The 46,695-nt window shown below is 48.1% G+C and carries 43 protein-coding genes; 26 read left to right on the top strand and 17 right to left on the bottom strand.

Annotation, left to right across the window (positions count from 1 at the left end; all coding sequences use genetic code 11):
• From SFW65_09300 to SFW65_09280, 5 genes are all read left to right on the top strand, one after another.
• Positions 1 to 450 (top strand): hypothetical protein (locus tag SFW65_09300; GenBank protein ID MDX1923310.1); only part of this gene is annotated, 450 nt, incomplete at its 5' end.
• Positions 451 to 474: 24 nt separating this feature from the next.
• Complete coding sequence (gene purB / locus SFW65_09295) at positions 475 to 1,767, top strand: adenylosuccinate lyase (GenBank protein MDX1923309.1); 1,293 nt, start codon at positions 475 to 477, stop codon at positions 1,765 to 1,767.
• Between the two features lie 116 nt (positions 1,768 to 1,883).
• Positions 1,884 to 2,540, top strand: a complete 657-nt coding sequence (locus SFW65_09290; protein ID MDX1923308.1) for a hypothetical protein — start codon at positions 1,884 to 1,886, stop codon at positions 2,538 to 2,540.
• A 9-nt stretch (positions 2,541 to 2,549) separates the two neighbouring features.
• Positions 2,550 to 3,851, top strand: a complete 1,302-nt coding sequence (locus SFW65_09285) for a hypothetical protein (GenBank protein MDX1923307.1) — start codon at positions 2,550 to 2,552, stop codon at positions 3,849 to 3,851.
• 112 nt (positions 3,852 to 3,963) lie between these two features.
• Entirely contained in the window at positions 3,964 to 5,016 is a 1,053-nt protein-coding gene (locus SFW65_09280; protein ID MDX1923306.1) for a hypothetical protein, read from the top strand.
• Positions 5,017 to 5,082: 66 nt separating this feature from the next.
• Here the strand turns inward: SFW65_09280 and SFW65_09275 are convergent, their stop codons facing one another.
• Together SFW65_09275 and SFW65_09270 are read right to left on the bottom strand one after the other, a co-directional pair.
• The gene (locus tag SFW65_09275; protein MDX1923305.1) at positions 5,083 to 7,932 is read right to left on the bottom strand and encodes a S8 family peptidase; all 2,850 of its coding nucleotides are present in this window, start codon (positions 7,930 to 7,932) and stop codon (positions 5,083 to 5,085) included.
• Positions 7,933 to 8,058: 126 nt separating this feature from the next.
• Positions 8,059 to 8,370: a DUF1476 domain-containing protein gene (locus tag SFW65_09270; GenBank protein MDX1923304.1), complete on the bottom strand. Its 312-nt coding sequence runs from the start codon at positions 8,368 to 8,370 to the stop codon at positions 8,059 to 8,061.
• A gap of 223 nt (positions 8,371 to 8,593) precedes the next feature.
• Between SFW65_09270 and purC the strand changes: the two genes are divergently transcribed.
• From purC to SFW65_09215, 11 genes are all read left to right on the top strand, one after another.
• The gene (gene purC, locus SFW65_09265; GenBank protein ID MDX1923303.1) at positions 8,594 to 9,367 is read left to right on the top strand and encodes a phosphoribosylaminoimidazolesuccinocarboxamide synthase; all 774 of its coding nucleotides are present in this window, start codon (positions 8,594 to 8,596) and stop codon (positions 9,365 to 9,367) included.
• 19 nt (positions 9,368 to 9,386) lie between these two features.
• Entirely contained in the window at positions 9,387 to 9,629 is a 243-nt protein-coding gene (gene purS, locus SFW65_09260; protein MDX1923302.1) for a phosphoribosylformylglycinamidine synthase subunit PurS, read from the top strand.
• A gap of 19 nt (positions 9,630 to 9,648) precedes the next feature.
• Complete coding sequence (locus SFW65_09255; GenBank protein ID MDX1923301.1) at positions 9,649 to 10,029, top strand: hypothetical protein; 381 nt, start codon at positions 9,649 to 9,651, stop codon at positions 10,027 to 10,029.
• A 30-nt stretch (positions 10,030 to 10,059) separates the two neighbouring features.
• Positions 10,060 to 10,650: a YceI family protein gene (locus SFW65_09250; protein ID MDX1923300.1), complete on the top strand. Its 591-nt coding sequence runs from the start codon at positions 10,060 to 10,062 to the stop codon at positions 10,648 to 10,650.
• Positions 10,651 to 10,736: 86 nt separating this feature from the next.
• Entirely contained in the window at positions 10,737 to 11,396 is a 660-nt protein-coding gene (gene purQ / locus SFW65_09245) for a phosphoribosylformylglycinamidine synthase subunit PurQ (protein MDX1923299.1), read from the top strand.
• Positions 11,397 to 11,434: 38 nt separating this feature from the next.
• Positions 11,435 to 13,648, top strand: coding sequence for a phosphoribosylformylglycinamidine synthase subunit PurL (gene purL, locus SFW65_09240; protein ID MDX1923298.1), 2,214 nt, complete (start codon positions 11,435 to 11,437; stop codon positions 13,646 to 13,648).
• 2 nt (positions 13,649 to 13,650) lie between these two features.
• A complete protein-coding gene (locus tag SFW65_09235; protein ID MDX1923297.1) occupies positions 13,651 to 14,793 on the top strand; it encodes a DUF2157 domain-containing protein in 1,143 nt (380 codons plus the stop codon).
• On the top strand, positions 14,783 to 15,280 hold the full coding sequence (locus SFW65_09230; protein ID MDX1923296.1) for a GDYXXLXY domain-containing protein: 498 nt from the start codon (positions 14,783 to 14,785) through the stop codon (positions 15,278 to 15,280). The genes SFW65_09235 and SFW65_09230 overlap by 11 nt, the downstream gene beginning before the upstream one ends.
• Positions 15,281 to 15,293: 13 nt before the next feature.
• Complete coding sequence (locus tag SFW65_09225) at positions 15,294 to 15,527, top strand: BolA family transcriptional regulator (GenBank protein ID MDX1923295.1); 234 nt, start codon at positions 15,294 to 15,296, stop codon at positions 15,525 to 15,527.
• 143 nt (positions 15,528 to 15,670) lie between these two features.
• Positions 15,671 to 16,012 carry a Grx4 family monothiol glutaredoxin gene (gene grxD, locus SFW65_09220; protein ID MDX1923294.1) on the top strand — a complete coding sequence of 114 codons (342 nt, stop codon included), beginning with the start codon at positions 15,671 to 15,673 and terminating at the stop codon, positions 16,010 to 16,012.
• Positions 16,013 to 16,189: 177 nt separating this feature from the next.
• Positions 16,190 to 16,504: a hypothetical protein gene (locus SFW65_09215; GenBank protein ID MDX1923293.1), complete on the top strand. Its 315-nt coding sequence runs from the start codon at positions 16,190 to 16,192 to the stop codon at positions 16,502 to 16,504.
• Positions 16,505 to 16,735: 231 nt separating this feature from the next.
• Here SFW65_09215 and SFW65_09210 read toward each other — a convergent pair whose 3' ends face one another.
• Positions 16,736 to 17,533: a trypsin-like peptidase domain-containing protein gene (locus tag SFW65_09210; GenBank protein ID MDX1923292.1), complete on the bottom strand. Its 798-nt coding sequence runs from the start codon at positions 17,531 to 17,533 to the stop codon at positions 16,736 to 16,738.
• A gap of 439 nt (positions 17,534 to 17,972) precedes the next feature.
• Between SFW65_09210 and SFW65_09205 the strand changes: the two genes are divergently transcribed.
• Entirely contained in the window at positions 17,973 to 18,455 is a 483-nt protein-coding gene (locus SFW65_09205; protein MDX1923291.1) for a copper chaperone PCu(A)C, read from the top strand.
• Between the two features lie 55 nt (positions 18,456 to 18,510).
• Here the strand turns inward: SFW65_09205 and rpsD are convergent, their stop codons facing one another.
• Both rpsD and SFW65_09195 read right to left on the bottom strand, forming a co-directional pair.
• A complete protein-coding gene (rpsD, locus tag SFW65_09200; GenBank protein ID MDX1923290.1) occupies positions 18,511 to 19,125 on the bottom strand; it encodes a 30S ribosomal protein S4 in 615 nt (204 codons plus the stop codon).
• Positions 19,126 to 19,456: 331 nt separating this feature from the next.
• Positions 19,457 to 20,230, bottom strand: a complete 774-nt coding sequence (locus SFW65_09195; protein ID MDX1923289.1) for a methyltransferase — start codon at positions 20,228 to 20,230, stop codon at positions 19,457 to 19,459.
• An 86-nt stretch (positions 20,231 to 20,316) separates the two neighbouring features.
• Here SFW65_09195 and SFW65_09190 point away from each other — a divergent pair, with 86 nt between their 5' ends.
• The 3 genes from SFW65_09190 to SFW65_09180 are packed head-to-tail and all read left to right on the top strand — an operon-like array spanning position 20,317 to position 23,579.
• Positions 20,317 to 21,351, top strand: coding sequence for a polyprenyl synthetase family protein (locus SFW65_09190; GenBank protein ID MDX1923288.1), 1,035 nt, complete (start codon positions 20,317 to 20,319; stop codon positions 21,349 to 21,351).
• 3 nt (positions 21,352 to 21,354) lie between these two features.
• The gene (locus SFW65_09185; protein ID MDX1923287.1) at positions 21,355 to 22,536 is read left to right on the top strand and encodes a hypothetical protein; all 1,182 of its coding nucleotides are present in this window, start codon (positions 21,355 to 21,357) and stop codon (positions 22,534 to 22,536) included.
• Positions 22,537 to 22,574: 38 nt separating this feature from the next.
• Positions 22,575 to 23,579 carry a TerC family protein gene (locus tag SFW65_09180; GenBank protein ID MDX1923286.1) on the top strand — a complete coding sequence of 335 codons (1,005 nt, stop codon included), beginning with the start codon at positions 22,575 to 22,577 and terminating at the stop codon, positions 23,577 to 23,579.
• A 3-nt stretch (positions 23,580 to 23,582) separates the two neighbouring features.
• Here SFW65_09180 and SFW65_09175 read toward each other — a convergent pair whose 3' ends face one another.
• Together SFW65_09175 and ppdK are read right to left on the bottom strand one after the other, a co-directional pair.
• Positions 23,583 to 25,145: an MCP four helix bundle domain-containing protein gene (locus SFW65_09175; GenBank protein ID MDX1923285.1), complete on the bottom strand. Its 1,563-nt coding sequence runs from the start codon at positions 25,143 to 25,145 to the stop codon at positions 23,583 to 23,585.
• An 84-nt stretch (positions 25,146 to 25,229) separates the two neighbouring features.
• The gene (ppdK, locus tag SFW65_09170) at positions 25,230 to 27,917 is read right to left on the bottom strand and encodes a pyruvate, phosphate dikinase (protein ID MDX1923284.1); all 2,688 of its coding nucleotides are present in this window, start codon (positions 27,915 to 27,917) and stop codon (positions 25,230 to 25,232) included.
• Between the two features lie 195 nt (positions 27,918 to 28,112).
• Here ppdK and SFW65_09165 point away from each other — a divergent pair, with 195 nt between their 5' ends.
• Complete coding sequence (locus SFW65_09165; GenBank protein ID MDX1923283.1) at positions 28,113 to 29,171, top strand: hypothetical protein; 1,059 nt, start codon at positions 28,113 to 28,115, stop codon at positions 29,169 to 29,171.
• Here SFW65_09165 and SFW65_09160 read toward each other — a convergent pair.
• On the bottom strand, positions 29,168 to 30,691 hold the full coding sequence (locus tag SFW65_09160) for a glycine--tRNA ligase (GenBank protein ID MDX1923282.1): 1,524 nt from the start codon (positions 30,689 to 30,691) through the stop codon (positions 29,168 to 29,170). The two genes, SFW65_09165 and SFW65_09160, sit on opposite strands and share 4 nt — an antisense overlap.
• A gap of 137 nt (positions 30,692 to 30,828) precedes the next feature.
• Entirely contained in the window at positions 30,829 to 31,737 is a 909-nt protein-coding gene (locus SFW65_09155) for an acyl-ACP desaturase (GenBank protein MDX1923281.1), read from the bottom strand.
• A 171-nt stretch (positions 31,738 to 31,908) separates the two neighbouring features.
• On the opposite strand from SFW65_09155, the gene SFW65_09150 reads away from it, so the two are divergent.
• Complete coding sequence (locus tag SFW65_09150) at positions 31,909 to 34,068, top strand: hypothetical protein (protein MDX1923280.1); 2,160 nt, start codon at positions 31,909 to 31,911, stop codon at positions 34,066 to 34,068.
• Here the strand turns inward: SFW65_09150 and ilvD are convergent, their stop codons facing one another.
• The gene (gene ilvD / locus SFW65_09145; protein MDX1923279.1) at positions 34,069 to 35,784 is read right to left on the bottom strand and encodes a dihydroxy-acid dehydratase; all 1,716 of its coding nucleotides are present in this window, start codon (positions 35,782 to 35,784) and stop codon (positions 34,069 to 34,071) included.
• A gap of 40 nt (positions 35,785 to 35,824) precedes the next feature.
• Here ilvD and SFW65_09140 point away from each other — a divergent pair, with 40 nt between their 5' ends.
• Positions 35,825 to 36,694: an NAD-dependent dehydratase gene (locus tag SFW65_09140; protein ID MDX1923278.1), complete on the top strand. Its 870-nt coding sequence runs from the start codon at positions 35,825 to 35,827 to the stop codon at positions 36,692 to 36,694.
• Here the strand turns inward: SFW65_09140 and SFW65_09135 are convergent.
• Positions 36,691 to 37,563: a glycosyltransferase family 2 protein gene (locus SFW65_09135; protein MDX1923277.1), complete on the bottom strand. Its 873-nt coding sequence runs from the start codon at positions 37,561 to 37,563 to the stop codon at positions 36,691 to 36,693. The genes SFW65_09140 and SFW65_09135 overlap by 4 nt on opposite strands.
• Positions 37,564 to 37,608: 45 nt before the next feature.
• On the opposite strand from SFW65_09135, the gene SFW65_09130 reads away from it, so the two are divergent.
• Genes SFW65_09130 through SFW65_09120 form a run of 3 tightly spaced genes read left to right on the top strand, consistent with a single transcriptional unit; the run spans position 37,609 to position 41,430 of the window.
• Positions 37,609 to 38,646: a glycosyltransferase family 4 protein gene (locus SFW65_09130; GenBank protein ID MDX1923276.1), complete on the top strand. Its 1,038-nt coding sequence runs from the start codon at positions 37,609 to 37,611 to the stop codon at positions 38,644 to 38,646.
• 53 nt (positions 38,647 to 38,699) lie between these two features.
• Positions 38,700 to 40,565, top strand: a complete 1,866-nt coding sequence (locus SFW65_09125) for a nucleoside-diphosphate sugar epimerase/dehydratase (protein MDX1923275.1) — start codon at positions 38,700 to 38,702, stop codon at positions 40,563 to 40,565.
• The gene (locus tag SFW65_09120) at positions 40,558 to 41,430 is read left to right on the top strand and encodes an ATP-binding protein (GenBank protein ID MDX1923274.1); all 873 of its coding nucleotides are present in this window, start codon (positions 40,558 to 40,560) and stop codon (positions 41,428 to 41,430) included. The genes SFW65_09125 and SFW65_09120 overlap by 8 nt, the downstream gene beginning before the upstream one ends.
• Here the strand turns inward: SFW65_09120 and SFW65_09115 are convergent, their stop codons facing one another.
• The 6 genes from SFW65_09115 to SFW65_09090 are packed head-to-tail and all read right to left on the bottom strand — an operon-like array spanning position 41,431 to position 46,451.
• Entirely contained in the window at positions 41,431 to 42,669 is a 1,239-nt protein-coding gene (locus SFW65_09115) for a peptidoglycan DD-metalloendopeptidase family protein (protein ID MDX1923273.1), read from the bottom strand. It lies immediately after the preceding gene.
• A gap of 28 nt (positions 42,670 to 42,697) precedes the next feature.
• Complete coding sequence (gene serS, locus SFW65_09110) at positions 42,698 to 44,035, bottom strand: serine--tRNA ligase (protein ID MDX1923272.1); 1,338 nt, start codon at positions 44,033 to 44,035, stop codon at positions 42,698 to 42,700.
• A gap of 2 nt (positions 44,036 to 44,037) precedes the next feature.
• Positions 44,038 to 44,850 (bottom strand): twin-arginine translocase subunit TatC, encoded by an 813-nt coding sequence (gene tatC, locus SFW65_09105; GenBank protein ID MDX1923271.1) that lies wholly within the window; start codon positions 44,848 to 44,850, stop codon positions 44,038 to 44,040.
• Complete coding sequence (locus SFW65_09100; protein MDX1923270.1) at positions 44,847 to 45,188, bottom strand: hypothetical protein; 342 nt, start codon at positions 45,186 to 45,188, stop codon at positions 44,847 to 44,849. Before SFW65_09100 ends, tatC begins: the two co-directional genes overlap by 4 nt.
• A gap of 18 nt (positions 45,189 to 45,206) precedes the next feature.
• Entirely contained in the window at positions 45,207 to 45,380 is a 174-nt protein-coding gene (gene tatA / locus SFW65_09095; protein ID MDX1923269.1) for a twin-arginine translocase TatA/TatE family subunit, read from the bottom strand.
• An 18-nt stretch (positions 45,381 to 45,398) separates the two neighbouring features.
• Positions 45,399 to 46,451: a hypothetical protein gene (locus SFW65_09090; GenBank protein MDX1923268.1), complete on the bottom strand. Its 1,053-nt coding sequence runs from the start codon at positions 46,449 to 46,451 to the stop codon at positions 45,399 to 45,401.
• Between the last annotated feature and the right edge of the window lie 244 nt (positions 46,452 to 46,695).

Here is a 46,695-nt window from a genome sequence, read left to right as displayed (position 1 = left end):
AAACCACCCCCACAACCTGCGGTTTTGAATTTCTGGCGCCCTATCAGTAATCCCAATGTTTTTCTAGCAAGTGGACAGGCTGCGCAAAAACTGAATTACGATTTGGCGCAATGCAAATGCGCAAATTACCCTATTACCGTGCCGCATCAGGAAATGGCAACCTTGGTTCCCGACCAAGGCCGCCTTGCGGAAACATCCGCTATGCGCGTTGACGGAGCGATAGGCTGCTCCACATCACCGAATGGCGTTTTAATTGAATGTATGCGTTGGCGCGGCTGGGAGCCTTCGGCGTGCAGCGGCCGGTTAAATACCCCTGGCGGCGTACAATGTGCCGTTACCATTGATAATCTCCCTAGCTATCCAGACGAATATCCGTATAAAGGGCCAATGGATGAGACCTTTGGCGATGGCGGTACATCACCAGCGGAAACCCGTCAGCGTTACCCTTAATGTAAGCTACCCTTGAGATAAGCCATGATACCACGATATTCCCGTCCGGAAATGACCCAAATTTGGGAGCCGGATAACAAGTTCCGTATTTGGTTCGAAATTGAAGCACATGCCTGTGATGCTCAAGCACAACTTGGTGTAATCCCCAAGGAGTCAGCCGCAGCAGTGTGGGCCAAGGGTAAATTCAACGCGGCGCGCATTGACGAAATTGAGAAAGAAACCAAGCATGATGTGTTGGCGTTTCTTACCAATCTAGCTGAATCAATCGGCGAGCATGCGCGCTTTGTGCACCAAGGCATGACATCCAGCGATGTACTGGACACCACCTTGTCGTTCCAATTGAAGCAAGCCGCAGATTTGCTGATAAAAGATTTGGATGATTTACTGGATGCGCTGAAAAAGCGTGCGATGGAACATAAATATACGATGACCATTGGCCGCAGCCACGGCATTCATGCCGAGCCAACAACATTCGGTTTGAAACTGGCGGGGCATTACGCAGCATTTAAGCGCAACCGCGAACGCCTTGTGGCAGCCCGCAATGATGTTGCGACGTGCGCGATTTCTGGCGCCGTTGGAACATTTGCGACCATTGATCCGTTTGTAGAAAAATATGTGGCTGAAAAAATGGGTTTATCGGTTGAACCTGTTTCAACACAAGTCATCCCGCGTGACCGCCACGCCATGTTCTTTGCGACCTTGGGCGTCATTGCTGGTTCGATTGAAAATCTGGCCATTGAAGTACGGCATTTGCAACGCACCGAAGTGCGCGAAGCGCAGGAATTTTTTGCCAAAGGGCAAAAAGGTTCATCCGCCATGCCACATAAGAAAAACCCGGTATTGTCGGAAAACCTTACAGGACTTGCACGTATTGTGCGTGCGGCAGTTAATCCGGCAATGGAAAACGTGGCGTTATGGCATGAACGTGATATTTCACATTCCGCTGTTGAACGTGTGTTTGCACCAGACGCAACCATTGCACTTGATTTCGCCCTTGCCCGGTTAACCGGTATGATGCGTGATTTGATTGTGTGCCCAGAGAACATGCGCAAGAATTTGGATAGCCTTGGCGGTATTCATTTCTCGCAGCGCGTGTTACTTGCCCTTACCCAAGCCGGTATTAGCCGTGAAGATGCGTATAAGAAAGTTCAGGCAAGCGCCATGCAGATTTGGGAACATGGTGGGCAGCTCAAAGATATTCTCTTGAAAGATGCAGATATCATGATGTCGCTAACTACGCAGCAGATTGATTCGTTGTTTGACGAAAAGGCTTATTCCGCGCAGGTTGATACAATCTTTTCTCGCGTTTTTGCCTAGGGAAAGTCACCCCTCAAAACTTGGCACGCTTCTCGCGTTAGCAGCATTAGGGCAACACAAGAATTAACAATCCTTTTATTAACTTTTAAGTAACACAAAGCTTAAAAACTAATGGAATGAGCACGTTTCCCGTTGGAACACGTTCACCATTGCTGTATCCGAACGTCACAAATTCAGGTGATTTAAAGCCTGGCGAAGTTGTGGCGACGACACCCCTTGGCCGCGATGAGAACGGAAAAAATTTAGTCGCATATATTGTGCGTACAGAAGAAGAAGTTCCTGCCTATAAACTCCCCAATAGCTCCAACAATAACACACCTAAGAAATCGTTTTTGTCGGACGCTGCGGTAACGCAACTGCAGCAACAGCAGGCGCAGGCAAAGCCGAAAGCAGAAAAACAGCCGCAACCAAAATCGGAAAATACATCAGCGCAATTCATCAAGCCGGATGATTTATTGTCACGGCTAGAACAATCACAAGTTGACCAACTGCGCGCACGCAATGAAGCGGTGCGGTCGGATACAACAGTTTTAAACGATGGGGATGGCAATGCGCTCCTCACCTCCCTGATTTACAACACAGGCCCTGATGGTCGGCGCTATGCAGTGGGCGTTTCCGCACCATTATTAACCAAACAGGGCTTTTCCACGCCCCAAGCTGACGGCGATGAAGTGCCGCCAACCGCCATTGGCAGAGCCACATCCGCCTATAAGCAATCTGCTTATTTCAATTCAACTGACTTTCGTTCAGGATTATTGAATAAAGCAATCTAGCGAGCCTGAATGAAGTATTGTGTTGCCATGGTTGTATTGTTATGCGCGGCAATATTCGTGCCTACGAACTCCTATGCACAATTATCACCTGAAGCAACGCTGGTATCGGGTTCTGAAATACCGCTGCAAGGCTCATGCAAAAATAACGGGCTTAATCCGGATGAGCTTGGCATCTCTGGAAAAAATGCGACGCTGTCATGTACCGGTAAGGGAACCGATATGCTCAACCTGTTTTATTCGGATGGTACGTTCGACAAATGCGTTTATATCGATAATCTTGACCCTAATAACAAGGCATTATTTATCCCCGTCCGAACATCGCAGGAATGGTTGGCGTTTAAGAACACAACACAACGCGATGGAAATCTGCATAACAAAGTACGCATGACGTATGGGTGCGAAGCAGGCACGATTACGGACCCGTGCAGCATGGGCCAGACCTTTCCACGTGGCCGTAATGGCGCTCAGGTAACCTTTACATCCAAGGCCACCAAGATTTTGAACTACACCTGTATTGCGACGACAAAATGTGGGGTCTGGACACTGACCAGTAGTACGGGAACCTGCCCTGTCAACGGCGCTTGCGGCGAAGCTTCTACCTTACCTGCTGCAACTGCGCCGACATCTAATTTATGCAACGCAGGAACCGCTGGCCACGTTAGCCAAAGCGAAACATGGAATTGGCAATGCAAAGGATTGAATGGCGGCAAAGATACTAGTTGCCAAGCAATCATTCAACGCGATGGCCTGTGCGGCAAGGCAGATGGTGGTTTATTCGCCGAACCGCCATTAAGTAACTTATGCGAAATGGGCACACCGACGGAGGTAAGCCAATCTGCAACGCGCTTTAACTGGGATTGTATAGGCGAAAATAACGGGATTATCGCATCATGTTCCGCAAACTATGTGAATGGCGATGGTTGCGGCCCAGCCGCAGGCCGCACCTATTCAAGGCGCCCTCACCCGTTCAATTTATGTGCGTTAAATTGGACGCGCGTTGGCAAAATGGCCGTGACGGCCGATACCTATGAATGGCGGTGTAAAACCGTGCATTCCCCGAGACTTACGGTGTCTTGTTCAGCTGACCGCAATCCTGTCAGCTGCGGCCTTCCTTGGGGCGGGGCTATCGATTCAGGAGAAAGCGTTACGGCTTATGCCACACCCCATGTTCAATGCGGGGACAGCTGCATTCCCGAAACCCGAAGCTGCAATGAGGGTGTATTATCCGGTAGTTACGATAAGAAAAGTTGCGCGATGCTGGCTTGCGATAAATCAAAAAGCAAAGAAGGCTGCACCGCCGGATGTCATTAAAACGACTGATAAATTTGCTTGTTAACCATAAGTATTAAATCTTCCTTATCCATAATTGTATAAAATTTGAGATAGTTTTTATATTTTTAAAAATTTTATAACTGGCATTTATATGGCCAACCATACAGATGGTTTAACGAACCAGTATCGCAATTACATTGCACCGCGATCGCAATTTCTGGTCGGCGGATATCGCGGGCCGAATTATATTACAGTCAATACTACACTACCAACCAACCCGCGCCTCGTTGATAATTCAAGACTTCCAAATGGACGCAGCCCTGCCGAATACGCAAATTTATTCTCGCGCCTGCCGCAGGAATTGGATGCCGTTCTGAAATCCAAAGGCCATGCAGAAGTCTGCATTACGATTGATGAAAAAGGCCGTATCGTTCCACGAGATTCCGGAAGCCGTGAAGCAACCCATGCGACTTATATCAGCGCGATGATTAAACGTAACCCTGATGGCACCAATTCATTGCTTGGCATTTGGGGCGGGCAGACCGGCGGCGGTAATAACGGCGTGGTTGCTGCCATGTCCACTATCAAGCTGATGAGCACCCAGCAAGGCCGCACAGCCCTTGGCACACGCGGCGTATTAGATGCAGCGGAAATGAATTGGGGTCAAACAGGATTAGCCAGCGCTGGCCCATTAAGCCGTAACCCACGCGGCTGGGAATTTGCTGATGGCGGTAAATCGACATCCATCCATTATACGCAAAGACAGACTTACGGCGTTCCGGCGCAAACCGGAATTGTGGAGCATCATAGTGAACACAATACATGGGGCTGCATTGCCGGTAGTGATGAATCCTTCCGTGCGCGTTTAAATGCCCGAATTGCGGTTATGATGGGCGGTGATACGCGTAGAGATACTGGAAACGGACTTGGCATTCAAAATACTGCAAGCTCCGCAGCGCGGATATTTGCCCAAAACAAGGCGATTGCGGCAAATACGCTAGGGTATATTTATCAACTTAATCCGGTGATGTTTGATACAGGCAACCCCCGCTATGCGAATTTGGCGCAACAACTGAATGTCCAGCAGACAAGTTATGCATCAATCACGCGCACACAGGTGCAAACTGTTCCCCTGCCCCATACAACAGCGCCAGCGGTTGTAACGACCAGCACGACCGCATGGGCTATGCGTCGGCATACCTAGGCATATGTTGAAGGCATAAAAAAAGGCGGGACATTGCCCGCCTTTTTTATTTGATGATTTATATACTTACTGGAACTTCTTCGTGTAGCGCATGACGCCCAGGAAGTCGTTGCGGCCCGATACATGGCCTGCATCCATACGGTACAAGGTGCCGGCAGCCAAGGATTCACCCTTGCCTACTGGTACTGCATAGTTCACTTCCATATCCATTTCGCGGCCTTGCGCGGAAAGGTCTTGGGTGAAGCGCTGGGTCAGCAAACCGGTATAGGTCGAGTTCAACTGGCTTGGCAGTTCAAACTGCATGCTGCCACTTTCAACACGTAATGGCTGTGATACGCCAAAGCCCAATACGTCGCCTTTGGTGAAGCTGCTCATCTTATCAACACCAGCATTGAATGCAGAGGTGATGATTTCGCTTGAGTCCTTAATAAGCGAGTTGTCACGGTTAAGGCTTGGATTTGTCATACCGCCATACGCATTGACACGCAGGGTTAAGTCACTCGTCAGAGCAGCCTTACCGCCCAGTCCCACATAGATGGTGCTGGTGCCGTTGCCAAATGCCAAGGCGCCAGTACCCTTACTGCCTAGAACACGGTTTTCTTCAAACAAGGTACCGAATGACATGAATGCGTCGGTATCTTTATCGAGCTTGTAGCCCAATTCAGCTTGGGTACCGAAGTTGTTTGCTTCTTCGTCACTTTCGCTGTGACCATAGAAGCCTGCAATCTTCATGGTGCCGCCAAGCGCTTGCGTCTTGTACACGGACGCAAAGCCATCGCCAGCAAATGCTGCGTATGGGTTGTTCATTGCATCTTTATTGATTGCGCGATCAGCGCGGTCGCGGTCTGCCTCGCTAAAGCCCAAGGAAAGTGCGATTGCATCCTTATAGTGAACAGATCCTTCTTCCGAGCTTGACATGGTTTGCGTCAAAGAAAAACTCTTGAAGCTTGAGGTTTTGTCATTGTCATCACGTGGCTTGTCGCCAAGGAAGTGGCTGTTGTCCTGATTGCTTTCAGTAATAAAGCCAACCTTGGTCTTACCGCCAAAGGACAATTCTTCGCGTTCATCAGCATTGTTGAACTTTGAAACAGCTTGACGTGTGTTGAATGAAGCAGAGTTAGCAATAATCTGATTGCCAAGGCTCATCTTGAACGCAGCGTCATAGCTGTCGAGCATAAGCACGGTTACCCCGTTAAATGCAGAGCCAACCGCGCTACCAAATGCGCGGCCATAGGTCAGATGGCTGTCTGCAACAGTGTGGTAGTTACCGCCAAGCAAGCCAGTGGTTGAAATGCCGGTTACGCCAACTGGGTTTGAAGCAGCAGCAAGGTTAAGCAACCCGTGACCATAGATTGCGTCAACACCCGGCGTACCAAGATCGGTAGCGGTATTGAGCAAGCGGGAAACGAGCTGTGCAGCGGTCAGGTTAGGGAATTCTTGCTTGAGAATTGCAAGGGCACCTGAAACTTGCGGTGCAGCAAATGATGTTCCTGAAACCGTCGCATAACCGCCACCTGTTGTGGTGGTAAAAATGTTTTCGTCAGGAGCAACCATACACCACTGCGCAGCAACACCGCAGCGATTGGAGAATGCAGAGATAGTATTGTTTCTATCTACACCAGCAACAACAATCGTTTGCGGTTGTAAAGCCGAATAGTCAGCAGATGCCATCACGTTGCCATTTTCATCGCGGTAAGCACCAGTTGTATTTGCAGCAATATTTGCGTTAGCTGGTTTGATAAATGGCAAGAAACCCGGACCGGTTGGATTGCGCGCAAGGCCTGGGGCAATTGCGAATGCGTTACCTGCTGGGAATACAAGGATACCGCCAGCTTGTACGTATGCTTTGTACGCATCTGCTTCAGCGATTTCTGGGGTGGTGATAATACCTTGGTAGCCAAGAGGCTCAAAGTTGTTATGCCATGCATCATCCGGGCCGTAGCTGCCGTTTAAGATCATAGCGCCAGAGGTTGTGCGCGCATAATCAATTGCCGAAGCAAACGAAGCAATCGCGCCGCCAGATGCGTCAAACACACGCAATGGAACGATGGTTGAGTTATAAGCAACGCCATGCATACCGACAAAATTGCGGTTTGCTGCAATCACACCAGCAACTTCCGTACCGTGGGAATTAAGCGTTGTCGCCTGACCAGCTGAATTCGTCACGAAATCGAAGCCGCCGCCAGAAACGAAACGGCCTTGGAATTCAGAATGGCTAAGATCAAGGCCAGTATCGAGAACAGCAACACGAATGCCAGATCCAGTGTACCCGCGTTGGTAAGCAGCTGCTGCGTCCATGGTGGTTAAACTGTATTGGGCTCTGTATTCATCGGTGATGAATTCAGTGACAGTTGTTGTCGTGGTGGTATCTGTGCTACTGCCGCCGCCCGTGATGAGCGCTGCGGCTGTACCGCCTGCAACCAGAAGACCCAAACCAACCCATAGCAATGAGCTGCCGCTGAAAAAGCCAGCATGCGCACCAGTGTAGCGTGAACCTTGAACGATGGCCGGGCCAACTGTTTCATAGGTTTGTGCTTGGGGGATTACAGCCTGCTGTTGATAAATGTAACCTTGTTGAACAGGTTGATACTGAACATATTGTGGTGGTGGCGGCGCATATTGCACAACAGGCGCAACCGCAGCAACAGGACAACCCACAACGACTTCAGCAAGTCCTTGGCGGCGTGCAACCACATTGGCTTGGCGCAAAACTTCTTCGCGCATACATGGATAAGATTCAGCAAGCGTCGTTGCGCGAATGCAGTAATTGCCAGGATCATTTGTGGCATATTTTTGAAGCATATATTTGACTTGCGTAATATCACCGCAAGAGGCTGTGCCGTCTGCCATTGCATTTGCAGAAAAAAAGCAAAGCGCCAGTGCTAGAAAAGCTATTAAATTTTTATTACGCATCATGATTACCTTCTTATATATGTTAGAAGCAGCACCGCATTGTTCCCAAAAGGCAGTTTCATTACAATAGAGGAATTACTTTCGGAATCAACGAAATAAGCTGTGGATGAAAAGCTAAATCACAAAGTGTTAATGGTTAGTTACGTAGTCTCTGGCTTGATTCTGGAGTGAAGAAAACTTTTCTGACAGCGCATCTTTTGAAAGTTGCTTACCTTTGTTAACGGCATCTTTGTGCACTTTATCAAGCAATTCTTCTTCATCCTTGCCTGATGTGACCATGTTAACGAGTTCGTTTACATAAACTTCCTTCGATAATCCGATTTCTTGTGCGGCCCATTCACCAAGCAATTTTGCTGCTTTAACATTTGCCTTAAATCTTAATTCCTCATCATGCGCAAATTTTTCTTCAAAGGCTTTCTGACGGTCGTCGAATGTGGTCATTGAATCTTCCCCAAAACTTTGTAATGTTGCTTACGTTAATTCTTAAAAATGAGAATCCCGACAATTAGGATAGTATGTGTTTAGGCCGCTGTTAATTAATCAGTACACAAAATTGCAGAGTCTGAATATTAAGGCATTCAAGGTGTGACTAGATTCCCACGATGGTTATTGCTTTTATTAAGCATTGTGGCACAAGTTAATATCGCTAGAAAGGTTTGACCAGATGAAACGCCGCCGTATTTATGAAGGCAAGGCAAAGGTTATATTCGAAGGGCCGGAACCCGGTACTGTTGTGCAGTATTTTAAAGATGATGCCACTGCATTTAATAATCTGAAAAAAGGTACAATTGAAGGTAAGGGCGTTATCAATAACCGCATTACCGAATATTTGATGGTGAAGCTTGGCGAAATCGGCGTTCCAACCCATTTCATCAAACGCCTTAATATGCGCGAGCAACTGGTTAAACAGGTTGAGATTATTCCTGTTGAAGTTGTTATCCGTAATGTTGCGGCTGGCTCGCTTGCCAAGCGTTTTGGTATTGAAGAAGGCACACAGCTGCCCCGCTCCATCGTTGAATTTTATTATAAAAATGACGCACTGGGCGATCCAATGATTTCGGATGAACACATTACAGCTTTTGGCTGGGCATCTCCTCAGGAACTTGAGGAAATTGTTACATTGTCCATTCGTTGCAACGATTATCTCTCGGGTCTGTTCTATGGCATCGGCCTTAAACTGGTGGATTTCAAGCTGGAATTTGGCCGTTTATTCGAAGGCGATGAAATGCGTATTGTGCTGGCCGATGAAATCAGCCCGGATAATTGCCGACTGTGGGATGTAAAAACCAATGAAAAACTTGATAAAGACCGTTTCCGCCGGGATTTAGGCAAGGTTGAAGAAGCCTATCAGGAAGTCGCGCGTCGTCTTGGCATCTTGCCCGAGAAATCCAGCGAAAGCGGGACAGAATCCGAAAATGTAAGCCCCTTTGTTAAATAGAGAGAAGTGAGTTTAGACTATGAAAGCGCGTGTTGATGTTGTGTTGAAAAATGGTGTGCTGGATCCGCAGGGCAAAGCAATTAATCAGGCCTTACACCATCTGGGATTTAATCAGGTTCAAGAAGTACGCCAAGGCAAGCTGATTGAAATCGAATTGAATGAAACAAACAAAGACAACGCGATGGCCAGTTTGAAACAAATGGCTGAGAAACTTCTGACCAACCAAGTTATCGAGAATTATAAAATCACGTTTCAAGATTAATCGCTACCAAGGGCCTTTCATGAAAAACCTCGCACTTGCATTTGTACTACTGCTGAGCCTTTCGGGCTGTGCGTATTTAGATGAACTCTTTGCTTCGTCCAGCACGAATGCAAACCCGGTTAATGAAGTTGAAAAGGCAAAATACGAAAGCTTTGCGTTTGAACAAATGGCGCCAAGCGCACCACCCCCGCCCCGCTATGAAGAAAAAGGTTATCCCCCACGCAATAATCCTGATGAGTACACATGGAGAAATGGCCATTGGGAATATGTTGATGGCAGCGGGTTCCGCTGGCTGCCTGGGTATTGGCTGCATAAACCCGCTTTCTCGGCTTCATGGCGCCAAGATATGTGGCTGCAACGTACGTATGGTTGGGCCTTCGTTCCTGGAGCTTGGGAATAATATAACGATAATGGTTGGCGCGTGAAGCACATGAGAATTTTGGCCACGCTTTTATTCCTTCTGCCGCTTTTAATCCCATCACCATCTTTTGCTGAAGCAAAAGTATTTAATGCGCCAGATGGTCAGGTAAGCGCGATGATTATCTGCGAAGAAAGCAGCTTTGCCAGAACCTACAGCCTGTTTACCAACGGAATTGCACGCATGTTTTATGACGATGCGACAAAAACACTGGACAGTCTGAAATTTGCCTTATTGATGCGCGGCTTCGTTTCGTCATCCCCCGCCTTTTATCAGGAATGGTTTGAACGCAAGCCCCTGACGATTGATAAAGAAGATGAAGTTGCCTTCATTCAAAGCGAACCAGCAAAATTTACGGATGGAAAAGGAACGGTCAAAGGTCAGCTCATTATCCGCGGTATCCGCAAGGATGTGAGTTTTGATGCTACGTTAAATAAATTTGCCCGAACATCCAAAACCAGAGATGTGTTTGACGATGGCGCCATGACCCTTGGCTACTCCATCCATGCCACGATTAAACGTAGCGATTTTTCACTTGGCGGCGGGGAGAACAGCCCCTTTAACGATGAAGCCATTTTAATGCTTGATATAATTGCAAAATAAGCCATCAGCGGGCCCCGCAGGGGGTGACATTTGCGAAAAAACGCATTAGTTTACAGCTCTCATTTTTTCCTTAATTCAGAGACGTTATGCACGCATCCGTTATTGTATTCCCAGGTTCCAATTGCGACCGCGATGTTGCGGTTGCACTTGAAAAAGCTTCAGGTAAAAAGCCAACCATGGTTTGGCATGGCGACAGCCAGCTTCCCAAATCCGATATCATCGTTATTCCCGGCGGGTTCTCGTACGGCGATTATCTGCGCACCGGCGCGATGGCAGCGCATTCACCCATCATGGGCGAAGTGATTGCAGCGGCAAAAAAAGGTGTGCGCGTTCTGGGAATTTGCAACGGCTTTCAGGTTCTATGCGAAACCCAGCTATTGCCGGGAGTATTACTGCGTAATCAGAAACTGAAATTCATCTGCAAAACCGTTTCATTAAAAGTCGAGAATAATGACAGCGTGTTCACAAAAGCCTACCAAAAGGGTGCAAACTTACGCATTCCTGTTGCGCATGGCGATGGCAATTATTTTGCTGACCATGACACCCTAAAATCACTGGAAGATAATAATCAAATCGCGCTGCGCTATAACGATAACCCGAATGGTTCAGTGCAGAATATTGCCGGAATTTTTAACAAGGAACGCACCATTCTTGGCCTGATGCCTCACCCTGAACGCGCCAATGACGCGGTACTGGGCAGTGAGGATGGCAGTGGCATTTTTAAATCAATTGTAGAGAACGTATAATGAAAACGAATTTAGCCCAAAATACTCAAGGGAAGCAAATGTCAGCAAGTTTTGATATTCCGAAAACCGCCGCCGAGCACGGAATGAAGCCCGACGAAGTTGAATTGATGATTAAAACATTAAGACGTAATCCAACCTTGTGCGAACTGGGCATATTCTCTGCGATGTGGTCTGAACATTGCTCTTACAAATCATCCAAGGTGCATTTACGTAAATTGCCAACCAAAGGTGATATCGTAATTTGTGGTCCAGGCGAAAATGCAGGCGTTATTGATATTGGCCTGGGCCCCAACGGCGAGAAGCTGGCGGCGATTTTCAAGATTGAAAGCCATAATCACCCATCCTTTATTGAACCATATCAAGGTGCAGCAACGGGCGTTGGCGGTATTCTGCGTGATGTATTCACAATGGGCGCACGGCCAATTGCAAACCTGAACGCGCTGCGTTACGGCGATATTAAAAATCCAAAAACTAAGCAATTGCTCGGCGGTACGGTTGCAGGTATTGGCGGTTATGGCAATTGCATGGGTATTCCCACGGTTGCGGGCGAGGTGAATTTTCACCCCAGCTATAACGGTAATTGCCTTGTGAATGCGATGACCGTTGGCGTTGCCCACCAAGATAAAATTTTCTACGCGAAGGCTGCGGGCGTAGGTAATTCCGTTTGCTACGTCGGTTCAAAGACTGGCCGCGATGGTATTAAAGGCGCGAGCATGTCTTCCGCCGAGTTTAATGATAACGCTGATTCACAACGCCCAACCGTTCAGGTGGGTGACCCATTTACTGAAAAGCTTCTCCTTGAAGCATGCCTTGAATTGATGGCGACCTATGCGATTGTTGCTATTCAGGATATGGGTGCGGCTGGCCTCACTTCATCTTCCGTTGAAATGGCTTCCAAGGGCGGCCTTGGCATGGAGCTAATTCTGGATGATGTACCACAGCGCGAAACCGGCATGAATGCTTATGAAATGATGATTTCAGAAAGCCAAGAACGCATGCTGATGATTTTGAAACCCGGCGCTGAACAAAAGGCCGCTGCGATTTTCAAAAAATGGGATCTGGATTGCGTGGTCATTGGCAAGCTGACCGATACCGGCCGTTTGGTTGTGAAACACAAAGGTAAAGTTGAAGCCGATATCGTGGTTGAACCATTAGTTGAAAACGCGCCGCAGTATAATCGCCCCTATGAACCCACACCAAAACAAGCGGAAGTAAAGGCCGATGCTTACCCGCTTCCTGCTGATATGACGCTTGGAAAAGCGTTAGAAACATTATTGGCATGCCCAGATTTATGTTCTCGCCGCTGGGTTTATGAACAATATGATAGCCAAGTCGGCGCTGACACCGTTGCAACAGGCGGTGATGCTGCTGTGGTACGTTTGCACGGTTCAAAACGTGGGTTAGCTATGACGGTGGATTGCACCCCGCGTTATTGCTTTGCCGACCCTGTGGAAGGCGGCAAACAAGCCGTTGCCGAAACATGGCGTAATCTAACGGCAGTTGGCGCCAAACCCCTAGCTATTACAGATAATATGAATTTTGGAAATCCCGAAAAACCACGCATCATGGGCCAATTCGCCGGCTGTGTAGAAGGGATTGCAGCCGCATGCAACGCCCTTACCTACCCGGTTATCTCTGGTAACGTATCGCTATACAACGAAACCAAGGGCGAGGGCATTCTTCCAACGCCCGTTATTGGGGGCGTTGGTATGGTGGAAGATGTTTCAAAAATCGCTCGGGTCAACGCAGCGCGCGAAGGCGATGTTGTATTATTAGTTGGTGAAACGAAAGGTCATATTGGTCAGTCGTTATATCTTCGTGAATTGCACGGCAAGGAAATAGGAACCGCTCCACACGTCGATTTGGAAGCCGAGAAAAAGAATGGTGATTTTGTCCGCGCCCTGATTAATGCCGGTACCGTTCCATGCTGCCATGATGTATCCGACGGCGGCTTGCTGGTTGCTTTGGCGGAAGTATGCCTTGCGTCCAATGTTGGCATTGCGCTGGAACAGGCAGAAAACACCCCAGCATACTGGTTTGGCGAAGACCAAGGCCGTTACATCATCACCATCCGCGCGCATCAATATCACGAACAATCCGTGTTCGATGCGGCGAAAAAAGCCGGTGTGGAACTGGAATTCCTTGGGTTCATGGGCAGCCCTGACATCAAGCTTGATGATAAACCGATTATATCCGTTGCAAATTTACGTAAAGCCCATGAAGGAACATTGCCTGCATTGATGGAAGGATAGCCATGACGTCAGCTAAAGAAATCGATGCATGGGTAAAACAAGGTGTGATTACATCAGAACAAGCAAAAGTAATGCTTGAACAAAAGGCTGGCGAAAAGAAGGAAGGTAATTACTTCCGGATTATTATGATGCTGGGCGGTCTATCCCTCATCCTCGGCATACTTGCGGTCATTGGCGCAAATTGGAATGCTATTCCCGATGCTGCAAAGCTTGGTGCTCATGCTTTGCTTAGCGTTGCACTTGGTTATGGATTTTATAAACATCGCAATCAAGAAGGCTGGGCACGTGATATCTATGTGCTGCTTGTTTTTGGCACAAACCTGACCTTCGTCGCACTGATTGGGCAGGTATTTCAGACCCAATCGCATCCCTTTTTTGCCATCTTGATATGGATGCTGATATCGAGCCCGCTTGTCTTGGCATACACCACTACGCGCTTTGTTGCCTATGCATGGATTGTTGGTGTGATTGCACAGAATACGCTGCTTGCGTTATGGCTTGCTGATTTAGGATCCGAGCGGATATCCGCAAATCTGAGTGGAATGATTGTTACCATCGTCTCGTCTATTTATATTGTGTTTAGCAATTTGCGTTGGGCAAATGAACAATTTCCTTTATTTGCAAAACCGCTGCGATTACTCGCCATATTAAGTTTTGTACTAAGCGGCAGCATGAGCCAAATTTTATGGCGTATCGACTTCGACGCAGCCAGTTATGCAAAATATTGGGATAATCTCTCCAGTGTATGGGTGACCTTTGGCGTGTTTGCACTGCTCACCGTTTTAAGCCGCGTGAATAAGACGGTATGGGAATTTAAACCTTCTATTATTTTGTATGGGGCAACGGTCATCGCCATGTTGACCCCTGCCCTTTTTATTCACCCCGCCATCCCGTTGATGGGTGCGGTTAGTTTCATCGCTTACTGGTTGGTATTGGGATATGTTGCCCATTTAATGGATAATCAGCAGGCATTGGATCAAGTGGTGTGGGTCATAAGCCTTCGCATATTCATCATTTATCTGGAGGTTTTCGGCACATTAGCATCAACCGGCATCGGTATGATCATTGGCGGCTTATTATTTATTGGATTGGGATACGGCACGCGCCGCGTGCAAAAGTATTTAAGGGCGCAGCATGGGACATAAACTGACAATCACCTTTCTTGCGCTTCCATTCGTCGCGTTCATCTTGATGATTGGTTACGGCCTTGTCGGTAATATGGGGGCCCATTTCATATTGCCCGTACAAGGATACGATCCGCGCAGCCTGCTGTATGGCCATTATATCAATATCAGCATTAATTCAACAGTTCTTCAGCAGATTGCCGGCAAATGCGGCTGTTTAAAATCGAGTGGGATTGAGTATAAAAGCTGCGAAGAAGCACGCAACGAACAGTGCGAAGCCTTACTTGATAGCAAAAACACGACGACAATGCGTTCGCTTTCCATGCCAACAAAATTATATGTTGATGAAACAACCGCGCCAACGATAGAAAAAGCCGTTCGCGAAAAGCCATATAGTCTGATGGCTGTTGTGACCTTGAATAATGATGCTGTTGTTATACATGGTTTGCTATTGGACGGCAAACCCGTGAAGGCAATGCCATCCGCCAATCCATTTGAATCAAAATAGAAAGAACCCGATCATGGCAATGGAAGCAAAGGCAGTTGAAGCACTTATCCGCGAGGGGTTACCCGGCGCGAAAGTGCGCATTGAGGATTTACGCGGTGATGGTGACCATTATGCTGCCTATGTTGAAAGCGCTTCGTTTATCGGTAAGTCACGAGTTCAACAGCATCAAATGGTCTATGCCGCATTAAAGGGTAAAATGGGCGGTGAATTGCACGCGCTGGCGCTGTACACATCCATTCCGAGCTAGTTAAAAATACATACCTGAAGGAAAAATATCTTCAAAAAACAGTCTTTTAGCAGCCTAATACTCAGATATATGAGCAATTTACTTTCGCCTACGTCTTTATTATATAAAGGCTGTCCAACTCAATGATTTTAAGGGGTATCAGAATGAGCCAAGCCATCGTTGACCGCATTACCAAGGATATCGCTGATAATGCCGTCGTGCTTTATATGAAAGGCTCGCCTGATTTTCCGATGTGTGGGTTTTCCAGTGCGGTTTGTCAGGTTTTAAAGAACATGAACGTGACCTTTAAAGGCATCAACATTCTGGAAGATGCAGAATTGCGCCAAGGCATTAAAGATTATAGCAACTGGCCAACCATCCCCCAACTCTACGTCAAAGGCGAGTTCATCGGCGGTTGCGATATTGTGCGCGAGATGTTTTCCACAGGTGAATTAAAGAAACTTTTCAAGGATAAGGGCGTACCGTTTCAAGAAAACGCTGCTTAATCTCCCCACTTTCCAAACAAACCATGGTGTTACCGCATCCCATTAGCTTTAATAATGGGCTGTAAATGCTTGCATTTTATGGTTAATTTACCGTTTGCTAACCGTGATAATTAAGCATCAGGAAAGGATGTTGGGGGATAGTGGTTGTATCAGAACACGCCACTTAGGAGCTACCCCATGAACAAGTTACTAACGATTGCTACATTAGCCATGACTGTATTCAGCACCGCTGCTTTTGCTGATACACGCGGCGATTACATCAACAATCCAGACGCTTACGGCGTTATTGCTGTAAACAAAGGCATCACCAACGGTGCTTCTGTTTCATTTGATATTCCAGTGCATGCAAGTCTGCTAGGCCAACGTCAAGGTGCGATGCCTGTTTCATCAAACGGCCGCATCTTTGCAACCTCAATTGGTTATTACACAGCCCATCCAGTTCAGGGCTCTTCCAATATCCTTGGCCTTGCACACTCACCATACCAACGCTAAGGTTTAGTTCTGGAAGTACGACGAATAAAAAATAAGAACTTTAAAAAGTTCATATAAAAATCATGGGAAATATGCCCCGCCGGGAGTGACCGGCGGGGTTTTTTATTGTGCACTTAAATTTCTCTGACGCAAAAAAAGGCCCCCGCCACTTGCGTGAACGGGGGCTAGAAAATTGTGACCCTGGAGGTACGACGGGTTAGAGTCACAAAAGAAACTGGTAAAACTTAAACCTTAAAAGCCAGCGTAGTTTCCACGCAGTGAACGATAACCTTGCGCGCCAACCGGTTGTGCAGCAGGTTGTACACCGATTTGTCTGCTGGTAACTGCTGCCGCAATGCCGCTGCTGCGACCAGCGATGATATTTGGAACAACCCTAGCAAGCTGTTCGACAGTCATTGCAAAACCTACGCCTGATGATGTGCTGCTAGGCGATAAAATAGCTGTATTCATACCAATTAAGCAGCCACGTTGATCAATCAGCGGACCACCTGAATTACCCGGGTTAAGCGCAGCATCGGTTTGTACCAGATTTGAAAGTTTACGACGTTCAGTCGTTTCAATGCTGCGATTTAATCCGGACACAATACCGCGCGAAAGGCTGATACCTACACCATAGGGATTGCCGATTGCATAAACCTGTTCGCCTACGCGAAGCACACCGCTGTTACCATGCGGCATCAAACCGCCACTGGTTGGAACATGCAAAATCGCGACGTCAAAATTGTTGTCAACACCCACTACTTCCGGTGTAACGCGCTGACCATTGGCAAGGATAACGGTTGTATTTTGGCCAAGCACGTGAACATTGGTTACAATATGGCCTTGGTTATCCCAGAAAAAACCCGAGCCGTATAATTCGCTACCACCATTGGTGGATTCAATAGCCACTACCGCAGCAGATGACGCAGAGAAGACATCGGTCGCATCAGCCTTGCTGTATGGATTGCACATTTGTGCAAAAGCAGAACCTGACATCAGGGTCAGGGTGGCTGCGAGGGCTAATACTGTTGATTTTAAAATGCTTTTCATTCTTTAATTCCCGTCACCAATGACCGTTTAGAAGCTTTGGGTTATCTGTTTAGTTGTTATACTTCCAACAAGTCGGTTAATAAAATTTATATCAAATGTTAGGGAAAGAGTATCATTTAATAACAGAAAGTAACAATTTGTTTTTTACTTTCATCAGACGTGTTACATGCGTTAACCATCTGAAAAGATTGATATTTTTTCTATCGAAACACTCTAAGCATTTAATGCTATTCCTTTGAAGCCAAACGCTTTTTATCCACAGGGTGCTTAAAAAGTAGCGTCGGCGTAAATGAACAAAATCCATCAAAAAATTAGCTGTCAGAGTGACAAAAATGCCGAGTCCATTCCTTAGGCAAGCTAATTACGATTCCTAGCCGATCCTTGCTAAATGCGCTGATTTTAGGTTCTGATACGCCACCCCCAAGTCGAAAGGAACCCGATGCTACTGCGTATTGTTTTGTTTACCCTATTTCTGACTAACCCTGCCCTTAATCCTCTTTATGCCCATGAATACGAGGCTGGCGGCCTGTCCATCTATCATCCCTATGCGTATGAGGTTACCTTGAAGGGCGAAGCCACCCACGCCTATATGACAATAACCAACAACGGCGATGAAAAGGATGTACTGCTGAGCGCTTCATCCCCGATTGCCAGCAGCATCGATATCGTGAATGAAGACGAAAAACTGGAAAAGCTGGAAGTCGCCAGCCATGAAGCAGTGAAGTTTAAAATGCACGGCATTCACTTGCGGTTGAATGACGTTAAAAAAGCCATCAAGCCCGGAGCAAAACACCCCATTACGCTTAACTTTGAACATGCAGGCCAAGTTAAAGCTCAGCTATTGTTCACAAAGCTTGGTGACATAAGCCTGTGCGATGACGGTCATCACGATAAAAAAGCCGGCAGCGATAAGCGTCACTAAGCCAATAAAAAAGGCTCCGTTTCCGGAGCCTTTTTCTTGAACACTTGGCAGTCGATTATCGTGAATAGAATTCGATAACGAGTGCGGGTTCCATTTGTACCGGATATGGCACATCGCTCATTGCGGGAACGCGTGTGAACGTGCCCTTCATGTCTTTGTGATCAACAGCCATGAACTCTGGAACTTCACGTTCTTGGCTTGCGGCTGCTTCCATCACAACGGTCAATTGGCGTGATTTTTCGCGCAATTCAACAGTATCACCTTGCTTCAAAGCGTAGCTAGCAATGTTTACGCGCTTGCCATTCACTTTGACGTGACCATGGTTGATAAGCTGGCGTGAAGCGAATGGGCTTGCTGCGAACTTCATACGGTACACAACGGTGTCCAAACGGCTTTCGAGCAATTGGATAAGATTTTCAGAAGAGTCACCACGGCGGCGAATAGCTTCGAAATAATAGCGGCGGAACTGACGTTCACCGATGTTGCCATAGTAGCCTTTGAGCTTTTGTTTTGCCATCAACTGTTGACCAAAGTCAGACAGCTTGTTGCGGCGTTGGCCATGTTGACCTGGGCGGTAATCACGCTTGTTGAGCGGGGATTTTGCACGGCCCCAATGGTTGCAACCATGGCGGCGATTGATCTTAAATTTAGCTGTAGCGCGTTTTGACATACTCTATTCCTTGTTTTTATGACCCAATTATTGGGCATTATATTGTCCCGATAGGCCTACCCGTGCTATGACGGAACCGTGATATGGCCAGTAAAAGCCTTATCCACATTCTCTGGGAATGGCGCAAACATAAGGATTTATTGAGCCTTGTCAAACATTTAGAAGCCAGGCCATGATAGTCGAAAAAGCTGATTATTTTCATGCAGTTAGACTAGGCTCACAGCAAGATTGAGTGATGAAGACTAACGGACAGTGAGCAAATCATCGTTTATCGACGGCATTTACATATCGACAGGCGAACCGGATGCGCACATAGCAGCTGTTTGAAGCGTTACGCAGCCAACGGGCGAACAAACTGTAGCGCATTTCCTTCCCAAAGTATTCCTCGCGCTTGCGCCGTATAATCGCCCTTTATGTCCCGAATATAGAGTTTTCCAAGCTCTAAAACCGTTTTTTCATCCGTTTGCGACGCCTTTGCGGTCATAATCACCCGTATTGGGGTGGTTTCATCGCTTGAATAGACCCTGAAGACCGCAATTTCGTTGAAATGTGCTTTTAGTGCGGCAAGTAAAACTTCTTCTTTATCGCTCGGAAAGATAACAAGAAAGCATCCTTCAGGCTTTAGATACGTCTTCGCGCAAGAAACCCAATTTTCCAGTTTTGAGCCATGCGTAGCATGAGCTTCGCTTTTTCCGGCGTTGGGTGATTTGAAATAGGCGTCCTCTTCAAAATACGGTGGATTAGCCACCACATAATTAAAGCTTGCGGGTTCAATCACGCGCGGCGGGCGGCATACATCACCAAAATGCAGATCAATCGAACGCTCCCAATTATTTTTGGTAACTGATTTTGCAGCAAGTTCCAGATAGCCCGTATTTTTATCAATACCGGTGATTTTGCATTGCGGTACACGAGCGCGTATGCACAAGCTGACCGCGCCCGTACCCACACCCAAATCCAGCACCCTATCACCTGCCTTCGCAGGCACTGCTGCTGCAAGCAAACAGCTATCAACAGCAACGCGATATCCCTTTTTAGGCTGGAAAATAATAACCTTCCCGCCCAATAGCTTATCTTCGGTTAAATCGGTATTTTCGTTTGCCATTTGAATTTAATAACAGATGCGTTAAGTTGAACCGCCTCGAATTCTTTAAGCGTATTCTGAGCATTCACTTAACAAAAGTTCTTACCATGTCAACAGTCGTTTCATTCGCCAAGCCGGTTGAAAATACCAAACGTAAATCGCGTAGTGATGCGTTAAGTGATTTAACGGCATTAGTCCAAGAAGACCTTTTGGCTGTGAACGAAGTAATTATGCAGCGCATGCAATCGCCCGTTGCGCTTATTCCACAATTAGCGGGCCATTTAATTGCAGCAGGTGGCAAGCGGTTGCGTCCTGTCCTTACCCTCGCTTCTGCCCGTTTGTGCGGGTATGACGGGGTACGGCACCGCAAGCTTGCAGCCTGCGTTGAATTTATTCATACCGCTACCCTGCTGCATGACGATGTGGTGGATGACAGCAATCTGCGCCGCGGCGAGCCTGCGGCAAACACGCTCTTTGGTAATAAGCCCACGGTGCTCGTTGGCGATTTCCTGTTCAGTCGCGCATTTCAATTGATGACCGAGGACGGTTCACTGGACGTATTGCGCATCCTTTCAAATGCTTCCGCCGTAATTGCCGAAGGCGAAGTATTGCAAATCACCACCACGAATGATATCCGCACCAGCGAACAAGCCTATCTGGAAGTTATACGTGCAAAAACAGCCGAATTGTTCGCAGCTGCCTGCCGCATCGGCGCAGTTGTTTCTGCACGCCCCGCGCCGGAAGAAGAAGCGCTGCGTACCTTTGGGCTAAACCTTGGTCTTGCATTCCAGATTATTGATGATGTTCTAGATTATTCCGCTGAACAAGCGCGCCTTGGCAAATCCATCGGCGATGATTTCCGCGAGGGCAAAATCACCCTACCCGTTATTCTCGCCTATAATCGTGGCGGCGAAGCCGAGCGTTTCTTCTGGCGCCGCACATTGGAAGATCTGGAACAGAATGAAGGCGATTTAGAAAAGGCCATCGATTTATTGGTAAAAAGTCAGGCCTTAAAAGATGCTGCTGACCGCGCGCGCCATTATGCGGCGATTGCCCGCGACGCTTTAGGCCTATTCCCCGAACACCCGATTAAATCGGCCTTGTTATCAGTTGTAGATTTCACGCTGGAACGCGAATATTAATCGATGCGGGAATTAAGCACCGCCCTTGAGCAATGCATCAAGCAATCGTTCGATAGCGGTGCGTTTAAACCATGCGATGAAGTCATACCCCACAACAGATCGCTTTCGTATGCCATAAAAGATAAGCGTACGCATATCGGTGAAAGCCCGTTAAAAAATCTGGCCTATGAAGTCATGGGCATTGATTTTTTTGTTCACACCTTTCGTAATTTTCCAAAGAAACATCATGGGCCGCTGCGCCCATTTGTCGATGACCATTTCAAAGCCTTGACCCACGCGTTTAATGCAGTATTAGGTGACAATACGGAATTGCCAAAAGCATGGTATGCAGCCGCGCTGGACAAGCCGTTATGCGGCCTTAGCATCGAGGCCCAAAGCATCTATGACAACATTATTTATGCCCTGCCCCGCTTTCCATTTCATCAAGGCTGGCTGGATAAAAAAGAATTGAAACGCAGTTTTGAATCCAAAATCAAACGCACTGACCAAATTGATGTTTTCAAACTGCGCGGTTTCCCAAAATCACCGTGGGATCAGGACGACATTATTGCATCTTATCTTTACGGCGTTTTGCATCCCGAAGTTTGGGCGGGATTATGGGCATGGCAATTCACAACATCCCAATTGTTTGCCGCGCTTTATGACACATCCGCGGATGTGAGTGACACCTATCCCAAAGACTGGCTCGCAACTTACCGGCAATATGCCGATATGATGAGCCGTGTGTGCGTAAAGGCATTATTTCCGATCTTCCTTTTGCCTGGTATGGCGACACTTGATTTATCCAACAAACCAGACGCCGCAGATATTAGCCGCGGACTTATCCATTCCATCTCATCAGGTGCATTTGGTTCAGTTGCGCGTGACGATGACGGCAAAACGCTTAAGCATGCCTGCCCGTTTAATGGAACAGGTGCACGGCTTTTAATGCTGGATATGGCGCCATATGCATCGGGTGGGGCGCGTTCGCTTGCGGCATTCTGTATTAAAATGCGCGATGATTCTGAAAGCCAGCCCATGCTTGTTGATTTGCGCGAGGAGTTACTGATGCACGCAGTTAATACCTGCAATCAAAGCACTATCAAGCGGTTCATCAAGACTGCCCGCGGCCAGCAATTTGCAGCTGCACTGGCCGGAATGGATGCCCCAACTACAACGCAAGCATTGCTTTCCCGTCTTGGTTAAACAATACTTTTTACATAATTCAAATATAGGAACCTTTTATGGATATTAATTTAATCGCAATGCTGCCTGAATGGATGAAAACCGACTGGATGGGCCATCCGGTATGGATGTGGATGAATTTTTTAATCACCATCGTATCTATACTGGCTTACGATTTAGGCTTATTCAGCAAAAAGAAAGATGGCCCGCCTTCGGTCAAGCGCAGCCTAATCAATACCCTCATCTATATTTCACTTGCCGTCTTGTTTGGCTGGGACACGTGGACGGATTTGGGTGCAAAGGCAGGGATGGAATTCTTCACCGGCTATGCCATGGAGTTGAGCCTTTCGATTGATAATATTTTTGTTATCTCGCTGATTTTTTCTTCTCTAGGAATACCTGCACAGTACCGTCACCGCGTATTGTTCTGGGGTATTCTTGGCGTGCTGATATTACGCGGCATTATGATCGGTGCTGGCGCCGCGCTGATTAGCCAATTTAGCTGGATATTGCTGATATTCGGCATCTTCTTGCTATTTACCGGCTTCAAAATGCTATTTGTTCAAAACGAACACAGTGAAATTGCAGATAATCCTGCGCTGAAATGGATGCAAAAGCATCTGCCCATTACCAAGGAATTGCATAAGGAGCGTTTTTTCGTGCGTCTGCCTAACCCGCAGAATCCGTCACGCAACATGACCTTTATCACGCCGCTTTTTGTTGCGTTGGTGCTTGTTGAAATTGCCGATCTGGTGTTTGCAGTGGATAGCGTGCCAGCAGTGTTCGCCGTAACCCAAGACCCATATATCGTTTATACAAGCAATATCTTTGCGATTATTGGCCTGCGTTCATTATTCTTCCTGCTTGAAGACATGGTGCATCGCTTTGAATACTTGTCCAAGGCGCTTGCATTTATTCTGATATTTATTGGCGGAAAGATTACGGCGGCTGAACTGCTACATTACCATATGCCAACGGAAATAAGCCTTTCAGTTGTACTTACGCTCATTTTCAGCGGGATTGCGATTTCGCTGCTTAAAACACGTAAAAAAGACAAAGCTTAAAAATCAGGAAGCGCCGCCAGAGATAATCTTGAATTGACGGCCCGTTGGCATATCGCCCAGTTCGTCGATTTCTTCTTCGGTCATCGCCTGGATTTGGGTGATTTGCTCTTCTAGCGCGGCAACCTTGGCAACCAGCTTTGGAAGTTCGCTTAATAAAGCAGTACGTTCATCAAACAGCTGGCTGTTTTGTTGTTGCTGGATGTGCAGATTGTTCTTGATGGTGTCAAGCGCAGCGCTGCTGCCGCTTTTAATTTGCGCCAATTCGGCTGATTGTTTTTCAAAATCTTGCTGCGCATAACGGAACTGGCTCAACACCATCGCCATCTTACCGGTAATGCTAGCCGCCGTTGTTGCCAGTGCGCGAATTTGTTCGGAAATCTTGGCATTTTTCTCTTCCGGAATGGGTGCGCCGAGATGGGCTTGCAGTTTTGCCAATTCAATGGTTACGTTTAATGCAACCACATTGCCATCGGTGGCAAGGCCTTGCATCCCGTGCATCAATTCACCAATCGAATCTACAAAGTGTTTGGTCTGGTCATTGATGTGACCAATGCGACCCAATGACATGGCAATTTTTTCGCCCTGATGTTGCAGTATTTCCACTTCGCTACGGTTGATTTCGACGCGTGGCGGTTGCTTGATATCGCTATCGGCATGGCGTTGCAACACCTGAATATCTTTCTTCAATTCTTCGCTGTCTTTATGAAGGCGGTTCAGGCGATTGATAAGCGCAAGGGTAGAAAGCGAACGTGCTTCAAGAATACGTTTGCGGGTTTCAGCCACTTCATCAGCCGAGGGTGCACGGGTGGAAGCCGCCTGTTCGGTTTCAATTTCCAGTTTACGGATTTTTTGAACGTATTTATGCAAAATAGTCGAACGTAACGTAACAATTATCGCCATGCCCAAGGTGGTAAGCCCAACCAGCAGCAAAATAATCATAATCGATTGCTGGCGAACAAACTGGAAATGTTCATCGCCGAAATGCTGACGCGAATTAATAAGGTCGTTCAAAGAGTTCTGAGCAGTTTTTAATGCTGGTTCCACTTCATCTTGTAAAATTCCACGCGCTTTGGTTGCGTTGCCATCTTCAACTGCTGTTTCCAAAGCTTTGTCGGTTGCAGCAAGGAAGCTGGTTATATTATAGCGAATGGCTTCGATCACTGTGCCAGCGGTTCCCGACGTGCTGAGCATGGCCAGATTGCCAAGATTTTGCGTAATATCTTCGCGGGTTTTGTTGGATTGACGCTCTTTAAGCATCATGCGGTTGAAATCCTGTTGCAGCAGAAAATCATAGGTGAGCATGGAAAAGGATGCGATTTCCTCTTTCAGATTAACTGCCAGAACCAATGAACGGTCATCTTTGGATTGGAATTGCACGGATAAATCCGTTATGCGCCACAAACCCCATACCGAGAAAATCGTCGATGCAACGCCCAATAATGCCAAAAACCACAACATTGCTACGGGCGTGATAGGCTTATGCTTTGGCTTTACTGCTTCTGCGGTTTGGACGATGTCTGGAACTTCTGAATTCATTTCAGGATTTAACTTATCATGGTCTGACATGGGTCTGGTCCTTAAATTTACTTCGGCGAAGGGTATAATCGAAGCGCCCTTCTACATCTGGGCTAAGGCGCTTCTATGGCAGTCTTATTCCGCGGCTTTGGCAGCCAATGCTTGCTGACGCAATGCCGCCTGCGCAGCAGCGAGGCGCGCAATCGGAACGCGGTACGGGGAGCATGAAACGTAATCAAGCCCTGCACCTTCGCAGAAGCCGATGGAGTCTGGATCGCCGCCATGTTCGCCGCAAATGCCAAGCTTCAAGCCAGCACGGGTACGCCGTCCTCGTTCAACGGCAATACGAATAAGTTCGCCGACACCCTGCTGGTCAAGCGATGCGAACGGGTCACGTTCCATAACGCCAAGACGTGCGTAATCAGGCAGGAAGTTTCCTGCATCATCACGGCTGATGCCAAGGGTGGTTTGGGTCAGATCGTTGGTACCGAAGCTGAAGAATTCAGCGGCTTCAGCAATCTGGCCAGCCATTAATGCTGCGCGTGGCAATTCAATCATGGTGCCGACAAGGTAGTTCACCTTCACACCGTATTTCTTTTGCGCTTTTTCAGCTTCGGCATCCACTACTTCCTTCAGAATTGTGAATTCCTTCTTGGAGAAAATCAGTGGCAACATTACTTCAGGCAATACGGTCTGACCTGCCTTTTGAACTTCGCAAGCGGCTTCGAAAATCGCGCGCGCCTGCATTTCATAGATTTCAGGGTATGTAATGCCAAGGCGGCAACCACGGTGACCTAACATGGGGTTGGATTCATGCAATTGTTGGGCGCGAACCTTGATTTTGGCCAAATCGGTCCCCGCTGCCTTTGCCACTTCTTCCATTTCGTTTTCAGACTTTGGAAGGAATTCGTGCAATGGCGGGTCTAGCAAACGAATGGTTACTGGTAACCCAGCCATGATGGTGAAGATTTCAACGAAATCCTTCTTCTGCATTGGCTCGATCTTTGCCAGCGCAGCTCTGCGGCCTGCTTCATCATCAGCAACAATCATTTCACGTACGGCGATGATGCGTTCCGCGTCAAAGAACATGTGTTCAGTGCGGCAAAGACCAATACCTTCCGCGCCGAACTTACGCGCAGTACGCGTATCAAGCGGAGTTTCAGCATTGGTGCGGATTTTCATGCGGCGGTACTTATCAGCCCAGCCCATGAGCGTAGCAAAATCTCCCGATAATTCAGGTTGAACAGTCGGCACTTGGCCAAGCATCAGCTCGCCTGTCGAGCCATCAATCGTCACAACGTCACCAGCTTTAATAACTGTCTTGCCGATGGTCATAATTTCTTTGCTGTAGTCGATATGAACAGTACCCGCGCCAGCAACACATGCGCGGCCCATACCACGGGCAACCACGGCTGCGTGACTGGTCATGCCGCCACGGCTCGTTAAAATACCCTTCGCGGCATGCATGCCATGAATGTCTTCTGGTGAGGTTTCAATACGGCACAAAATAACCGCCGCGCCCTTCGATGCAAGCTCTTCAGCCTTGTCAGCATTGAATACAACTTGGCCCGATGCCGCACCGGGTGATGCTGGCAACCCCTTTGCAACCACTTCGCGCTTCGCCTTGGGATCAAGTGTTGGATGAAGCAGCTGGTCAAGCGCCGATGGTTCAACGCGCTGAACGGCCGTTGCTTGGTCAATCAAACCTTCGGAAACCAGATCCACGGCAACCTTCAACGCCGCCTTTGCAGTGCGCTTTGCGTTGCGGGTTTGCAGCATGAACAGCACACCCTTTTCAACGGTGAATTCAATGTCCTGCATATCGCGGTAATGCTTTTCCAATTTTTCACATACCGCGATGAATTGCTTATAAACCGCTGGCATGACTTCTTCCATCGCGGGAAGGTCAGAACCGCTGGCTTGTTTTGCCTGAATAGTGATGGATTGCGGGGTACGAATACCGGCAACTACGTCTTCACCTTGTGCATTCACAAGATATTCGCCGTAGAAAATCTTTTCGCCGGTTGAAGGATTACGGGTAAATGCAACACCCGTTGCGCAATCTTGGCCCATATTACCGAACACCATGGACTGCACGTTAACAGCTGTGCCCCAATCCGCAGGGATGTTATGGAGCTTACGGTACGTAACAGCGCGCTGGTTCATCCAAGAATTGAACACGGCAGCAATCGCGCCCCAAAGCTGTTCCTGCGCATCTTGCGGGAATGGCTTACCGGTTTGCGCAGATACGACTTTTTTGTAGCCTTCAATAACCTGCTGCCAGTCAGCGGCAGTTAATTCCGTATCAAGCTTCACGCCGCGTTTGTGCTTTTGATCTTCAATCACTTCTTCAAAATGATGATATTCAACATTCAGTACAACGCCAGAATACATCTGAATGAAGCGGCGGTAGCTGTCATAGGCAAAGCGTTCATCACCGCTTTGTGCCTTCAACCCTTCAACCGTAATGTCGTTGAGGCCAAGGTTTAAAACAGTGTCCATCATGCCGGGCATGGATGCGCGCGCACCGGAACGAACGGAAACGAGTAGCGGGTTTTTCGCATCGCCGAATTTTTTGCCCATACGCTTTTCAATCAGCGCCAAGGATTCATCCGCTTGTGCTTTGAGTTCTGCGGGATACTTGCGACCGTTAGCGTAATAATGGACACATGCTTCGGTGGTAATCGTGAACCCCGGCGGCACTGGAAGCGCGAGATTGGTCATTTCAGCCAAATTTGCGCCCTTCCCGCCCAGAAGGTTTTTCATGTCTGCACGACCTTCTGCCTTGCCTTCACCGAAACTGTAAACCCATTTATTAGCCATAAAGTATCCCCTCAGGAGGTCTCATTAAACACATGGAATTAAGGAGGCATAAGGAGCACAAAATGCCCCCCAGAATCAATCTATTTCCGGAGTTTTCCACAGACGGAAATATGGGCTTACGGAGTGCCGTTTGTAAATTTCACCCCTAAATGAAATTAAATTGTTGAAAGTATTGCTAAATACTAATTTAACGCCATGGATTACCAGTTATTTTTAGAAATATTAGAAAAGACCAGACACCACAGGGATGACCAATTCCTTGAAATCGAAGTTCCCTATAACGGAACGATGGGGCTAATTCACCTCAAAAATGCTGAGTTATTGCTGGGTGATGATGATTTGATGTCCAAGGGTATTTTCAGTTTTGGCCGTGGCGGACAGCTGATTATCGGCCAAGGCTATACCACAGCCCAACAAGTTACGGACGCATTACAACACATCACCGATACCTTACGCACCCATAACCGGATTAAACCCATAACACTGGATAACCCGGTTGAATATGCGCGGATTGTCCGCGAGTGGGATGACAGGCCATGGAACGAAATCAAGGATCACACACCCGTGTGTGATAGCGCGACTTTGCAAGCCCTTGGGTTTCCCCGCTTCAATTGCCACTGCGTTGCATTGAAAGTTATTAATGGCCAAGTGCATATCGTATTCGGTGAACGCGGTGAAGGAACCTATGCTGGCGAATGGGACAACGCAATTGGCGGCAAAATGGAAGCCGAAAAAACCCGTGATGAAAATATGCAAAGCGAAACGGGACAGGAAACAAAGCTTAAAGTCACCATCGATGGAAAAATAAATAGCCCGCTTTATCTTGGCACCATTTATACCTTGCGCCAAAAAGACAAATCCATATTCAACCGTCACATATCTGTTTATTTATGGTTGATGAAGCCGGATGATATTCCACAGCCAAATGATGAAGTTATGCATTTTCATACTCTGCCATTTGATAGCTTCATGGATTATCTACGTGATCCAGCGCAAGCATCACGCTTTCCCTACTTTGTGCCGTTGGATGTGTTTTATGCTGTCGCCAAATATCTTAAAACCGAATATGAAAATGGCACGCTGAATGGGGATGGTATGCTGCTTAACGGCCAATCCATACGGCTATTAAATTTGGTTATTGATGAAGCCGAAAGCGCGCCAACCTTAATCGGCACAGGTCATGCAACGCTTGATTTCATCGATAGCGTTGGCGAGCGCCTCGCTAAAATTTCCAAGCCTGCTTATGGACGTTAAACCAGTTTCTCGGCCAAATACGCTTTGAGTTTATCCGCCGAAACACGTTCCTGCTGCGCGGTGTCACGGTGGCGAACAGTAACGGTATTATCCTTCAAGCTATCACCATCTACTGTGCAGCAGAATGGCGTGCCTGCTTCATCCATACGGGCGTAACGCTTGCCAATCGACTGCTTGGCATCGTATTGGCAGGTAAAACTTTGGCGCAAATCCATATACAGCTTTTCAGCCATTTCCGGCATACCATCCTTGTTCACCAAGGGGAAGATACCTGCCTTTACTGGCGCAAGGCTTGGCTTAATGCGCAGCCATTCAGGTGATGCGCGCGACGCATCATATTCATAGGCGTCGCACAGTACAGCCAATACCCCGCGCGTTAATCCGCTGGCAGGTTCAATCACGTGCGGCAGGTACTTTTTGTTATTTTCCTGATCAAAGTAATCGAGGTTGGTTTTGGAATGTTGCGAATGCTGCGTTAAATCGAAATTGCCGCGATGCGCGATACCTTCCAGCTCGCCGAATTTTGGTTCAGAGAACGGATATTTATATTCAACGTCAGCGCAGGCAGTAGAATAATGAGATAATTCATCGCTCGCATGTTCGCGGCGTTGCAGCTTAGCTTTGGTAAGCCCAATACGTTCTTCCCACCATTTCAGGCGGGTTTGCACCCAGAAATCATACCATGTGCGGGATTCTTCAGGCGGGCAGAAGAATTCCATTTCCATTTGTTCGAATTCACGGGTTCTGAAAATGAAATTACGCGGCGTTACTTCGTTGCGGAATGCTTTTCCGATTTGCGCAATGCCAAACGGAACTTTCACGCGCGATGAATCCAGCACGTTTTTGTAATTCAGAAAAATACCCTGCGCAGTTTCAGGGCGGAGGTACGCTTTGCTATCTTCGTTTTGAAACACACCTGTGTAGGTTTCAAACATCAGGTTAAACTTGCGTAGCTCGGTTAATGTACCTGGGTTTTCCGCATCGGGGCCGATGACACTTTCGCGCTGCTTTTCCGTAAGCTCCGTTAGCGGGATGGCCTTTGAGATATCAAACGGCACAATATCGCCGCCACCTGCTTTTTGAACCAACTTCTTTGCTTTTTTTAGAAGGTTAGCTTCGGCTTCGTCTCCATCGAGCGTGCTTAGCCAGCCACCAAATGTTTTGGTTTGACCGCCTTTTTGATAAAGCACATCAAGGCAAATAACATGGTCAGCGCGGTAACGACCCTTGGTTTCGCGGCAATCCGTCATCAAGTCGGCAAAGCCCGCAACGTGGCCCGATGCCACCCATGTTTTAGGGTTTTGAATAATCGAGCTATCTAAACCAACAATCGAAAGCGGTTTACCATCAGGACCAATCGGCGGGCATTCGACCATATCGCGCCACCACGTATCGCGGATATTGTTTTTAAGCGCGATACCTAAAGGCCCAAAATCCCAGAAACCGTTCAAACCGCCATAAATTTCTGACGCCGGAAATACAAAGCCACGGCGCTTGGCAAGTGAGACAAGGTTTGCCATGCGCTGCGTTGCAGTAACGGGCGCGTTATTGGTTTCTTGGGGCTTTAAGGCTGGTTCTGACATGAAAACTTTCCAAATAGTAGGCGTGCAATTGCAATATGATGCACTGCAACCCAATAAAAGTGAAGTTTTTTTAATTAAGCCGCGAGCTTGGTGGCTTTTTTGGCCTTACGGATACGTGACGCCAGGCTGAACCACGCAAGTTTTGCTGCAGCCTTTGCAACAAAGCCTTGGGTATCAAGACCACAGGCTTTCAGCACCATTGATACCACGCGGTTCATATGATGGGCACGATATTTGCTGTAGGCACGCACGGTATATTCTTCGGTGAATTGTTGGCGGTTATATACAACGCCGCCATTGTCATTCGCCGCGCGGTTCTTCGACATACCTGTAAAGTTCGCGGAATAATATGCAAATGATAATTCATCATCTTCGGATTCTTGGATGCGTGATAACCCAATTTTCAAGCGTTGCATGGGTGAAAGTTTTTCAACTTCCAGATAACGCTTAAGATGGTTATAGAAGAATTTGTAATGGCGCAGTTCATCGCCGGCAATCGATTGACAGATGTATTTAAGAACAGGTTCATTCACGGCATCAGCCAATGCGGTGTAATAGGAACTGGTGCCGGTTTCAACGATGCAACGGGAAATGAGCTCCCCTGAGCGTGAACCACGGATGGATTCCTTCGCGGTCAGGTCAATACGGTAGCCCTTGACGAACGCTTTGAAGCTTTCTTTGAAGTTAAATGTCGGGTCAGCCATTTCAGCCCAACGGCCTAATGCTTCGCCATGCTGGATTTCTTCAACGGCCCATTGCTGGATATCTTTCAGGAATTCTTCATCTCCCGCAAAAATATTGGAAAGATAAGTTGCGTAATCATGCGCATTGTATTCAACCAATGCCGCCGCTTTCACAACTTTGAGGATTTCGGGACAAACGAGCGACGAATTGAAATGCGCCCATGGAACATCATCCAGCGACCAGTTCTTTCTAGCTTTTGGCGCTTCTTGTGAAGCGATAGGTGTATCAGCGAGATTCAAAAGGCACCTCTCGTATAATTGGGTTCGCTTTCTTACATTGGGCAGTGCAGCATTGTCAATTGGGGGTATTAATTTCTCTTGTAAAACAAGCGATTAAGTGTTCTGTTTTTGAATATCTGCTTGAGTCTTTTCGCATTCATCCTAACCCTGTTAACAGGCCCGCCACATTTCATGCGCATAGCCTTTCTTAATGTTTGGACCGCCACAAGTGCCGAGGAGCAGGCCGCGCAGGCTATCCGGCTTGCGGGGGAACGGATTGGCGTTGAGGTTGTTCCCTGCTTTAACAATGCGCAGGTTGAAAACGCAAAACCCGATTTTGTGATTGTAAATTCCAGAACTCAGGCAAAGCTGACAGGCTTTCCAACCTATGCGTGTTTGAATGAACCCAGCACGGTTTATTTCCGCGACCCGAAATTACTTCAATATCTTTACTCGTTTGATGGCTACACATCACTGTCCGATAGCCTTGCAGAATTTGCACAGCAGGCGATGGTTGGAATTGGCCGGCAAGAAGATGTCGGCACGTATTTCAGCACTGCGCTTAAACAATCAACCAGCCAAGATGATATTAAGGCTGCGCTAACCAGCGGCAATGCCAAGCTCCCCTATTTCGGGACGAATTGGGATGGCCGCCGCATCGATTTCTTCAAATCATTTGGCGCATGGGATAAGGGCGAAATATACGGGCCAACCACTAGCTGGGGGCATTATAATTTGCCATCATATAAAGGCTCTGTGCCATTTGATGGTAAAGCCGTGCAGGATGTTTACCGCAAAAACGGCATGGGATTAAACCTGCTGGGCGATCACCATTTGCAGGAAGATGTGATTTCCAATCGTGTGTTTGAAATCGCATCAGTTGGCGCAGTGATTATCAGCTGCCGCATGCCGTGGCTTGAAAAACATTTTGGCGACAGCATTTATTACTTTGAACAGGAACGCTCTAACAAACAACTGTTTGAACAGGTTCAGGCCATTCATGCCCATATCATGAAAAATCCGGCGGAGGCTTTGGAAAAAGCCGCGCGTTCACGCAAAATATTTGAAGAAAAATTCGCGCTGGAAGTATTGCTGAAAAAGACGGTGGATTTTCATAAGCAGCATCAAAGCAAAATTGCTGCACAGCTGCGTAATGCGCCATTGGTCAGCGTGATTATCAAAAGCGATGGCACGCGGCCACAGCAACTGGAACGGGCTATTAATTCGGTGGCAGCGCAAGAACATAAGCGCACGCAAATCATCCTAATTAAAACAAAACCCTTTGTTTTCAAGCACAAAGCCGCTGTTTTTCAAGTGGATGGCGGTAGTCTTTGGGATGGGCTGCGCTATGTAAAAGGCGATTATTTTGCGGTGCTACGCGAATGCGATGAATGGTTTCCGCAGCATTTGCGCCGCGCGCTGGAACTTTCCAAGCCAGATCATTTTGTGCATAGCGCATTAGTCACAGAGCACTTAACGCCCGCACCCGATACCGCGTGGATAAAAAATGACGAGATGCGCGGCGTAAGCCACCAACTGGATTTAAAAGAAAAAGATTTCATGACCTGCCTTGAACTTATCACACCATCGGGCTACCTCGCGCCGCGCAGCGTGATCGACGATGCGCTTTTAAAAACACCTCCGGCAGCAGGGGATGAAAAGGCGCTAATGATGGATGTGTTGGCCCGCGCAACACCCATTCAAAGCTTTGCAACAACGGTTCTAACCCGCGCCAGCGAACCCTATGCGGTAGAGCGCTTGAGCACGCTGGAACAAACAAAACTTATGCTGCGCTATTGGCGGGCCAATTCGCATACGGGCGTTCCAAACACGTTATGGGATAGCATTGTGGCAACAGGACATCGTGCCCGAGCCTTCCGCTATGAAACAGACCGGACAATTGAAGGCGACGTGATTACTGACCGCCTGCGCGATTGCCGTTTTGACCGCAAGCGCCTGAAGCCCATGCCCTTCCCCTATATGAAAGCCAATACGGTTTTCCAGCAGGGCTGCACACTTGATAACGAAACCACTCTCGCCGCCACCATTAATGCCAACGCGCAAAACAGCGGCGTTGCAGCCTATGTTGTGCTGGCGCAAGACAACACCCTGCCATCCGAATTTTTAGTTGTAATTGAAGCGGAGATTACCCAAGGGCAAATCGGCGTTCATCTTATCCAGAATGAAAACACACTGGAGCGTTATAGCATTGCCCGTGCCATGCCGGCAGGCAATACATACCTACTGGAATTGCCGGTGTATTATCGGCCTGAAATCGCGGGTATTGCCGTTGATTTACAGCCCGGTACCAAGGGCCGGATCAAATCCATAACCGCTTACCGCGAAGAATAATCAAATATCCCCATACACATGCGTTTCGGCTTTTGCGCCCGGATGCGTTACCGCACCCTTTTCCGCATCGCCAACTTGCTGTGCGTATTTCCACAATGCACCCGCTTGGAAATTATTGGTGCGTGGCTTCCATTCCTTGCGGCGCTTTGCCAATTCTTCGTCCGACAACTTCACATTCAAAATGCCTTTAATGGCATCCATTTCAATGATATCGCCATCCTTGATCAAGCCAATCGGCCCGCCCACAGCAGCTTCGGGGCCAACATGGCCTACGCAGAAGCCACGTGTTGCGCCAGAGAAGCGTCCATCGGTAATCAAAGCAACCTTATCGCCAACGCCTTGTCCATACAGCGCAGCAGTAGTGGAAAGCATTTCCGGCATGCCGGGGCCGCCACGTGGACCGACATAGCGGATAACGATAACTTCGCCTTCCTTATAGGTGCGGGCTTCAACCGCAGCAAAAGCATCTTCTTCGCAATCAAACACGCGGGCTGGTCCGGTGAACACTTGGTTCTTCATACCCGCCACCTTCACAATGGCGCCTTGCGGCGCAAGATTACCGCGCAGACCAACCACGCCGCCCGTTGGCGTAATGGGGTTCTTGGTGGTGCGAATAACGTCTTGGTCCGTACGAAATACAACGTCTTTGAGATTTTCAGCAATCGTTTTACCCGTTACTGTCATGCAATCGCCGTGCAGATAACCGCCATCCAGCAATGCCTTCATCAGCATTTGAACGCCGCCCGCTTCAAACATATCTTTGGCGACATATTTGCCGCCCGGTTTCATATCGGCAATATACGGCGTGCGTTTGAATACTTCGGCAACGGCATGCAAATCGAAATCAATACCGCATTCATGCGCAATCGCTGGCAAGTGAAGCGCCGCATTAGTTGAACCACCCGAAGCAGATGCGATGACCGCAGCATTTTCCAAAGCTTTGCGCGTTACAATATCGCGCGGGCGAATGTTTTTCTTAATTAGCTCCATGACAGCTTTACCCGATGCTGCCGCATATTCATCACGGGATTCATAGGGCGCTGGCGCGCCAGCAGACCCCGGTAATGCCAAACCGATTGCTTCGGAAACACAGGCCATAGTGTTTGCGGTAAATTGACCGCCACATGAACCCGCAGAGGGGCATGCAACGCATTCTAACTCATGCAGATCTTCATCACTCATTTTACCTGCGGCATGGGCGCCTACGGCTTCAAATACGTTTTGAACGGTTACGTCTTGCCCGCGGAATTTACCCGGCAAAATCGAACCGCCATACATGAACACGGATGGCACGTTCAAACGCACCATGGCCATCATCAAACCGGGTAACGATTTATCGCAGCCCGCCAACCCAACCATCGCGTCATAGCAATGTCCGCGCATCGTCAACTCGACCGAATCTGCAATCAGGTCACGGCTGGCTAAGGATGACTTCATCCCTTCATGACCCATCGCAATACCATCGGTCACGGTGATGGTGGTGAATTCGCGCGGCGTACCAAAACCTTCCTTCACGCCCTTTTTGACAGATTGTGCCTGACGTGACAGGGAGATATTGCATGGAGCAGCTTCATTCCAACAGGTTGCAACGCCAACAAAGGGTTGGTTGATTTCCTCCTCCGTCATGCCCATGGCGTAGTAGTATGAGCGATGCGGCGCACGTTCTGGCCCGACGCTGACATGACGGCTTGGCAATTTGCTTTTATCCCACTTCACCTGATAGTCTCCTTAGGATTCTTAATATAGGGTTCTTTTAATGGAAAACGACAGTAAACAGCAAGTCCTAGTCTTAGGCGGCGGTAGCCTTGTTGGAAATTACCTTTTGCCGTTATTGGCAGAACAAGGATATCGCGGCTACGTCGTAAGCCGCAAAAAGACTGATACAGGCCTTAATTTTGCATGGTTGCCCACCAATGAAGTGCAGGATGCTTCATGGCACTTGCATGACCGCGCAGTCATCATCAGCCTGTGGCCGATATGGTTACTTGGCCCTGTCATGCCACAATTTTTGGGTGCTTCCCAGTTAATCACCCTCAGCTCTACCAGTTTGTTTGGCAAATCCAAAAGTCTTGATAAGGAAGAAAAAGAACTGGTTAGAAAAATCAGTGCTGCCGAAGAAGTTGTACGCGTCAACAGTGAAACATTCCGTATTCCTTACACCATTTTGCGCCCTACTCTGATTTATGATTGCGTGAATGACCAAAACATTACCTTTATCGCACGCATGATTAAACGCTTTGGCTTCTTCATGGTATCGGGAGAAGCCATGGGCCTTCGCCAACCCATTCACGCGCAAGATGTTGCGCAAGCCGTAGTCAATAGCATCGGTAACAAAGCTGCATTTAATAAATCCATCAATGTTACCGGCGGCGAGACCATCACGTACTTTACGATGATACGCCGCGTGGCCGAAGCGCTGGGCCGGCCCATCCGAATTTTTTCATTCCCGACCTATTTCCTTAAAAACCTGTTGCGGGTGGTACGCATGATGGGATTAACGAACCTTAGCCCCAGTCTGTTTGAGCGTATGAACCAGGATTTGGCCTATGACGGCACGGATGCGTTATCTATTCTGAAACTGAATGCGCGCGATTTTAAGCCTGAATTTCCAAAGGATATGGACTAAGCAAGTTTCCTGCGAAGTACCATTAAATAATACCGCGCCCAAATTGCGATGTTCAAAAGCCAAAGCATCGGCGGGAATGTTGAACCTGAAAAATTCTTATGAAAATAGCGGACCATACTAATGGCCTTGTGCTTTTCAACCACTAAGGATGGCACATCACTGGTTGCGCCAATATGTTTTACCGATAATTGCGGCATGAAGAATATTTTTGCGCCTGCTTTTTTCAAATTGAAGCAAAAATCGACATCCTCCACATGCAGGAAATAGCCTTCATCCAGACCGCCAACCAGCCAGAAATCATCCTTTGGCAAAAACATCGCCGCACCGCTAATCGCAGGCACTTCTTCAATATCCTTGGGCAGGGTTGCTTCATGCCATTTCCAGCGGCGAAAGACTTGGCTTTTAGGAAATAATTTATAAAGCATGAGCGCTTCTACGGTTGCTCGCCAAGGGGTGAGTACATCGCGGCGGCTTCCGCTTTGTTCCTTACCATCGGCATCCAAAATACGCGGGCCAATCAAATGTGGGCGTGGCAGGTTTTGCGATTGTGCCATCAATGTATCCAAATCGCCTGCCTGCAAAACCGAGTCAGGATTGAGAAGGAATATGTAATCACCCGTTGCAACTTTTGCGCCAAGGTTATTGCCTTTGGCAAAGCCGACATTGCCCTGACCGCTTACAAATTTCAGGCGCGGATTTTGCGCCGCCATACTTTCCAGCTTTTGGACCACATCTGCGGGATTCCCATTATTGACGATAACCAGTTCGGCAAGCCCGTCTTGCGCCAGAACAGATGCAATCATGTCGAACAGCACTGCGCCGGTGTGGTACGAAACCGTTATAACGCTTGTTTTTGTTGAATTACTCATGCGCAAAGGCCTAACCCGCTATGCATAGGCTGTCAATTGAGTTTCATGGATGCCCTGTGTAATATCAGCGCCATGTTTATCATACCGCTGATCATTATTTTAACGGCCGTCATTTCATGGTTTATATGCGGCATGGTGCGTAACCGTTTACTGGCAGCATCTATTCTTGATAACCCAAATGAACGAAGCATGCACACCGCGCCCGTACCACGCGGTGGCGGAATTGCGCTGTGGCTAACTGTATTACCGGTTTGGATTATTTATGAAATATATTCTGGCCAATTTGCCGAACATCTTTTTCTGTTATTAGCCGTCGCAGGGCTGATTATCGTTTCATGGCTGGATGATAAAAAATCATTGCCCGCACGTGAACGCTTCATGGTGCACTTGCTTGCCGTTGGATTGGGGCTTGCGTCCCTTCCGGTTACCGATCTGGTGTTTCAGGGCGCACTGCCTTTGTGGTTGGACCGCGTGGTTGCTGGTTTTGCTTGGCTATGGTTTGTTAATCTTACGAACTTCATGGATGGGATTGATGGCATTACGGGTGCCCAAACCATGCATGTAAGTATCGGTTTTATTGTTGCTGGTTTGTTAGCCGGAAGCATTCCAGAAATCGGGTTCATTATCGCCAGTGCATTAACCGGTGCAGCAATTGGCTTTCTGATTTGGAATTGGCATCCCGCCAAATTATTTATGGGTGATGTGGGCAGCATTCCGCTTGGCTTTCTACTTGGCTATTTAATGATGCTGCTGGCAAGCCAAGGCTATTTGGGAATTGCCCTCGCTTTACCTCTTTATTATGCGTTTGATGCAAGCCTCACTCTTATCCGCCGCATTCTCAAAAAACAGAAATTTTGGCAAGCACACCGCGAGCATTATTACCAACAAGCTGCATTGGGCGCTGGCAGCCCCGTTCCAGTGGTAAGGGCAATTATCGCAACAAATGCTGGGCTTTTGGCGCTGTCCATCACCGCGCTCACCATTAATAGTTGGGTGCTTTTATTGGCCCCTTTGCTTGTCTTGGGGCTGTTGTGGTATCTAAAACGTCTTAGTATTTTAAACTCTGGCAATTTAAGCGAGTAATGGTATTGCCCCGTTTCAACCGCGTCATATTTTCATTTGTGCATGATGTATTCATGGCTGCATTTACATTTGCAGTGGCCATGTACCTGCGTCTTGGCGGCGGGCTGTTCGAAATTCCTGCGGAACCGTGGTTGCTTCAAATGCTGCTCTTCGTTTCCAGCAGCATATTTGCATTTGCGATTACCGGCGTTTACCGGGGCGTATGGCGTTACACATCTGTTCGGGATTTGGGAAATATCCTGCGCGCCGTGACATTTGCCGTTGCGATCTTTCTTCCTGTTTCATTCCTGCTCACCCGTCTGGATGGTATGCCACGTTCGGTTGCGGGTATTGTTTGGTTCGTACTCGTTGCGTTTATGAGCGGCTCGCGCCTGTTTGTGCGTTTGCTGCGCGAAGGACGCCTAGACCGTTTCTGGAATGCTAATCATCAAGACCGCACCAATGTGCTGGTGGTTGGCGCAAGCGATGAAGCAGTGCTGTTTATTCAAAGCGCAATTGCTGACCGCGCTTCCCCTTATCATGTCGTGGGTGTGCTCGATGAAAAGGGCACGCGCACCGGCCGTGAAATCCACTCGGTTTCCATTCTTGGCAATATGGCTGACCTCAAGCGCGTTGTGAATGATTTGAAGGCCAAGAACCTTGCCCCTGCCCGTTTGATTATCAGCAAGGTTGCTGGGCGCAGCCCAGGTTTTGAACAATTCCTTTCCGAAGCGCAGGCCCTCGGCCTCACGCTGTCGCGCCTTCCATCTATTACCGAGCTTCATGAAAACGCCGGCTCGCTTTCGAATGTCCGCCCGATTGCGCTGGAAGATTTACTGGGCCGCGCAGAAACCGTACTGGACAGGAACGCGATGACTACCTTTGTGCAACATAAACGCGCATTGGTCACAGGTTCTGGCGGCACCATAGGCAGCGAATTAAGCCGCCAAATCGCCGCATTAAAGCCCAGTGAATTGATATTGGTCGATAACAGCGAATTTAATTTATACGCAATTGAACTGGAACTGCGCGAGGCATTCCCAATGCTCAACATTCATGCGCAGATTGCGGATGTGCGCGATGCGCAACGCATCAACCAGATTTTCTCAACCTTTAAACCGAATATCGTATTTCATGCTGCTGCACTAAAGCATGTGCCCATGGCAGAAGCCAATGTGCGTGAAACATTACTGACCAACGTATTAGGCACCAAGAATGTTGCCGATGCGGCCGCACAATATAACAGCGATGTGATGGTGCTGATTTCAACCGATAAAGCCGTACGCCCAGCCAATGTGATGGGTGCAAGCAAACGTATCGCCGAACATTATTGTCAGGCCTTTGACCACGACAATTCCGGCAAGACACGTTTCCTGACTGTGCGATTTGGAAATGTGCTGGGCTCTACAGGTTCGGTTGTTCCGCGCTTTCAGGCGCAATTGGCAAAGGGCGGGCCCCTTACCGTTACGCACCCTGATATTACGCGCTATTTCATGACCGTGCGCGAAGCGGTCGAACTTGTATTACAGGCATCTGCACACGCGGCTACCGGCATTACGGAGCGCGGCAAAATCATGGTGCTCGATATGGGCAACCCCATGAAAATCGCCGATTTGGCAAAGCAGATGATACGCCTTGCCGGACTAAAACCCGATGAAGACATCAAAATTGTATATACCGGTTTGCGCCCAGGTGAAAAGTTGTACGAAGAATTATTTTCTGACAGCGAAAAGCTGACGCCGTCTGGCGCGGATGGTGTTCATCTGGCCGCGGCTGCGCCAAAACCATTTAATGATGTGAATAGCTTCATCACATCGCTCGCTACCAAAGCCCAAGATGCCACTACGGATGAGCATGTGTTGCGCAGCGCGATTGTCAATTTAGTGCCGGAATTTACAGGCGCGCAGTCTGAGCCGCAAAAGAAAACTGCGCATGGATAAAGAAGCACCCAATAAGGAAATAATGCCCCTTCTTGCCCGTATTGCGGAAGCGCTGGAGCGCATGAAGCCGCCCGCGCCGCAAGCCAAGCATATTCCCAAAGGTGATGCGTGTATCTGGCAAAGTGAAACGCAACAATTAGAAGCATTATCAAGCGTTTCGCGCGTGGACTTAAAGCTGATACAGGGTGTCGATTTACAAAAAGAAATCCTCTTGAACAATACGATGCAGTTCGCCAAGGGCTTGTCCGCTAATAATGCGTTGTTGTGGGGTGCGCGCGGTATGGGCAAAAGCTCTCTCATCAAAGCTATTCATGCAGATGTTTTAAAACACATTCCTAACTCTATCGCACTGATTGAAATTCACCGGGAGGATATTCCAACCCTGCCCGTGTTGCTGCGGTTGCTGCGCGGCGATAAACGCCGTTTTGTTTTATTCTGTGATGATTTGTCATTCTCTGAAAATGAAAGCAGCTATAAATCATTAAAAGCTGTGCTGGAGGGCGGACTTGAAGGCCGCCCCGATAACGTCATTATCTACGCAACATCAAACCGCCGCCATTTAATGCCGCGCGATATGATTGAGAATGAGCGTTCAACTGCTATTAATCCATACGAAGCCGTTGAAGAAAAAGTATCGCTGTCTGACCGTTTTGGCCTGTGGCTGGGCTTTCATCCCTGCGACCAGCAGACCTTTTTTGCGATTATTGATGGCTATGCCGATTGGCTTAAACTGCCGCAATCGCGCGAGGCGTTACACGCCGCAGCCATTGAATGGTCAGTCACACGCGGCGCGCGTTCCGGCCGCGTGGCTTGGCAATTTATTCAGGATGCTGCGGGTAAAGCCGGAATTAAGATTCCGCTATAACTATTTGTAGAGATATTTTGACGGATCCAGCGCTTCTTTATTGCGGCGGATTTCGAAATGCAGTTGCGGCGTATCAACCCCGCCGGTTGTTCCTACACTGCCCAATAAATCGCCCTTGGCCACCACAATATCCTGCTGCACAAACATGCGGTCTAAATGCGCATAAGTGGTCATAAGCCCTGTAGGGTGGCGCACCAAAACCACGTTGCCATAACCCGGGATATCGCTGCCTGCATAGGCAACGGTGCCGCCATCGGCTGCCACCACGGGGGTTCCGCGTGGCACAGCAATGTTTATACCATCATTATTTAGACCATTTGATTTAGGGCCAAAGGTTGAAATAATCGTGCCATTCACTGGCCAGATGAAATTCTTGGGCTCCACGCCCTTTTCAATGCGGCTATGCATGCCGCTATCATCTTGGGGTACTTCCACCTTCTTTGCTTCTGGTGCTTTCAATTGTGGCGGTACAACGGCAGCTTTGGGTTGCGGCAATGGCTCGCTGCCCTCCTCATTCGGGTCTTGTTTTACTTTGCCATGCTTATCACGTGGTACATATTTGCTCGCTGACACCTTCGGCGTTACCGGTTTTTCATCTGCTGTTTTCTGGGGTAATGTTTTTTCAGGTACAGCGACATTCACAGGTGTGCTTGGTCTCGGCATATTTGCCAAGTGATTATTTTTTCTGTCAAATACCATGGGCTGCAAATTCAATGCGCTGGTTGGTGTTCGCGCGGCATATTGCTGTGAGGGCGGCGCATCAAATTGCTGGTTGGCTGCATCCTGCAAGGCTGATTGTTGGCCATTTAAACGCGGCGCATAGGGCGTATCATCTGCCAATTCATCTGCACGCTGTGGTGTAATCGGGTCTGGCGCGACTTGGGTATAAGTGGTTCTTGGTTTACCGGAATGCTTTTTCTTGTATTCCTTCTCATTCTCGGCAGCAATGGGCCCCAATTCAACCGATGGCAGATCACTATCAGAAGCTGGCAGCCGCAGTGTGGTACCTGACGTCAACTGATACGGCGCTTGCAGACGATTTAAATCAATCAGCTCACGCATCGAAACCTTGTTACGCCGCGCAAAGCTATACAGCGTTTCGCCTTGCTGTACGCTGACTGTTCTTCCGGGTTTGATTGAAACCGATGATGACGGGGTTGTATTGCGCGGGCCACTCGCGCATGCCGACAAGCCGAGCAAGGCAATCATCAAGACATGTATAAAAGTGAGGCGAAGCATTTGGCCTTGCGGTTAAGCGGTGGAGATTTTACACAGTAATCTTTTCCACGCCGCCCATATAAGGTTTCAAGGCAGATGGAATCAAAACACTTCCATCATCTTGCTGGTAATTTTCAAGAACCGCAATCAGCGCCCGGCCCACAGCAACGCCCGAGCCATTTAGCGTATGTAAAAACTGCGTATTTTTATCACCCTTGGCGCGGAATCGTGCCTTCATACGGCGCGCTTGAAAATCACCGCAGTTGGAACAGGATGAAATTTCACGGTATGCATTTTGCCCGGGCAACCATGCTTCAATGTCATAGGTTTTCTTGGCAGAAAAACCCATATCGCCGGTGCATAGCAACACGGTACGGAATGGGATTTCCAGCTTCTTCAAAATCGTTTCCGCTGCATCGGTCATCCGCTCATGCTCGGCATTCGATTGTTCTGGCGTCGTGATGCTCACCAACTCAACTTTATAGAATTGATGCTGGCGGATCATGCCACGCGTATCGCGCCCTGCTGCGCCCGCTTCTGCGCGAAAACACGGTGTGCGTGCTACAAAACGATATGGCAACGCTTCAGCTTCCACAATGCTGTCATAGACAATGTTGGTGAGGGGCACTTCTGCGGTTGGAATAAGCCAGAGAGGCGGCGCAACCCTGATATCACCATCATTTGCCCAATTTTTTGCTACAGTCGTGGGAATTGAAGCGTAGCCTGCATAGGTTGAAAACTGATCATCTGAAAATTTAGGGAATTGCCCTGTACCAAACATCATTTCTGGACGTACCATCAACGGCGGAGAAATTTCGGTATAGCCAAAATCGCGTGTATGCACGTCCAGCATGAAATTGCCCAGCGCCCGTTCCAATTGCGCCAATTGCCCCTTTAAAATCGTGAAACGCGCGCCGGACATTTTCGCGGCATTATCAAAATCCATTAATTTAAGTTTTTCGCCAATGTCATAATGTTCCTTGGCAAAATTAACGCGGCGGGGCTCGCCCACTTTGCGCAGTTCCAGATTAGCTTTTTCATCTTTGCCATATGGCACATCATCTGCGGGCACATTTGGCAATGTGGAAAGCAACTTATCAATTTTTTCTGCTGCCACCAGCTCTTGATCTTCGAGTTCAGGAACAAGCGTTTTAAGCTTTGCAACTTCGTCGGTAAGAGCTGTAGCATCTTCGCCGCTGCGCTTCATATAGCCAATTTGCTTGGACAGTTCGTTACGCCTTGCCAGCATTTCCTGCAATTGCGTTTGAATGACGCGGCGCTCTGCGTCCAGTTTGATGACTTCGGCAGCTTGGTGCGGCAAATTGCGGCGTTCCAAACCGTTATCCAGAATTTTTGGATTATCGCGAATGAGTTTTATATCGTGCATTTTTAAACCTTAGCTATTTCACGGCTTTGCGCCGCCTTCTTTTTATCAATCATGCCTGCAATCACTATGGCTACTTCATAAAGCAGGCAAAGCGGTATGGCTAGGGAGAGCTGACTAATCACGTCTGGCGGCGTTAAAACCGCAGCAATGATAAAGTTAATCACAATGGCAAAACGGCGGAATTTCTTCAATTGCTCAGCCCCCAATATGCCCAGATGCACCAGCAGGATAAGCGCAAGCGGCAATTCGAAGGCAAAACCAAAAGCTAAAATCATTGACATCGCAAGGCTGAGATAGTCCCCCACCCGCGCTTCCAGTTGAATGGGTAGCCCCGCCGCGCCGCTGCTGTTTTCAAAGCTGAGGAAAAAATGCCATGCGGCTGGAAATACAAAATAATAGGCTGCCGCAGCGCCAGCATAAAACAAAAACGGCGTCAGAAATAAATAAGGACGTATAATGTTTTTTTCATTCGCATATAGTCCCGGCGCCATAAATCGCCAGATTTGAATTAGGATGAATGGCGCGGTAATAAAAAAACCCGCCCATACGGCAACGCCCATATAGGTAAAAAAGGCTTCCGTCAGGTTCGTATAAATCAGACGGCGCGGCATTTCAGCGCCCTGCGCTTTCATGGCATCAGCCAGCGGCGCAACCAGAAAACTGTAGATGTCTTGCGAAACGAAATAACAGGCGACAATGCCAATAAATAACGCTGCCGTGCACCACACCAAACGGTTGCGCAATTCAACCAGATGCGCCAGCAACGGCATTTCATCTTTCTTTTCGTTGCTTGGCTCTGGCGGCAAATCGGTCATGGTGCAGGCTTCGCTTTATCGTTGGCCGCCGCAATATGCGCTTCGTCTTCCTGCTGATCAGCATCCGGTTCAATCTTTTGCACTTCGGCCTTGGTAATATCGACGCCGTATTTTTCAAAAGCCTTTTTTTGAATATCGTCGGCTTCCTGCTGCATGGATGCCAAATCGACCTGATTGGGCAAATCATCCCAATGCTTTTGAAAATCATACATCATCAGCCGCGCTTTGCGTGACCACGCCCCCACCTGACGCATCAAGGGGGGAATATCTTTTGGCCCTATCGCAATTACCGCGACTGCGCCAATCAACAATAATTCTGGCCAGGCAAGTCCAAGCATAACAGTATCCGGATTATTTTATTTTTTATCGTCGGGAAGTTTTTTGTTTTCCCCGTCCTTGCCTTCAAGGCCTTCTTTAAAGCTGCGGATACCCTTGCCCAGATCACCCATTACATTGGGCAACTTACCTGCCCCAAAAACGATCAGGATAACCGCAAGAACAATCAGCAAATGCCAGAAGCTAAGACCCATAAAATTGCCTTTTCCTAATTAATCATCGCCATCAGCGTATTTGCCTTTATAGCTGACCAGTCTGTCAGCAATTTGATAGGCAGCATTACGTACGGCCTGCATCGTCATATCATTCAGATTGCCCCAATTACCCTCAAACCGTGCAAGGCCGGAGAATGTGCGTGGGCGTGAACCTGAACCTTCTGCACCACTAATATGGTCATCGCTGTCTGCGCGGAAAGTTTCAACGGCAAGAATAGCGCCGTCATTGCGTACCAACATGGTCGTGCCTTCGACCACCACGGTACGGGTACCGCCGCCAATCATACCTGCCAAAATCGGACCTTCTTCACGCGGTGATAAACGCATATGCGCATCAACCAACAAATAGGCATCTGCGCCGATACGGTGGGTGATTTCGCCGATTGCGCGGCGCATTGGTTGTGTTGCCCAGCGATTATCATCGCCGCCGCCCAAAACAGTCATAGATGGCGTTGACAAATTCGTACCGAATTCAAGCTGCGGGAATACGCGAGTGTTTGCACTGCTTACGATATCCTGCTGATCCTGATTAATGGTTGGTGTACGGTTAAGCGAAGGCATCAAATTATATTGGGATGGCGTATGCTCGTTTGATGTAAAGGTGCCGGCTGGCTTCTGCGTATGCACCATCGTCAGCTTCTTCATGTTATTCGCAAGGAATTTGAATTCCGCGCCGCTTTGCAGATTGGTTAGAATTTCAGGGCTATTGGCGATGTACAAATCTTCATAATCGGTTTCGCGAGTATACGCCACGCGGCTGACCGCAGGGTTTACAACATTAAAGCCTTTAAGCAGCAGGTATTCGAAAATTTCATTCTCGAACTTGGTCAGTGCGCGAACAACATGACCGCGTGCCAATGGCAACATTTCATGTGTTTCACTGGGGCGCGCGGTAACTGATGCAAGTGCGATGCTGCGCACAGCTGCCACTTCACGCGGCGATGTATCAAGCGTGATATTGCGGTATCCAGAACCACATGCAGTCAGACTTGCCAAAAAAACGATACTGAATATCACGAGTATCGGGCGAAGTTTTAAACGGTTAGACATGAGGTTCCTCATCAAATTTTTAACTGGGATTTAGGAAAACAAACTGAAAAGGCTTTAGAATCAAGGCGTGGCAAATCAAGGTGGTAATTAGCTATGGCATTCGCATGATGCACAGGCAAGAAAATTATGTATTTTTTACACGTTGATTTGCGCCGAAGCCCTTGATTCACTAACCTATTTACATCTTGTTAATAATTGAAGCCCATAGTTTATGATAAGGACGATTAGTTTTATTGGGCTATAT

The organism is Alphaproteobacteria bacterium, from assembly GCA_033762625.1.
Taxonomy (GTDB): domain Bacteria; phylum Pseudomonadota; class Alphaproteobacteria; order UBA9219; family RGZA01; genus RGZA01.
The sequence above is the reverse complement of the archived record's forward strand: the minus strand, read 5'-3'. Positions and strand labels throughout refer to the sequence as shown.

What these genes read in the sequence shown, in the direction of transcription:
- purB (MDX1923309.1), top strand. Translation starts at nt 475, where the DNA reads ATGATACCACGATATTCCCGTCCGGAAATGACCCAAATTTGGGAGCCG.
- SFW65_09290 (MDX1923308.1), top strand. Translation starts at nt 1,884, where the DNA reads ATGAGCACGTTTCCCGTTGGAACACGTTCACCATTGCTGTATCCGAAC.
- SFW65_09285 (MDX1923307.1), top strand. Translation starts at nt 2,550, where the DNA reads ATGAAGTATTGTGTTGCCATGGTTGTATTGTTATGCGCGGCAATATTC.
- SFW65_09280 (MDX1923306.1), top strand. Translation starts at nt 3,964, where the DNA reads ATGGCCAACCATACAGATGGTTTAACGAACCAGTATCGCAATTACATT.
- SFW65_09275 (MDX1923305.1), bottom strand. Translation starts at nt 7,932, where the DNA reads ATGATGCGTAATAAAAATTTAATAGCTTTTCTAGCACTGGCGCTTTGC.
- SFW65_09270 (MDX1923304.1), bottom strand. Translation starts at nt 8,370, where the DNA reads ATGACCACATTCGACGACCGTCAGAAAGCCTTTGAAGAAAAATTTGCG.
- purC (MDX1923303.1), top strand. Translation starts at nt 8,594, where the DNA reads ATGAAACGCCGCCGTATTTATGAAGGCAAGGCAAAGGTTATATTCGAA.
- purS (MDX1923302.1), top strand. Translation starts at nt 9,387, where the DNA reads ATGAAAGCGCGTGTTGATGTTGTGTTGAAAAATGGTGTGCTGGATCCG.
- SFW65_09255 (MDX1923301.1), top strand. Translation starts at nt 9,649, where the DNA reads ATGAAAAACCTCGCACTTGCATTTGTACTACTGCTGAGCCTTTCGGGC.
- SFW65_09250 (MDX1923300.1), top strand. Translation starts at nt 10,060, where the DNA reads ATGAGAATTTTGGCCACGCTTTTATTCCTTCTGCCGCTTTTAATCCCA.
- purQ (MDX1923299.1), top strand. Translation starts at nt 10,737, where the DNA reads ATGCACGCATCCGTTATTGTATTCCCAGGTTCCAATTGCGACCGCGAT.
- purL (MDX1923298.1), top strand. Translation starts at nt 11,435, where the DNA reads ATGTCAGCAAGTTTTGATATTCCGAAAACCGCCGCCGAGCACGGAATG.
- SFW65_09235 (MDX1923297.1), top strand. Translation starts at nt 13,651, where the DNA reads ATGACGTCAGCTAAAGAAATCGATGCATGGGTAAAACAAGGTGTGATT.
- SFW65_09230 (MDX1923296.1), top strand. Translation starts at nt 14,783, where the DNA reads ATGGGACATAAACTGACAATCACCTTTCTTGCGCTTCCATTCGTCGCG.
- SFW65_09225 (MDX1923295.1), top strand. Translation starts at nt 15,294, where the DNA reads ATGGCAATGGAAGCAAAGGCAGTTGAAGCACTTATCCGCGAGGGGTTA.
- grxD (MDX1923294.1), top strand. Translation starts at nt 15,671, where the DNA reads ATGAGCCAAGCCATCGTTGACCGCATTACCAAGGATATCGCTGATAAT.
- SFW65_09215 (MDX1923293.1), top strand. Translation starts at nt 16,190, where the DNA reads ATGAACAAGTTACTAACGATTGCTACATTAGCCATGACTGTATTCAGC.
- SFW65_09210 (MDX1923292.1), bottom strand. Translation starts at nt 17,533, where the DNA reads ATGAAAAGCATTTTAAAATCAACAGTATTAGCCCTCGCAGCCACCCTG.
- SFW65_09205 (MDX1923291.1), top strand. Translation starts at nt 17,973, where the DNA reads ATGCTACTGCGTATTGTTTTGTTTACCCTATTTCTGACTAACCCTGCC.
- rpsD (MDX1923290.1), bottom strand. Translation starts at nt 19,125, where the DNA reads ATGTCAAAACGCGCTACAGCTAAATTTAAGATCAATCGCCGCCATGGT.
- SFW65_09195 (MDX1923289.1), bottom strand. Translation starts at nt 20,230, where the DNA reads ATGGCAAACGAAAATACCGATTTAACCGAAGATAAGCTATTGGGCGGG.
- SFW65_09190 (MDX1923288.1), top strand. Translation starts at nt 20,317, where the DNA reads ATGTCAACAGTCGTTTCATTCGCCAAGCCGGTTGAAAATACCAAACGT.
- SFW65_09185 (MDX1923287.1), top strand. Translation starts at nt 21,355, where the DNA reads ATGCGGGAATTAAGCACCGCCCTTGAGCAATGCATCAAGCAATCGTTC.
- SFW65_09180 (MDX1923286.1), top strand. Translation starts at nt 22,575, where the DNA reads ATGGATATTAATTTAATCGCAATGCTGCCTGAATGGATGAAAACCGAC.
- SFW65_09175 (MDX1923285.1), bottom strand. Translation starts at nt 25,145, where the DNA reads ATGTCAGACCATGATAAGTTAAATCCTGAAATGAATTCAGAAGTTCCA.
- ppdK (MDX1923284.1), bottom strand. Translation starts at nt 27,917, where the DNA reads ATGGCTAATAAATGGGTTTACAGTTTCGGTGAAGGCAAGGCAGAAGGT.
- SFW65_09165 (MDX1923283.1), top strand. Translation starts at nt 28,113, where the DNA reads ATGGATTACCAGTTATTTTTAGAAATATTAGAAAAGACCAGACACCAC.
- SFW65_09160 (MDX1923282.1), bottom strand. Translation starts at nt 30,691, where the DNA reads ATGGCAAACCTTGTCTCACTTGCCAAGCGCCGTGGCTTTGTATTTCCG.
- SFW65_09150 (MDX1923280.1), top strand. Translation starts at nt 31,909, where the DNA reads ATGCGCATAGCCTTTCTTAATGTTTGGACCGCCACAAGTGCCGAGGAG.
- SFW65_09140 (MDX1923278.1), top strand. Translation starts at nt 35,825, where the DNA reads ATGGAAAACGACAGTAAACAGCAAGTCCTAGTCTTAGGCGGCGGTAGC.
- SFW65_09135 (MDX1923277.1), bottom strand. Translation starts at nt 37,563, where the DNA reads ATGAGTAATTCAACAAAAACAAGCGTTATAACGGTTTCGTACCACACC.
- SFW65_09130 (MDX1923276.1), top strand. Translation starts at nt 37,609, where the DNA reads ATGGATGCCCTGTGTAATATCAGCGCCATGTTTATCATACCGCTGATC.
- SFW65_09125 (MDX1923275.1), top strand. Translation starts at nt 38,700, where the DNA reads ATGGCTGCATTTACATTTGCAGTGGCCATGTACCTGCGTCTTGGCGGC.
- SFW65_09120 (MDX1923274.1), top strand. Translation starts at nt 40,558, where the DNA reads ATGGATAAAGAAGCACCCAATAAGGAAATAATGCCCCTTCTTGCCCGT.
- SFW65_09115 (MDX1923273.1), bottom strand. Translation starts at nt 42,669, where the DNA reads ATGCTTCGCCTCACTTTTATACATGTCTTGATGATTGCCTTGCTCGGC.
- serS (MDX1923272.1), bottom strand. Translation starts at nt 44,035, where the DNA reads ATGCACGATATAAAACTCATTCGCGATAATCCAAAAATTCTGGATAAC.
- tatC (MDX1923271.1), bottom strand. Translation starts at nt 44,850, where the DNA reads ATGACCGATTTGCCGCCAGAGCCAAGCAACGAAAAGAAAGATGAAATG.
- SFW65_09100 (MDX1923270.1), bottom strand. Translation starts at nt 45,188, where the DNA reads ATGCTTGGACTTGCCTGGCCAGAATTATTGTTGATTGGCGCAGTCGCG.
- tatA (MDX1923269.1), bottom strand. Translation starts at nt 45,380, where the DNA reads ATGGGTCTTAGCTTCTGGCATTTGCTGATTGTTCTTGCGGTTATCCTG.
- SFW65_09090 (MDX1923268.1), bottom strand. Translation starts at nt 46,451, where the DNA reads ATGTCTAACCGTTTAAAACTTCGCCCGATACTCGTGATATTCAGTATC.